General features: G+C 69.4%; 45 protein-coding genes and 14 pseudogenes (1 of these 59 only partly in view). 24 read left to right on the forward strand and 35 right to left on the reverse strand.

All coding sequences use genetic code 11. The features are described from left to right. Positions 1-259, reverse strand: a pseudogene (locus J7E91_RS12895) (transposase); the annotation flags it as partial. 97 nt (positions 260-356) lie between these two features. Between J7E91_RS12895 and J7E91_RS12900 the strand changes: the two are divergent. Then, positions 357-795, forward strand: a pseudogene (locus tag J7E91_RS12900) (transposase); the annotation flags it as partial. 1,125 nt (positions 796-1,920) lie between these two features. Beyond that, on the forward strand, positions 1,921-3,000 hold the full coding sequence (locus J7E91_RS12905; protein ID WP_214903374.1) for an FAD-dependent monooxygenase: 1,080 nt from the start codon (positions 1,921-1,923) through the stop codon (positions 2,998-3,000). 58 nt (positions 3,001-3,058) lie between these two features. Here the strand turns inward: J7E91_RS12905 and J7E91_RS12910 are convergent. The 7 genes and pseudogenes from J7E91_RS12910 to J7E91_RS12935 form a co-directional block, all read right to left on the reverse strand. Then, a pseudogene (locus J7E91_RS12910) lies at positions 3,059-3,971 on the reverse strand (site-specific integrase). Between the two features lie 73 nt (positions 3,972-4,044). Further along, positions 4,045-4,353: a hypothetical protein gene (locus J7E91_RS12915; RefSeq protein WP_214902451.1), complete on the reverse strand. Its 309-nt coding sequence runs from the start codon at positions 4,351-4,353 to the stop codon at positions 4,045-4,047. A 624-nt stretch (positions 4,354-4,977) separates the two neighbouring features. After that, a complete protein-coding gene (locus tag J7E91_RS12920) occupies positions 4,978-5,814 on the reverse strand; it encodes an alpha/beta fold hydrolase (RefSeq protein ID WP_214902454.1) in 837 nt (278 codons plus the stop codon). Beyond that, positions 5,811-6,404, reverse strand: a complete 594-nt coding sequence (locus J7E91_RS12925; RefSeq protein WP_214902457.1) for a TetR/AcrR family transcriptional regulator — start codon at positions 6,402-6,404, stop codon at positions 5,811-5,813. The genes J7E91_RS12920 and J7E91_RS12925 overlap by 4 nt, the downstream gene beginning before the upstream one ends. 1,051 nt (positions 6,405-7,455) lie before the next feature. Continuing rightward, positions 7,456-7,713 (reverse strand): pentapeptide repeat-containing protein, encoded by a 258-nt coding sequence (locus tag J7E91_RS37275; RefSeq protein ID WP_374224687.1) that lies wholly within the window; start codon positions 7,711-7,713, stop codon positions 7,456-7,458. Further along, on the reverse strand, positions 7,620-8,411 hold the full coding sequence (locus J7E91_RS12930) for a hypothetical protein (protein WP_251015595.1): 792 nt from the start codon (positions 8,409-8,411) through the stop codon (positions 7,620-7,622). Before J7E91_RS12930 ends, J7E91_RS37275 begins: the two co-directional genes overlap by 94 nt. After that, positions 8,408-8,704 (reverse strand): annotated as a pseudogene (locus tag J7E91_RS12935) (integrase core domain-containing protein); the annotation flags it as partial. The gene J7E91_RS12930 and the pseudogene J7E91_RS12935, both read right to left, overlap by 4 nt. A 66-nt stretch (positions 8,705-8,770) precedes the next feature. Between J7E91_RS12935 and J7E91_RS12940 the strand changes: the two are divergent. Beyond that, positions 8,771-10,141, forward strand: a complete 1,371-nt coding sequence (locus J7E91_RS12940; protein WP_214902460.1) for an IS30 family transposase — start codon at positions 8,771-8,773, stop codon at positions 10,139-10,141. Between the two features lie 7 nt (positions 10,142-10,148). Here the strand turns inward: J7E91_RS12940 and J7E91_RS12945 are convergent. The 3 genes and pseudogenes from J7E91_RS12945 to J7E91_RS12960 form a co-directional block, all read right to left on the reverse strand. Continuing rightward, a pseudogene (locus tag J7E91_RS12945) lies at positions 10,149-11,062 on the reverse strand (IS3 family transposase); the annotation flags it as partial. A 266-nt stretch (positions 11,063-11,328) separates the two neighbouring features. Next, positions 11,329-11,667, reverse strand: coding sequence for a MerR family transcriptional regulator (locus J7E91_RS12955; protein WP_214902470.1), 339 nt, complete (start codon positions 11,665-11,667; stop codon positions 11,329-11,331). A gap of 938 nt (positions 11,668-12,605) precedes the next feature. Continuing rightward, the gene (locus tag J7E91_RS12960) at positions 12,606-12,824 is read right to left on the reverse strand and encodes a hypothetical protein (RefSeq protein WP_214902472.1); all 219 of its coding nucleotides are present in this window, start codon (positions 12,822-12,824) and stop codon (positions 12,606-12,608) included. A gap of 340 nt (positions 12,825-13,164) precedes the next feature. Here J7E91_RS12960 and shc point away from each other — a divergent pair. The 6 genes and pseudogenes from shc to J7E91_RS12990 all read left to right on the forward strand — a co-directional run bounded on the left by shc (position 13,165) and on the right by J7E91_RS12990 (position 18,588). Next, positions 13,165-15,129: pseudogene (gene shc / locus J7E91_RS37280) on the forward strand (squalene--hopene cyclase). A gap of 83 nt (positions 15,130-15,212) precedes the next feature. Further along, positions 15,213-16,280 (forward strand): polyprenyl synthetase family protein, encoded by a 1,068-nt coding sequence (locus J7E91_RS12970; protein WP_214902475.1) that lies wholly within the window; start codon positions 15,213-15,215, stop codon positions 16,278-16,280. Between the two features lie 553 nt (positions 16,281-16,833). Then, positions 16,834-17,136 carry a hypothetical protein gene (locus J7E91_RS35890; protein ID WP_308376523.1) on the forward strand — a complete coding sequence of 101 codons (303 nt, stop codon included), beginning with the start codon at positions 16,834-16,836 and terminating at the stop codon, positions 17,134-17,136. A 99-nt stretch (positions 17,137-17,235) separates the two neighbouring features. Next, a pseudogene (locus J7E91_RS12980) lies at positions 17,236-17,795 on the forward strand (ATP-binding cassette domain-containing protein). Then, complete coding sequence (locus J7E91_RS12985; RefSeq protein ID WP_214902478.1) at positions 17,792-18,151, forward strand: hypothetical protein; 360 nt, start codon at positions 17,792-17,794, stop codon at positions 18,149-18,151. The pseudogene J7E91_RS12980 and the gene J7E91_RS12985 overlap by 4 nt, the downstream one beginning before the upstream one ends. Continuing rightward, the gene (locus tag J7E91_RS12990; protein ID WP_214902481.1) at positions 18,118-18,588 is read left to right on the forward strand and encodes a hypothetical protein; all 471 of its coding nucleotides are present in this window, start codon (positions 18,118-18,120) and stop codon (positions 18,586-18,588) included. Before J7E91_RS12985 ends, J7E91_RS12990 begins: the two co-directional genes overlap by 34 nt. Positions 18,589-18,961: 373 nt before the next feature. Here J7E91_RS12990 and J7E91_RS12995 read toward each other — a convergent pair. Beyond that, a pseudogene (locus J7E91_RS12995) lies at positions 18,962-19,144 on the reverse strand (IS630 family transposase); the annotation flags it as partial. After that, positions 19,141-19,509, reverse strand: a complete 369-nt coding sequence (locus J7E91_RS37285; protein WP_374224698.1) for a helix-turn-helix domain-containing protein — start codon at positions 19,507-19,509, stop codon at positions 19,141-19,143. The pseudogene J7E91_RS12995 and the gene J7E91_RS37285, both read right to left, overlap by 4 nt. Here J7E91_RS37285 and J7E91_RS13005 point away from each other — a divergent pair. After that, positions 19,444-19,741: pseudogene (locus tag J7E91_RS13005) on the forward strand (DUF2071 domain-containing protein); the annotation flags it as partial. The gene J7E91_RS37285 and the pseudogene J7E91_RS13005 overlap by 66 nt on opposite strands. A gap of 32 nt (positions 19,742-19,773) precedes the next feature. Here the strand turns inward: J7E91_RS13005 and J7E91_RS13010 are convergent. Next, entirely contained in the window at positions 19,774-20,196 is a 423-nt protein-coding gene (locus tag J7E91_RS13010) for an ATP-binding protein (protein WP_214902484.1), read from the reverse strand. 171 nt (positions 20,197-20,367) lie between these two features. Between J7E91_RS13010 and J7E91_RS13015 the strand changes: the two genes are divergently transcribed. Further along, a complete protein-coding gene (locus tag J7E91_RS13015) occupies positions 20,368-21,135 on the forward strand; it encodes an IclR family transcriptional regulator (RefSeq protein WP_214902486.1) in 768 nt (255 codons plus the stop codon). Positions 21,136-21,177: 42 nt separating this feature from the next. Beyond that, positions 21,178-22,692 (forward strand): glycerol kinase GlpK, encoded by a 1,515-nt coding sequence (gene glpK / locus J7E91_RS13020; RefSeq protein WP_214902489.1) that lies wholly within the window; start codon positions 21,178-21,180, stop codon positions 22,690-22,692. Between the two features lie 543 nt (positions 22,693-23,235). Here the strand turns inward: glpK and J7E91_RS35900 are convergent. The 8 genes and pseudogenes from J7E91_RS35900 to J7E91_RS13045 all read right to left on the reverse strand — a co-directional run bounded on the left by J7E91_RS35900 (position 23,236) and on the right by J7E91_RS13045 (position 27,582). After that, positions 23,236-23,376, reverse strand: a complete 141-nt coding sequence (locus tag J7E91_RS35900) for a hypothetical protein (RefSeq protein WP_251015665.1) — start codon at positions 23,374-23,376, stop codon at positions 23,236-23,238. Continuing rightward, entirely contained in the window at positions 23,373-23,861 is a 489-nt protein-coding gene (locus tag J7E91_RS35905; protein ID WP_251015666.1) for a hypothetical protein, read from the reverse strand. Before J7E91_RS35905 ends, J7E91_RS35900 begins: the two co-directional genes overlap by 4 nt. A 241-nt stretch (positions 23,862-24,102) precedes the next feature. Then, positions 24,103-24,399, reverse strand: a pseudogene (locus tag J7E91_RS35910) (transposase); the annotation flags it as partial. A gap of 8 nt (positions 24,400-24,407) precedes the next feature. After that, complete coding sequence (locus J7E91_RS13030; RefSeq protein ID WP_214902495.1) at positions 24,408-24,605, reverse strand: hypothetical protein; 198 nt, start codon at positions 24,603-24,605, stop codon at positions 24,408-24,410. A 409-nt stretch (positions 24,606-25,014) separates the two neighbouring features. Continuing rightward, positions 25,015-25,236: a hypothetical protein gene (locus tag J7E91_RS13035; RefSeq protein ID WP_214903509.1), complete on the reverse strand. Its 222-nt coding sequence runs from the start codon at positions 25,234-25,236 to the stop codon at positions 25,015-25,017. Between the two features lie 98 nt (positions 25,237-25,334). Beyond that, a pseudogene (locus tag J7E91_RS37290) lies at positions 25,335-25,499 on the reverse strand (hypothetical protein); the annotation flags it as partial. Between the two features lie 419 nt (positions 25,500-25,918). Beyond that, positions 25,919-26,050, reverse strand: coding sequence for a hypothetical protein (locus tag J7E91_RS36745; protein ID WP_285439073.1), 132 nt, complete (start codon positions 26,048-26,050; stop codon positions 25,919-25,921). 410 nt (positions 26,051-26,460) lie between these two features. Next, positions 26,461-27,582 (reverse strand): hypothetical protein, encoded by a 1,122-nt coding sequence (locus tag J7E91_RS13045; RefSeq protein ID WP_214902501.1) that lies wholly within the window; start codon positions 27,580-27,582, stop codon positions 26,461-26,463. Positions 27,583-28,062: 480 nt separating this feature from the next. Here J7E91_RS13045 and J7E91_RS13050 point away from each other — a divergent pair, with 480 nt between their 5' ends. Together J7E91_RS13050 and J7E91_RS13055 are read left to right on the forward strand one after the other, a co-directional pair. Then, a complete protein-coding gene (locus J7E91_RS13050; protein ID WP_308376470.1) occupies positions 28,063-28,848 on the forward strand; it encodes a DUF5753 domain-containing protein in 786 nt (261 codons plus the stop codon). A 348-nt stretch (positions 28,849-29,196) separates the two neighbouring features. After that, a complete protein-coding gene (locus J7E91_RS13055; protein ID WP_214902504.1) occupies positions 29,197-29,364 on the forward strand; it encodes a hypothetical protein in 168 nt (55 codons plus the stop codon). Positions 29,365-29,781: 417 nt separating this feature from the next. Here J7E91_RS13055 and J7E91_RS13060 read toward each other — a convergent pair whose 3' ends face one another. After that, positions 29,782-31,881 carry a SpoIIE family protein phosphatase gene (locus J7E91_RS13060; RefSeq protein WP_214902507.1) on the reverse strand — a complete coding sequence of 700 codons (2,100 nt, stop codon included), beginning with the start codon at positions 31,879-31,881 and terminating at the stop codon, positions 29,782-29,784. Between the two features lie 269 nt (positions 31,882-32,150). Between J7E91_RS13060 and J7E91_RS37000 the strand changes: the two genes are divergently transcribed. Then, entirely contained in the window at positions 32,151-32,234 is an 84-nt protein-coding gene (locus J7E91_RS37000; RefSeq protein ID WP_308376524.1) for a hypothetical protein, read from the forward strand. A gap of 63 nt (positions 32,235-32,297) precedes the next feature. Here J7E91_RS37000 and J7E91_RS37005 read toward each other — a convergent pair whose 3' ends face one another. Further along, the gene (locus J7E91_RS37005; protein WP_308376472.1) at positions 32,298-32,408 is read right to left on the reverse strand and encodes a hypothetical protein; all 111 of its coding nucleotides are present in this window, start codon (positions 32,406-32,408) and stop codon (positions 32,298-32,300) included. Between J7E91_RS37005 and J7E91_RS13075 the strand changes: the two genes are divergently transcribed. The 3 genes and pseudogenes from J7E91_RS13075 to J7E91_RS37015 all read left to right on the forward strand — a co-directional run bounded on the left by J7E91_RS13075 (position 32,394) and on the right by J7E91_RS37015 (position 34,258). Next, positions 32,394-33,230: a substrate-binding domain-containing protein gene (locus J7E91_RS13075; protein WP_308376473.1), complete on the forward strand. Its 837-nt coding sequence runs from the start codon at positions 32,394-32,396 to the stop codon at positions 33,228-33,230. The two genes, J7E91_RS37005 and J7E91_RS13075, sit on opposite strands and share 15 nt — an antisense overlap. A gap of 193 nt (positions 33,231-33,423) precedes the next feature. Beyond that, positions 33,424-33,951 (forward strand): annotated as a pseudogene (locus tag J7E91_RS37010) (sulfotransferase); the annotation flags it as partial. 67 nt (positions 33,952-34,018) lie between these two features. After that, a complete protein-coding gene (locus tag J7E91_RS37015) occupies positions 34,019-34,258 on the forward strand; it encodes a hypothetical protein (protein WP_308376474.1) in 240 nt (79 codons plus the stop codon). 35 nt (positions 34,259-34,293) lie between these two features. On the opposite strand, the gene J7E91_RS13085 is transcribed toward J7E91_RS37015, so the two are convergent. The 4 genes and pseudogenes from J7E91_RS13085 to J7E91_RS13100 all read right to left on the reverse strand — a co-directional run bounded on the left by J7E91_RS13085 (position 34,294) and on the right by J7E91_RS13100 (position 41,329). Next, complete coding sequence (locus tag J7E91_RS13085) at positions 34,294-35,010, reverse strand: hypothetical protein (RefSeq protein ID WP_214902513.1); 717 nt, start codon at positions 35,008-35,010, stop codon at positions 34,294-34,296. A 58-nt stretch (positions 35,011-35,068) separates the two neighbouring features. Continuing rightward, positions 35,069-37,143 (reverse strand): annotated as a pseudogene (locus J7E91_RS13090) (glycoside hydrolase N-terminal domain-containing protein); the annotation flags it as partial. Continuing rightward, positions 37,140-39,107, reverse strand: coding sequence for a beta-galactosidase (locus J7E91_RS13095; RefSeq protein ID WP_214902516.1), 1,968 nt, complete (start codon positions 39,105-39,107; stop codon positions 37,140-37,142). The gene J7E91_RS13095 and the pseudogene J7E91_RS13090, both read right to left, overlap by 4 nt. Beyond that, positions 39,107-41,329, reverse strand: a complete 2,223-nt coding sequence (locus tag J7E91_RS13100; RefSeq protein ID WP_214902529.1) for a sialidase family protein — start codon at positions 41,327-41,329, stop codon at positions 39,107-39,109. The genes J7E91_RS13095 and J7E91_RS13100 overlap by 1 nt, the downstream gene beginning before the upstream one ends. A gap of 159 nt (positions 41,330-41,488) precedes the next feature. On the opposite strand from J7E91_RS13100, the pseudogene J7E91_RS13105 reads away from it, so the two are divergent. Next, positions 41,489-42,397: pseudogene (locus J7E91_RS13105) on the forward strand (alpha-galactosidase); the annotation flags it as partial. On the opposite strand, the gene J7E91_RS13110 reads toward J7E91_RS13105, so the two are convergent. Next, complete coding sequence (locus tag J7E91_RS13110) at positions 42,319-43,344, reverse strand: M28 family peptidase (RefSeq protein WP_308376477.1); 1,026 nt, start codon at positions 43,342-43,344, stop codon at positions 42,319-42,321. The pseudogene J7E91_RS13105 and the gene J7E91_RS13110 sit on opposite strands and share 79 nt — an antisense overlap. Before the next feature lie 315 nt (positions 43,345-43,659). On the opposite strand from J7E91_RS13110, the gene J7E91_RS13115 reads away from it, so the two are divergent. Next, complete coding sequence (locus J7E91_RS13115) at positions 43,660-44,538, forward strand: rhamnogalacturonan acetylesterase (RefSeq protein WP_214902536.1); 879 nt, start codon at positions 43,660-43,662, stop codon at positions 44,536-44,538. 185 nt (positions 44,539-44,723) lie between these two features. On the opposite strand, the gene J7E91_RS13120 is transcribed toward J7E91_RS13115, so the two are convergent. Beyond that, positions 44,724-45,320 carry a hypothetical protein gene (locus J7E91_RS13120; RefSeq protein WP_214902540.1) on the reverse strand — a complete coding sequence of 199 codons (597 nt, stop codon included), beginning with the start codon at positions 45,318-45,320 and terminating at the stop codon, positions 44,724-44,726. 586 nt (positions 45,321-45,906) lie between these two features. Between J7E91_RS13120 and J7E91_RS13125 the strand changes: the two genes are divergently transcribed. The 4 genes from J7E91_RS13125 to J7E91_RS36750 all read left to right on the forward strand — a co-directional run bounded on the left by J7E91_RS13125 (position 45,907) and on the right by J7E91_RS36750 (position 50,383). Then, positions 45,907-46,809, forward strand: coding sequence for a YihY/virulence factor BrkB family protein (locus J7E91_RS13125; protein ID WP_214902544.1), 903 nt, complete (start codon positions 45,907-45,909; stop codon positions 46,807-46,809). A 115-nt stretch (positions 46,810-46,924) separates the two neighbouring features. Then, positions 46,925-48,877, forward strand: a complete 1,953-nt coding sequence (locus J7E91_RS13130) for a diacylglycerol kinase family protein (RefSeq protein ID WP_251015598.1) — start codon at positions 46,925-46,927, stop codon at positions 48,875-48,877. Positions 48,878-49,001: 124 nt separating this feature from the next. Next, the gene (locus J7E91_RS13135) at positions 49,002-49,730 is read left to right on the forward strand and encodes a phosphatase PAP2 family protein (protein WP_251015623.1); all 729 of its coding nucleotides are present in this window, start codon (positions 49,002-49,004) and stop codon (positions 49,728-49,730) included. Positions 49,731-50,251: 521 nt separating this feature from the next. Next, on the forward strand, positions 50,252-50,383 hold the full coding sequence (locus J7E91_RS36750; RefSeq protein WP_285439075.1) for a hypothetical protein: 132 nt from the start codon (positions 50,252-50,254) through the stop codon (positions 50,381-50,383). 347 nt (positions 50,384-50,730) lie between these two features. Here J7E91_RS36750 and J7E91_RS13140 read toward each other — a convergent pair whose 3' ends face one another. From J7E91_RS13140 to J7E91_RS13160, 5 genes are all read right to left on the reverse strand, one after another. Next, positions 50,731-51,471 (reverse strand): lasso peptide biosynthesis B2 protein, encoded by a 741-nt coding sequence (locus tag J7E91_RS13140; protein WP_214902584.1) that lies wholly within the window; start codon positions 51,469-51,471, stop codon positions 50,731-50,733. After that, on the reverse strand, positions 51,468-53,318 hold the full coding sequence (locus J7E91_RS13145; protein ID WP_214902594.1) for an albusnodin/ikarugamycin family macrolactam cyclase: 1,851 nt from the start codon (positions 53,316-53,318) through the stop codon (positions 51,468-51,470). Before J7E91_RS13145 ends, J7E91_RS13140 begins: the two co-directional genes overlap by 4 nt. A gap of 5 nt (positions 53,319-53,323) precedes the next feature. Continuing rightward, on the reverse strand, positions 53,324-53,533 hold the full coding sequence (locus J7E91_RS37295; RefSeq protein ID WP_214902599.1) for a lasso RiPP family leader peptide-containing protein: 210 nt from the start codon (positions 53,531-53,533) through the stop codon (positions 53,324-53,326). A 319-nt stretch (positions 53,534-53,852) separates the two neighbouring features. Continuing rightward, positions 53,853-55,043: an ROK family protein gene (locus J7E91_RS13155; protein ID WP_214902602.1), complete on the reverse strand. Its 1,191-nt coding sequence runs from the start codon at positions 55,041-55,043 to the stop codon at positions 53,853-53,855. 262 nt (positions 55,044-55,305) lie between these two features. Continuing rightward, on the reverse strand, positions 55,306-57,180 hold the 3' portion of the coding sequence (locus J7E91_RS13160) for an ABC transporter ATP-binding protein (protein ID WP_214902605.1). Its footprint extends 33 nt past the window's final position; only the last 1,875 of its 1,908 coding nucleotides appear in the window; the start codon falls outside the window, past its right edge; the stop codon is at positions 55,306-55,308.

Consider the following 57,180-nt stretch of genomic DNA (forward strand, 5'->3'; position numbering starts at 1 on the left):
AACAGAGCGCCTCGTGGCGCACTGGGAGCGTTCGACGACCCAACGCCGGGGCAGGACTACGAACCCAGGGGGGCATCGGGCGGCTGACGGTCTTGATCGTCAGGTTCAGGTATGTCTTCGCCCAGCTCACGAGCTGTCCGGCATAGGCAGAGTCGGCCCAGACGGTGGTGATCTCGGGGTGCAGCAGCCGCAGCCGGAAGAGCATTTCCTTCGCCGCTGTGCGTTCGGTGATGTCGGCCGGGGTGACCATGACGAATAAGAAGTCATCTCATTTGGCTAGTTCGGCAGGCTGCGGGCGGTGGTGGGGATTGTTGAGCGGGCTGGTGCCGGATGAGTTGTGGGAGCTGTTCCAGCGGATGGTGCCGGAGGCGTCGTCGCGGCCTCAGGGTGGTGGCCGACGCCGGCATGGGAACCGGGAGGTGCTGGCTGCGATCGTGCTCGTGGCCACGTCGGGGTGCACGTGGCAGCAGTTGCCGTCAGCATCGTTCGGACCGTCGGGGGCGACGCCCCACAGGCGCTTACTGAGTGGACGAAGGCCAGAGTGAGGGCCAAACACCACCGCCTGGTCCTCGACGAGCTCGGCTCGCGCGGCGAGTTGGAGTGGTCCTGCTGCGCGATCGACTCGGTGAACATGCGGGCCTTGAAAGGGGGGACCTGACAGGTCCAAATCCTATCGACCGGGGTAAGTACGGCTCGAAGATCCACTTGATCACCGAGCGGACCGGTCTGCCCCTGTCCGTCGGAATCTCTGCGGCGAACCTGCACGACAGCCAGGCCCCGATCCGGGTCGGTCGCTGATCTTGTGACGCGGTCACCGGTGAGAACGCAATCAGCGGCGAACCCTCCGCTCAGACGGCGTGGAGTGGCCGGTAGATTGGGGATCTTCGGCCGGTGGGAGCCGCCCGGAGTCCTCGAAGGGCGATCCTGCGATGAACATTGATGAGACCCGCTTGCGTCTTGACGACGCGCTGGACGCTTTGGCCGTGGCCTTTCAGGAGATGACCGCCCACCCGGATGAGCGCCAGTGCGACTGCCACTGGGGCAGCGCGGAAGAGCTCAAGCTGTTGAAAACGGCGGATGTGGAGCTTGACGCCGACCTCCTGAACCGCACCTGGCAAACGACCGACTGGGGGCACCGCGCGGCCGTCTTGTGCCGCGTCCTCCCACAGTTCGCGACGGCTCTGGTCAGCGGCTCCATCCACCCCGTCAGCTCTCTGGGGAACGCCGGGTTCGTGTTCGCTGCCGGCGAGTGGCAGCAATGGCCCGCCCCTCAGGCCCGAGCGGTTTGGGAGTTCCTGCACGCCTGGTGGGCACACACCCTCAACGACGCGCATCCTGCCGTGCTCGCCCACGGAGTTCTCGTTGTGTGCACCGAGGCAGCCTGCACGCTCACGCCATGGCTCTCCGTCTGGGGACAGCAGCGCCATCCCACGGCCAACCAACACCTGGCCGAAACGCTGGACGTCTGGGAGTACGACCTGCTGATGGACGAACTTCCCTGGCGTACCGACCGGGACGAGGACGATGCGGAGGAGACACGGGTGGAGCTCACCACCTGGATGATCCGCCATGCCCCCGCCCGGCTGCGGGCCCAGCATGCTTCCGAGCACCTGCTCCACGCGGTACGGCTACTCGGCCTCACCGGCCCCGACCGCTGGTACGACCCTCACTGGTCTGTCCCGCCCTGCCCCCGCGTAGACCGACCACGGAATGACACACGGTGGCGGGCCGCGTCAGCTCCACCACACGCGTCGCCCAGTAGGCCCGGAGCGCGGTGCCGGGATTGCTCCCAGCTCGTTTCTCCGAAACCTCTCGCCGAACCCGCCGTGCGCCTCTCAACGCCAACGGGCTCTCCACGGTTTCTGCCGTCAGACGGGGTTCGCAGGTTGCCATGGCGGACAACCGTTCTCCGGCGGCGGAATCGCCGGGCCCGTCCTCGCCTACTGGCTGCGCCGCCACGGCTTCGCCCCCACCGTCGTCGAACGCGCCCCGGGCCAACGCCCCGGCGGCCAAGCGGTGGACATCCGCGGCGTCGCGCTCGAAGTCGTGGAGCGGATGGGCCTGCTGGAGCAGGCAAGCCGCGTACGGACCCGGATGCGCGGCATGTCGATCCTCGACCCCGACGGCCACGAGGTCGACCGCTCCACCGAGGCGACCTTCAGCAGCGGCCGACTCGACAGCGAAGACATCGAGGTGCTGCGCGAGGACCTGGTACGGATGGTGTACGAGCACACGCGCGCAGGCGTCGAGTACCTCTTCGGCGACAGCATCACCGCACTCGACGAGGACGGGACCGGCGTGCGCGTCGACTTCGCGCACGGGCCGTCCCGCACCTTCGACCTCGTGGTCGGGGCCGACGGCCTCCACTCCACCGTACGACGCCTGGCCTTCGGTCCGGAGGAGCGTTTCGCCCACCACCTGGGCAGCTACCTCTCGTTGTTCAGCGCGGACAACTTCCTCGCCCTGGACGACTGGCAGATGTGGCTGCGGGACGGCGACATGGGGTTCGGCATCATGCCCGTACGCAGCAACACCGAACTCAGGATCGCCTTCGGCTTCGAGTCCGCCCCTCTCACCCACGATCTCCGCGACGGCGGCGCCCTGCGGCGGCTCGTCGTGGACAAGCTCGCGTCGATGCGGTGGGAAGGGACTCGCCTGGCCGAGGCCGCCCGGAAGGCGCCCGACTTCTACTGCGACGCCATGGCCCAGATCCGCATGGACCCGTGGTCGCGGGGCCGGGTGACCCTGCTCGGAGACGCCGGCTACTGCCCTTCCCCCCTCTCGGGGCAGGGCACCAGCCTGGCCCTCGTCGGCGCCCACGTGCTGGCCGACTGCCTTGCCCGAGCCAACGGCGACCACCGCATCGCGTATGCCCGCTACGAGAGGCGGATGCGCCCCTTCGTCACCCTCAACCAGGCACTGGCCACCGAGAATCCCGGCGGACCCGCCTCGGAAGAATCCGCCGCGCACGCCAAGAACGCACTCTCACTGGACAGCTGATCCCCCACCCCGAACGGACATCCAAGCAGGAAGGAACAGCACAGAACCGCTCCCGCGCTCAGCGCCTGCTGTCGCCAGGGGCCAGCAGGCTGGTCAGCTCGGCGATCGCCTCCGGGGATGGCTTGAAGTAGCGGCGGACGTTCTCCGGCTTCTTGTGCCGGGACTTCGCCATGAGCATCAGCAGCGACCCGCCCTGTTCACCGAGGTGGGTCAGGGAGGAGTGGCGGTACTCGTGCAGGTCCCAGCCCGTTCGGGGCCCGCGCACCGCGGTGTGTTCGTCCAGTAGCGCGCGGGCCTGCCCGTACGAGAGGCGGGCCAGCCCGGTGTCTGGGCAGACGTCGCGCGGGCTGACGAGTTTACCCGGCCCGGGCGGCGGTGGGTGACGAACACCGGCCCGTGGTGCGGCCCTTGAAGAGCCGGGGCAGCAGCCGGGCAGTGCCGGCGTCCCAGTACACGGGCTCCATAACGAAGTCCTCGCGCGTCTGGCCCCGGCGGCGGGCCTTGCTCGGGGCGCCCTTCGCCTTGACCGGGCAGCGGCGCCCGGCGAAGTCCAGGCCCTCGATGTTCACGCCGAGGATCTCTCCCGCGCGGGCGGCGGTCTCGTACAGCATCCGCCACAGCGTCTTCTCTCGCAGGTGAACCTCGCGCCGCGCGGTCAGCCGGTCGATCGCCATCTTCGAGCGGGCCGGGGTCTCGGAGTCCGGCACCGTCAGCCGCTTCACCCAGGCCGGGACCATCGGACCGTCGTAGCCGTGCTCCCGGCACCCGCCGAGCCAGGACAGCGCCCCCGCCCGACGGGAGTTCCACGTGTTCACCGCCGCGGTGCCCCACAGCAGTTCCAGAGCGTCACCGATCTCGCAGTCCGCGACCGACGCCAGCGACCGAGCCTCGCCGAGCCGTTCGGCGGTCTTGCCGACCTCGATCCCATAGTTCCGGACCGTGTTCGGGTTGCCGAGCGCACGATCTGACATGGATGTTCATCAAGCCCCGACCACCGCTCATGTGCCCTCGACCACCTCGTCGGCGCTGCTGTGGCCACGCCTGTTATGCACGCCGGTAGCGAAGTGCGCGGTTGAGGCGAGCCGTCACCGTTCCGAGGAGTGAGGCGCTGATGAGGAGTCCCATCCGGTTCACATCGGCGAGGCCGTCCCATGCCAGCTCGCCCTGCTGGTGAATCACGAAGCCGTCGTAGAACAGCCAGCACACCGCGGCGATAAATGGTGCTGCATGAAGATGCGCGTGCACGCTCACGATGGCCGTAAGTGTGCAGTAGGCGGCCAGGGCGGGCGCCGGGTGTTGCAAGCCGCCGGTCAAGCCCAGCACGGGCAGCAGCCCCGCTGACCCTGTGAACATGAACGCACATACTACGGAAGTTGAATATGTGCACGGCCCAAGGCGCTTGCCAGCACGGACTGTAGTCCTGCGCGCGCGACGCGGTGCGTAGACCATGGCGCCTCCTCTCGCCGGTGAGCCGGCTGGCTCCACTCCACTGTGCGCCGGAAAGAGCGCTGGAAAAACGGCAGGATCAGCCAGGTCTCGCAGCGGGGGCTGCTGTTTTCAGCCGGTCGACAACGTCCTGGTCACCGCCGTTGAAGTGGGTGAAGAAGGGATAGAGGTTGCTGTCCGCTCTGCAGAGTCGGGGGCGACCGCGCTCGTGTGCCGCTGCCCGCCAGGGGCCGTACCCGACTGCTGCGACCTGCTCGGCCAGTCCCGCTCGGCGATCAGGGCGGTGACGCTTCCCCCGGCCATCGGGTCAAGGCCACCGCGACGGACGACACGGGCAAGCGTGGCGCTTGGGCTTCGCCGCACGGGCGCCGTCATTCTTCGCCGTCCCTGGGCCGCCGTAGGGCATGAGCCAGGTCGACGCCGGGCTGTTCTGACAGCGGCCACGAGGATCTCCCCACAACGGCCAGTTGCGGATGTGACGTTCAGTGACCATCTTCGGTGGGCGTCGGCCCGGGCGAGTTTGATTCGGGTTCAGGCCCGGAAGGCCTTCCGGAGGAGTTCGCCGAACTCGGCGGGGTGCGTGGTCAGGCCGGTGTGCCCGCCGGGGAAGTGCCGGAGTTCCGTGCTGAGACGCTCGGCCAGGAAGGCGGCCGGACGGTAGGGCAGCTCGCCGCGTGAGCCCTGGCCGCAGGCGAGCACGAGCCGGTTCGACAGTGCCTCCAGCCGGTGGAGGTCCGGGGCGTAGGACATGAAGCTCGGCACGATGCGCCCAACGAAGTAGGGCAGGTTGGTCATCGTCCGCTCAACCCGTGCCGCTGCCTGCGGTGGAAGCTTGATCTCGGCCTTCGGCTCGGTGGTGTCGCCGTCCTTCTTCAGACCCGCGGCGAGCACGGCCATCGCCGGCATGAGCCCCTCTGTGTGGAAGGTTGCCTGTACGCGTGCGATGAGCGCGCGGTGTTCGGGGGCGTCTGGAAGGACCTCCACGACCGGCGGCTCGTGTGCCACGAGGCGTTCGATGCGTTCGGGATGGGCGGTGAGCAGGTGCAGGGCGGCGATCGCGCCCGAGCTGGAACCGAACACCCGGGCGGGCTCATCGGGCGACAGCAGGTCCAGTATCCGCAAGGCGTCGTCGGCGTGTTCGGCCACGCGCTGCTCGGCCTCGGGGTCGTCCAGCGTGCTTCGGGACATGCCGCGCGGGTCGTAGGTCGCGACGGTGTATTCGGCGGCCAGGTCGTCGGCGATGCCGTCGAAAGAGGCCGCGCCGCCCGTTCCTCCGGGAATCAGGAGCAGGAGCGGGCCGTGGCCGCGCACTTCATAGTGCAGGGTCGCGCCGTTCACGCGCAGGCTGCCGATGGTCGGGTCGGTCATGCGGAGTCTCCTTCTCGGGACGGGGGCCAGTGCTCCAGGAGGGTGTGGAGGGCGTCGAGGGCGCGGACCCAGGACTGCTGCGGCGAACGCTCGTGCGCGAACCCGCCTGCGGCCTCCAAGGCAACGAATCCGTGGAACGTGCTGCGCAGCAACCGGACCGCGTCGGTCAGGTCGGGCTCGGCCAGTCCATAGCCGCGCAGCATGCCGTAGGTCAGCTCGACCGCGCGCCGCGGTCCGGCCGCTTTTGCGGCCAGCTCGGGGTCGATCCGGATCGGGGTCTGCGTCGCCGTGTAGCGGCCCGGATGCTGGTGGGCATACTCCCGCCATGCGTCGGCAAACGCGAGCAGCGCGTCCTTGCCCGCCTGTCCGGAGGTCGCCTCCGCGATACGGATGCTCTTCTCGTCCGCCGCCAGAAGCGCGATCCGTCCGCGCAGATCCTCCAGGCCGCGGACATGCGTGTAGAGGCTCGCGTCCTTCACGCCGAGTCGCCGCGCCACCTGCGACATGGTCACCTGGTCGAGCCCGACCTCGTCCGCCAGCTCGGCGCCCGCGATCGTCACCCGCTCCGCCGTCAGCCCTGCCCGCGCCATGCGCCCTCCTCATGATCCTAAGACCCCTAGTTTTAACCTATAGGTCCTAGGAATTACAAATGGGAGGCATCACTCACGCCGGTACTGCTGTTGCGGATGGCTCACCGTGTGCCAGGCCACGGTCGGATGTGCCTCTCCGTCTGCGGCCAGTCAGCCTCGTCGGCGCTCGGCGTGCATTGCCGCCTGGGCTTCGCCATGCTGATCACCCACTGCGACAATCGCGGCCAGATAGCTCCCCGCTAAGTGGCAGCCAGCGGGGAATCAGAACTGGCCACTGACACTGCTCACACTCGCAGGCGGATCACGAGCGGCGTAGACGCCCGCACCTGACCGTGTCGAAGGTGGCAAAACCTGTCTACAGACCTATCTCCCACAGGAAGGGGGGCAGTTCTGCCGCCTTGCAATAGACATCCACTGCCCAGGGGAACACGGCGGCGAGGGGGTGAAGACGCGCGCCAGGGCGGGTCGCCAGAAAGCGAGCCGCGTGGCAAAGACAGCCAGTTATCTCGGTCCCGTCGCAGTCGACGATCGTCACGGCGCAACGTGGACCCTCGCATGGTGCCGAGTCCTTTTCGTGTGCCGCGACGCACCGCTGTGCCGGAATCACTGCTGATCCGCTCATCACGTCCCCGGTTCGCACCCCAACCGGGGTTTCCCCCAACTTGGCTTGATCAGGAGGGCGTTGGGGAAACCGTGATGGATTCAATGGGGGGTCCATTACCCGCCCAGCCGCCTGGGGTGCGGCAGTGCCGTGAACGGCTGGAACGCAGCCGTTGGAAAGCAGCACACACGCGGGGCATGAGTTCTGCTCGAATGTGGCCGGCCCAGGTTCTCCGCCCGCCCGGGCCGGCTCATCGGGCCTTCGTACGCCTCCACCGTCTGCTCGCCAAAGCGCCACGGCGCCCAAAGCGCCCGCATCATCCGGTTGCCGGTGCGCTACCGCGACGCCGCCAGGTCGACGACGTCCGACCTCGAGGCAGCGCATGGCGCCACCGAAGTCCAAGGTCGATCTGTACGCGGCGATCCGCCGTGATGCCCGGGCAAGGATGTCCTACCGGGGAGTCGGTCTGGCCGGAGCCCCGGAAGAGACCACGGCCTCGTGGGACACGGCTGTATGCGTACAAGCCGTTGATCGACCAGATGCTGCCCAATGACCTGGACGCCCCGCGCAAACAGCGGCGCCGGTCAGACGTGTCTGGAGAAGGTCGGCCGTGCTCAAGTCGGAGCCACGCAAGTCGGCCAGGCGCAGGTCGGCACGGCGGAAGACAGCGCCGCCTGCGTCGGCCTTGCGCAGGTTCGCCTCGCGCACGACAGGTCGAGGTTGACCTCGTGCAGCCACAGCCCGTCGCAGTCGGCCCGGCGCAGGTCCGTGACGCTGAGGTTGACCCAGGACTGCTCCCGAGGTTGCAACAACAACACGCCGAGCCCGGTCAGCGCCACCTGGGCGTCGGCGGCACGGACCTCCAGCGGCACGACGTCGTTGACGGGCACGTCCGCCGCTGGAGCTCCCGGTCCAGCGGGCGGCCAGGGCAGGTGGGTACGCAGGTAAGCACCCTGGATGGAGATGACGGCCTCCCGGTCGCGGGCGGGGTGCTCCGCGATCCGCCACAGCGCGTGGAGCCCGCCAATGCGTGTTTCCAGCTTGTCACTGCCGAGCTGATCGACGGCCGTGCTGAACCGGTCGGTGACATAACCCTCCTGGGTGGCGCGCAAGCCGTCCTGGCTGACGCGTAGTTGCCGCCAGGTGGCGTACGCACCGAACAGCACGACCATGCCGCCCACGGCCTGCAGAAGTGTCGTACGGACGTCGTTCACCGCTTTCAGCCGGTCCTGCGCGGCGACGCTCGCCCCGGCGAGATCGTGGTCGACCACCACACCCGGCAGGACGACGAGCACCGCTCCCAGAACGGCCGGCCCGCTGTCCCGGCCAGCCGTCGTCGCCCTCGCCAGGCAGCGGGACCAGAGCCCAGGTGAGGTGACCCCCGGAGTGTGGACACAGGGGTTCATGCTGCGAGTGAGAGTTTATCTGTCTTGTGGTACTGCTGTTCGAACTCCATCGGGGAGAGGTAGGCGAGCGCGCTGTGGCGTCGGCGGGCGTTGTAGTAGGTGAGCCACTGAAAGATCTCCAGCCTCGCCTGTCGCATCGTCGCGAACAGTTTCCCGTGCATCGTTTCTCGCTTCAGCCCCTGCCAGAAGCTCTCGGCCAGGGCGTTGTCGTAGCTCGAGCCGACCCTGCCCATGCTCCTGCGGATGCCATACCGGTTGCAGACCTGGGCGAACGCGGTGGACGTATATTGACCGGGTTCAACCAGTCGTAGCAACACTCCTGATCAGAGAGGTGTGTTGTGGGACGACCAGCGGGTTGGATGGCGGAGTTGACGCGTCGATCACCGATGAAGTCGCCGGGGCGGCCCTCGACTCGGCGAGAGATCGAGCGGCTGTTCTGGGGCGAGATCACCAAGGGGCTGACCAGTGAGGATGCGGCGGTCGCTGTCGGAGCCGCGCCAGCGGTGGGGACGCGGTGGTTCCGGCACGCTGGCGGGATGCCGCAGATCAACCTGACCGTCTCGGGCCGCTATCTCTCGTTCGCCGAACGGGAGGAGATCGCTCTACTACGCGTGCAGGGCGCCGGGATACGGGACATCGCCGGACGGCTGGGCCGGTCACCATCGACGATCTCCCGGGAACTGCGGCGCAACGCAGCCACCCGTGGCGGCAGACTCGAGTACCGGGCCTCGGTCGCGCAGTGGAAGGCCGACCTGGTGGCAGGGCGCCCCAAGGAGGCCAAACTGGCCGCGAACGAGCGACTGCGGGAGTATGTCCAGGACCGCTTGCTGGGCGTGATCCGAGCCCCGGACGGTAGGGCGCTTCCCGGTCCGCAGGTGCCCGAGTGGAAGGGACGCAACAAGCCGCATCGCAATGATCGTCAGTGGGCGAATGCCTGGAGCCCGGAGCAGATCTCAGCCCGACTGAAGATCGATTTTCCTGAGGACGAGTCCATGCGGATCAGCCACGAAGCGATCTACCAGGCCCTTTACGTCGAGAGCCGCGGCGGCCTCAAGCGTGAGCTCGTGGCCTGCCTGCGCACCGGCCGCGCGCTGCGTGTTCCACGGGCGAGGAGCCGTAGCAAGTCGGGCGGTCACGTCACCGCGGAGGTGTTGATTAGCCAGCGGCCCGCGGAAGCTACCGACCGTGCGGTGCCTGGCCACTGGGAAGGTGACCTGATCATCGGGCTGAACCGGTCGGCGGTCGGCACGCTCGTGGAGCGCACTACCCGTTACACGATGCTGGTTCACCTGCCACGGGCCGAGGGCTACGGCACGATCCCGCGCACCAAGAACGGGCCTGCGCTGGCCGGCTACGGCGCCGTGGCCATGAAGGACGCCCTGGCCACCACGATGGCCACCTTGCCCGACCAGCTTCGCCGATCACTGACCTGGGATCGCGGGAAGGAGCTCTCCGCTCACGCCCAGCTCACGGTCGAGACTGGACTACCGGTCTACTTCGCGGACCCGCACTCTCCCTGGCAGCGCGCCACGAACGAGAACACCAACGGGCTGCTACGTCAGTATTTTCCCAAGGGCACCGACTTGTCCCGATGGGGCACCGACGAGCTGACCGCCATCGCCGCGGTCCTCAACTCCCGTCCCCGCAAAACCCTCGGTTGGAAGACACCCGCGGAGGCCCTCGACGAACATCTACAATCAGCGCACCCCGGCGTTGCTACGACTGGTTGAATCCGCCTTGCGATCCGCGGTCCGCGTGGAAGATCACTCCGGCGGCTTGCCCGCCGCGGGCCGCGACCGCGGCCTGGAGCGCGTCGATGACGAGCTCGGCCCGCATGTGCGGGGCCATCGACCAGCCGAGTACCCGGCGCGACCGGATGTCGATGACGCAGGCGAGGTAGAGCCACGCGGCTCCGACCTGCACGTATGTGATGTCGCCGCACCACTTCTCGTCCAGCGCGCCAGCGGTGAAGTCCCGCTGGACCAGGTCCGCTACCGGCGGCGCGACGCGGTCCGGGATCGTGGTGCGCTTCTTCTTCCGCAGGTGGCGGCCGATGATGCCGTGCTTGCGCATCAGCCTGGCCACCCGTTTGTGGTTGACCGTGTGGTCGAAGCCGCGCAGTTCAGCATGGACTCGAAGGGCACCGTAGTTACCGCGGTGTTCGGCATGGATTTCGCGGATCTCCTCGACCAGGGCGTCCTCGGCACCCTGCCGCTCCGCCCGCGCCTGGGCGTCGGCGATCCACCGGTAGTAGCCCGAGCGGGAGACTTCCAGCACCCGGCATATCCGCTTGATGCCGAACATCTCGGCGTGGGCGGAGACGAAGTCCCAAGCGGCGGTCTTCACTTCATCTCCCGGGCAAAATAGGCGGCTGCCCGTCGCAGGATCTCCCGCTCGAGCTGCCATTCCTTTTCCGCCTTGGCCAGCCTGGCGTTCTCCGCCCGCAGCCGGGCCAGCTCGGCCTCAGTGTCCTGCGACGCACTGGAGGCGGCCGGGCGGTCGTCGGCGTCACGCACCCAGGTCCGCAGCGTCTCGGGGTTGACGTTCAGATCGGCCGCGACGTCTCTGAACGTCCGCCTGCCGGCCGAAGCCCGCCACAACGCGATCGCGTCAGACCGGAACTCCGCACTGTACTTCGAGGGCCTTGCCACGTGGATCTACACCTTCCAGGATCAACAAGATCCATTGTCAGGTGTGTCCACACCGCGGGGGTCTCCTCAAGGGCTGCCGGGCCCCAAGCAGTAGGCTCTCGCAGCACTCTCACAGATGAACACTCATGAGAGTGGCTCTCCGTGCGCAGGTCAGCGACGGCCCCAGGACCACAACGACGAAGTTGCCCGGAACGCTTTGCGTTCCGGGCAGACTATGTGGGCGTCAGCCGCGAAGCGCTGGGGCAAGTTTGCGGGTCTCAGTCGTCTCAGGCCGCGGCCATTGGGTTCGTCACTTCGGCGGTGCGGCGGTGTTCGGCGTTGATGCGCTGGGCTTCTTCGAGCTGGTCTTCGAGGATGACGATGCGGCACGCGGCCTCGATGGGGGTGCCCTGGTCGACGAGTTCCCGGGCCCGGGCGGCGATGCGCAGCTGGTAGCGGGAGTAGCGGCGGTGTCCGCCCTCGGAGCGGAGCGGGGTGATGAGGCGGGCTTCGCCGAGGGCGCGGAGGAAGTTCGGTGTGGTGCCGAGCATGTCGGCGGCACGGCCCATGGTGTAGGCGGGATAGTCATCGTCGTCGAGGCGGTCGTAGGAGTCGTCTGCGGTCATTGCACCTCTCTATGGAACGCGTGGAGGGGCCCTGGTGCCGTACGGCACCAGGGCCCCGAAGGAACTGCTACACCATCTGCCGACCCTGGTACTGCACCGGCCTTCTGTGTCCGCAGACCCGACCGAGATGCTGTCGGGGGTGCGGGGATCGCGGTTGCTTGACCGGAGACCACCTCACTATCGATGTCCTGCGGTACCCGGGCTCAAGACTTCCGCCCGGGCGATCCTGATGGCGCCTGGTTCCTCCGTTTCTTCCCTCTGGGATCAACTGCTTACCAAGCGGGGTACTGCGTACTGCTCTACTGCGTACTACCGGTGATGCGAACTGCTCAGTGGCCCACGAAGCGCCACTCTTCGGCAGCCAGCCCCGTCGCCCGTCCTGCGTCTACTCTGGCTTAGAACCCCACTGCCGAACCTCCCGGTGCGCGCGCCCGCAGCCGACGCCTTCACCGAGGTGCTGCTCACTGACTTCACTGCTGGGTACTACGAACTGCTCTATCTGCGGTACTGCTCACGGCGGCCCCTGATCACTGCGGGCCACCCGGTCCGGTCGTCAGTCCCGTCGCCGTCTTGCAACAACCCTGGCTTCGACACTCCACCACCGCACCGCTCTGCGAACTGCAACTGCGGTACTGCTTCCCGGCAGTTCGTCCCTGCCAGGCCCTGCGGTCTCTCTGGGCTACGAGAGAAACCATAACCACACCACCACCCAATGTCTACTCCGACGGGCATAGATTTCCGCTCTTGAGAGGTAGAGATACTTTGCGCCGGCAGCCAACAGTCCCTGATGTCCGACAGCCCCCAAGCGATCCGGACCGGTCCAGACCCGCCACGACCAGCTATTTTCCCCGGGGCAGCCGCCGCACCGGCCCCGCCCAGCCCGACCAGGCCGGAGCCTGACCCAGCCTTGGAAGCCCCGTCAGGGGTGCCCGTTTCTACTACTGGGCGGGGCCGAAGTGGACCTCCGTGGTCGGGCACTGCCCGGCAAGGTCGAGCAGCTCGGCCTGTTCCTGCCGGTCGACGGCGACGTTCCAGCGGAGCTTGGGCGCGGTCCATTCCGCGGCGTACTGGCAGTGGAATTCACCAACGGGCGGCATCCAGGTGCCGAAGCCCTGGTCGGACTTGCTGCGGTTGGAGCGGGCGGTGACGCCGACCACCGAAGTGGGCGCCCAGGTCGTTGGCGTACGCCTCGCGGCGCTGCGCGGTCCAAGCCGATACGCCAGCCGGCGGGGAGCGTCATTCGAACCGTGCAGTATGAAGTCCCTCTCATGGCTTTAACACGCACAGGAGCCGACGGCGCAGCCCAAGTCAAGTGCAGTGACTCCTCGCGCCCCTACCAAACTCGTACGGAGGATGTGCGGGCCGGGAAAGAAACGGAAGGCTCGATACCGCCCCCGGCAGATGGCGACGCAGAGGCCAGCGGCAGTGATTGTCGCGGTATCCGCATGCTTTTCGCAGAACCCGCGGCGTGCACGGGCTCGATCACCTAGGAGTGCCATGACGAATTCGGCTGGCGGTGCGCCGCACGCGGAAGGCCAGGACCCCGCAGGGGTGGCCGACGTGACATTCGCTTTCTCCGCGTCCAGCCCGACAGAGGAAGCGGCTCGGCGAGCGATGATGCGGGCCGCGAATGACTTGCTGGCCCGGCAGCATGGCGAGGGGTGGTGGAAAGGTCCTTTCAAAACGGACGTGAGTTATGACGCCCGTGATCTTTTCCTGCGTTACTTGCTGGGTGTGCTGGACGAGCGTTTGGGAGTGGCCGATGGATCCGTTGCCAGCAGGGCGCGGACGGTTCCTGGCCCCTCGTCTTCGAAGGGGCGGGCCATCTGGGGACCACGATTCAGGCGTATGTGGCTCTCCGGCTCGCCGGGGACAGCCCGCATGAGGAGCACATGCTCCGGTGTGCGGCGTGGGTACGCGAGCAGGGTGGTGTTGCGGCCAGCCAGCTGACAGCACGTGTTTGGCTCGCCATGTTCGGCCGGTGGGACTGGAACGATCTTCCCGTAGTCCCACCGGAAACCACTGTCCTGCCCAAGTGGGCGCCCTTGAACATCTATTCCTTCAGCGCCATCATGCGTCTGGCGCTCGTCTCTCTGAGCATCATCAGCGCGCAAAGCCTGTGCGTCCGGCTCCCTTCAGCATCGACGAGCTCTTTGCTACATCCGACGCTTCCGTGCGCAGGCCGACGCCAGCACCGATCAGCGGCTGGGAGAAGGTCTTTTAGCATCTGAACGCTTCTGTGCGTACTTGCTGCAAGAGCATCCCCCGACCGGTACGCAAAACCGCGATGAACGCTTGCGCTCGCTGGCTCCTGAAGCGTCAGGAGCGGGATGGCAGTTGGGGTGCGTGCACTCCGATGACGACGTGGGTAATTCTTGCTCTTCACCTGCACGGTTGCCCGTCGGACCATCCGGTGCTCAAGGCCGCCTGGGGTCTTGGAGGACTGCGTCACGTGGCCCGAGAACGGTATGCGGGCGTTGCAGACCGTCCACAGCCCCGTTTGGGATACCTGTCTGTCCTCCACCGCCTTGCTGGATGCCGGCCTGGCCACCGACCACCCAGCGCTGGTCAAAGCCGCCGACTGGTTGCGCACCCGGCAGACCGACCGGCCTGGTGACTGGGCCGTACGGCGGCCCTGGCTGGCTCCCGGCGGCTGGTCCTTCCAGTTTCACAATCAGAACTACCCCGACACCGACGACACCTCAGAGGTGGTCCTCGCACTGCGCCGTGTCAGCTCCCCCGTTCGGAAACGCATCGACGAAGCGGTGAGCAGGGCGGTGCGGTGGTGCCTCGGCATGCAAAGCCGCAACGGCGGATGGGGGGCCTTCGATGCGGACAACACCAGCATCCTTCCCGGTAAGGTCCCCTTCTTCGACTTCCGTGAGTTCTGCGCCGATCCGCCCCACCGCCGACGTCACCGCCCACGTGGTGGAGATGCTGGCCGCCCTCGGGATGGAGCGCGACCCCCGTACCCGCCGTGCCGTCCACTGGCTGCTCGACCAGCAGGAAGCAAACGGTGCCTGGTACGGGCGCTGGGGCGTGAACCACATCTACGGCACCGATTGTGTCGTTCCCGCCCTCATCGCCGCCGGAGTCCCTTGTGGCCATGTTGCCGTCCGGCGCGCCGTCACCTGGCTGACGTCGACGCAGAACGCGGATGGCGGCTGGGGCGAGGGCTGGCAGTCGTATGCCGATCCGACCTGCACCGGCCGCGGGCCGTCCACCCCTTCGCAGACCGCCTGGGGTCTGCTCGCGCTGCTCGCAGCGGGAGAACACGACAACGCCACGGTCTGGTCCGGAGTGCACTGGCTGACCGAACAGCAGACGGATCACGGCACCTGGGAGGAACCGCACTTCACCGGCACGCTCGTTCCCCGGGCCGTGGCCGTCCACTACGACTACTACCGGCACGTCTTCCCCTTGATGGCGCTGGGCCGCTACGTCCTGCGCAAAGGCCACTGAGTTGCGATGGCCGGTGGGCCGGCTCCGATGTGACGCGACCAGGCCGGAGCAGTGATCGGCCTCCTTAGAAAAGGTGTCTTGCCATGAGTGCTGAAACGTTGGCGGTCGAGTCCGACTTCTTCGCGCCGCGTACCGCGATCGACAACCTGTTGTTCGAGTTCCTGGCGGAAAAGGCACAGAGCACTTCTGTGCCTCACCAGTCGGTGCTCACCCTCATGCTGCGCGACTTCATGTCCGGCGGAAAGAGGGTCCGTCCTCTGCTGTGCGTGACCGGATGGGTCGCGGCAGGGGGGCAGGGCGATACCGCGCGGGCCGTCAGGCTGGCCGCCTCCATCGGACTGGCGCACACCTGCGCACTCATTCACGACGACATCATGGACGCGTCCGACAGCCGCCGCGGGCGCCCCACGGTCCACCGGGCGCCGGCCGACCGGCACCACGCACCGTGGACGGCGCAACAGTACGGGGTCGGCGGAGCGATTCTTATGGGTGACCTCGATCTCGTCTGGTCCGACGAGTTGCTGCACACCACGCCCATGCCCGACGCTCACCGGGCCACCGTACTGCGCTGCGTCGACCGCGCACGGAGCGAATTGATCGCCGGCCAGCACCTGGACCTGCTGACCACCGGCGACCTGCACGCCAGCGTCGAGACGATGATGAGCATCATCCGCTATAAGACCGCCAAATACACCATCGAACGCCCCTTGCAGGTGGGAGCGGCCCTCGCTGGTGCTGGGCGGGAGGTCATGCAAGCCTGCACCGCCTACGGAGTACCCCTTGGCGAGGCGTTCCAGCTCCGGGACGACGTGCTCGGCGTGTTCGGGGACCCGGACCGGATGGGCAAATCGCGCCTGGATGATCTCCGCGAGGGCAAGTGCACCAGCCTCGTCGTCCATGCCCTGCGCGCCTGCGGCCCGGCCCAGGCGAGTCGGCTGCGTGAACTGATCGGCGATCCCGATCTCGGAGAGCAGGAAGCTACCGAGATCCGCGATCTCCTCACCGACACCGGAGCTCGGACCGCGGTCGAGCGAATGATCGAGGAGAGATACCACCAAGCCCTGGACTCCCTGGCCTCCGCACCGTTCCCGCCCAACGCCACCCGCACGCTGAAGGATGTCGCGGAGGCAGTCGTACACCGCACGGCCTGAACCCCGGCCCAGCCAGCGGCTGGCACCAGGAGATGACCCGGCCGTCCACCGCCTGCCGACCACGGAGCACGGAGCACGGAGCCCACAGCGATGACCACGACGACGACCGCACCCACGACGGTGTTGCAGACCGCCTGGCGTGAGATCCGCCTGAGCTGGCTCTTCATCAGCGCCGACCGCTGGACCACCATCTTTCCCGCGACCTGCTTCGTCATGGCGGCCGTCGTCCACGCCCGGCTGTCCGCGCCCGAAGCCGCGATCACCCTGGCCACAGGCGCACTTTACTTCTGGCTGTTCGTCTACGAACACACCCTGGCCAACCAACTCGTCGGCGTCGAAGAGGACCGCGTCAACAAGCCCTTCCGGCCCCTGGTCACCGGCCAGAGCAGCATCCGGGGCGCCCAGCTGCGCCTGATCGCCGTCCGGATCCTGTTCCCCCTGTACGGGTACTGGCTCGGTGTTCTGGAGTGGGCCCTGATGTGGCAGATCCTCTCCCTGCTCCAGCACGAGTACGGCTGGGGCCGACACTGGCTGGGCAGGGGACCTCCGCGACATCACCGGCGACCGCGCGGTCCACCGCTCCACCATGCCTTTGGTCTTCGGAGAGACACGCACCCGAATCTTCCTGTGCACCGGCTTCGCCATCGGTCCCGCAGCCATCCACCACTTCCTCATGGCGCCCGCCGGCCCGCAGTGGTGGATCATCGCCACGGACGTGCTCCTGGGCAGTCTGAGCCTCCTGCTGTCCGTCCGGGTGGTGCTGTTGCGTGGACAGAAGCAGGACCAGCGCAGCTATCGGCTGGTGGAGCAGTGGTACACCCTCGCCCTCGCCGCTTCCATCTACACACTTCGCTGACCGAAAGGGCTCGACGTGCCCGCAAAGCCCACGCAACACGCGCAACGGCAATCACGGCCGCGGATCAGCAACGTATGGAAGGCGTACGGCCGCAGACAGATTCTGCGCGGCGCCGACCTCGACGTCCCCCCGGGGCACTGATCGGCATCGTCGGCGAGAACGGCACGGGCAAGAGCACACTACTCCGGATCGCCATGGGACACCTGGCGCCCGACCGCGGCACGGTAGTGCGCACCGGCAAGGCGGGGTACTGCCCGCAGCAGGCCGTGCTGAACGACTCGTTCACCGTCATGCAGCACCTTCGGCTCTTCCAGGTGGCCCACCGGCTGCCGACTCTCACGCGCGCCCATGAGTTGTTGAACCTCCTGGCGTTCGCCGACTGCGGGCAATAGCGAGCCGGGGAGCTCAGCGGGGGGACGCGGCAGAAGCTGAACCTCGTGCTCGCTCTCATGCACGATCCGCAGCTACTGGTGCTCGACGAGCCGTACCAGGGCTTCGACTGGGACACTCATCAGCGTTTCTGGTCACTCGCCGCTCAGCTGCGTGGCCGGGGCCACTCCATCGTCGTGGTCTCACATCTGCTGCACGACCTGCACCACTTCGACGTGGTCGGACACCTAAGCGACGGCCGCCTCGACTTGGAGATGCCCACCAGATGACCTTTCACCTGGCCGCGTTCACTGAGATGTTGCGCTGCACTCTCCTCGGCCACCTGCGCAGCCGTATGGCGGTGCTCTTGGCGGTCGCATTCATCCCCGCCTGGATCATCGTGGCGCGCCTGTGCGCGCCGGACCGAGCCGTACGCTTCTCCCTGCACTCCGTGAGCACCGATGTCTACGCCGCCCCGGCGAATCACGTCGGCCAGGTGGTCAACGCCCTCGCCGCTGTCACCTTGGTCACTGGTTCCTCGTCGTTCATGGAGACCTTCAAAGCCGGGGAGATGGACCGCCGACTCGTACTGGCCGGCTACCCACGGTTAAGATGCTGCTCGCCAAGGTCACCGCCGTCACCCTGATCGCCACCCTCATCGCCGTGTACAGCACGGCCGTGCTCCGAAGCTCACTGCCGGTGAACCAGTTGATGCCATTGGCCCTCGCCGTTCTCGGCGCCGGCCTCGTGTACGGCGGCATCGGCCTCCTGCTCGGCTCGTTGGTACGTGGCGAGCTGGAGGGCTTCTTCCTCATCATCATGCTCAGCCTGGTCGACACCGGACTGCAGAACCCGGTCCTCAACGTTGCCGACCTGGCCGGTCTGAGCGCGCTTCCTCTGTACGGTGCGTGCCAGGTTGCGCTGGCCGCAGCGTTCACCTCCTTCACCTCCTGGCCTTACGGTCTTCTCTCGTTCGCCCGGGCTGCCTCAACCAGTGCGCTGGCTCTGCTTGCCTTCCATGCGCGGACCCGCTCCCACTGCCGGATCGCCACAGACGCGGATGTCAAAGCTCCTCGCCGGTGACCGCAGCAGCACCGCGGCGACACGCTGCGCGAGTTCGACGGCACCGGCTTCCGTCGCGGGGGCATAAGTAGCTGACGCTGTTGAGTGGGAGCTCGACCCCGTCTCCCCCACAATTGGGCTGTTCCCCTGCTTGCGGGCTTGCCGCTGGGTGCTCGTTCTCCAGGATCATGCCGCTGTTACGGTTTCGCGAACGCCACAACTGCGTCTCACGGTGCTGAGGTGGTGGATGGTCCTTACGTCACCCCGCAGCAGGGTGTATCCCTCCCGGTGCCAGTTCGAGGGATCTCTGCTCCGCGCCGCCGACGTGACTGTCACGGTGAAGCTCCGTCGCACCGGAGGGGACCGAGCTGTGCATTCAGCCCCGTACCGGCTCGAAGCTCTTGCGTCCGTCGCGCCGGCCGTCGTCCCGGCGGGGCCGGTAGATCAGCCGGAATCTGTGGCCGGGCTTGTAGCAGGTCAGTGCGGCGATGGATATTCGTCTGCGGGAGCGGCCGCGGACCCTGACCACTGGCGTGCGGCCTCGCCTGCCCCAGGTCTTGGCGTGCGGCGGCGTCATGGAGAATCCGGCTTCGTCTTCGAAGACCAGCCAGGCTCCACGCCGCCGCGAGTCTTCCGCGCAGGGCCACACCGCCTTGACCCACCCAGCGACAGCATCGTCATTTCGTTCCATGGCCCGGCGGGCAGGCTCAGCCTCGGCAGTGACACCGGCCCCTGCGATCCCAGAGCTCGCGGACCGCCCTCGTCCCACGCCTGCCGCCATCGCTGCACCGACCGGACACTGACGCGCAACTCCTTGGCGATCAGCGAGCTCGCCTCACCCCGGGCGAACCGCTCGGCCGCCCGGAGTCGTAACGGCTGACCTCGCGCTGGCGGGCGTACACGCGCCGGTTCGGCACGATCTGGGAGACGCCTGTCGAGCACGAGCCCTGGCCGTTGTCCGACGCCACTGTTGACGTGCTTGAGGAGACGCTGACCACCGCGGCAGGCCTCCCCCCTCACCGAGCCCGTGGTGCATTTCTCGCAAGGAGTCAGGCATGTGCGCCTCGGGGCCTCCCGGCTCTGCGCCCGTCTTCCTCGGTGCGCTGCTGATCGGCGTAGGGGCGGCCGGTCTGCTGGGCGCGGGTTCTTCCGGTTCAGATCCGGTACGCGGTGACCCTTGGGACAATGGTGAGCGGGTCGGTCCGCCTAGGCTGCGTGGAGATCCGCCCAGCGAGTGATCCCGCCGGGGTGGATCCGTATGCCGCAACGGGCTGAGAGAGCGGTGACGATGGCGATTCCCCGGCCGTGCTCGTCCGGGTCCGGGGAAGTCCCACCGTCGGCCGGGAGCGAGGGGCCCGCGTCGGTCACTTCGACGCGCAGAGCTCTGCGTTCGTCGACGCGGACCCACGACAACCGCAGCGTCGCCGGTGGCAGGGCGTGGACGAGTGCATTGGTCAGCAGCTCCGACACCACCACGAGCGCGTCCATGGTGACATCGGGGGAAAGGCCCCACTCGGCGAATACGGTGCGGAGCCGTCCGCGTACGGCAGCTACGGCCCCCGAGGCGTGAGGTACGGGGCAGACGTGATCGACCGGTGCGGGGCCGACGGTGTGGAGCAGAGCGGTCATCTGCCCTCCTTGACGAGCGGTGCCGATGGATGTCGGGCACCAGACACGCTATGAAGCGATAAGAATCACGTCAACGAACTGCGGTCGGCATTACCGAACGGCAGCCGAGATTGGTAAAAATCACCGCACGATGCCCCATGTGGGCCGGTGAAGCGGACCTAGAATCGCGGTATGGCCGGTCCCGTCCAGTCGATCGAACGGGCGGCGGCAATTCTCCGCCTGCTCGCCGGCGGTCCTCGTCGGCTCGGACTGGGCGAGGTGGCCGCGTCGCTGGGACTGGCGAAGGGCACCACCCACGGCATTCTGCGCACCCTCCAGCACGTGGATTTCGTGGAGCAGGACGCGGCGACGGGAAAATACCAGCTCGGGGCGGCCTTGCTGCACCTCGGAAGCAGTTACCTGGATGTCAACGAACTGCGCTCGCGCTCCATCAACTGGGCCGACGCCCTGGCCGCCCGCAGCGGCGAGGCGGTACGCCTGGGCACCCCTCTGGAGGGCAGGGTCCTCATCATCCACCACGTTTTCCGGCCGGACGACACGCTTCAGACCCTCGACGTCGGTGCGCTTCTGCCCCTGCACGCCTCCTCGCTCGGCAAGGTCCTGCTGGCGTTCGGCACGGCGAACGTGGAGTCGGCGCTCGGTACCGGTTTGGAGGCGTACACCCGGCACACCCTGGCCGACCCCAAGGAGCTCGCCCGGGCACTCGTCGAGATCAGGGAGAACGGCTGGGCCGCCGAGGTCCAGGAGATGAGCATGGGCGACGCCGGCGTCGCCGCGCCCATCAGGGGGCACGGCGGCCTCTCGGTGGGCGCCATCGGCCTGTCCGGCCCGGTCGAGCGGATCTGTGATGCCAGGGGCCGGCCCGAACCCAGGCTGATCACGCTACTCCGTGAGGCCGCCCGGGCGATCTCACGAGACCTGGGGGCTGCCCGGTGGTAAGTCCCCGCGAGTTTCCCGACGCGTCGGAAGGAGGTCCGGATCATGGTCGGACGGTATGTGATGTCCATTGACCAGGGCACCACTTCCACCCGTTGCATCCTGTTCGACCACAGCGGGCGGTTGGTGTCGGTCGCCCAGCGCGAGCACCAGCAGTATTTCCCGAGGCCCGGCTGGGTCGAGCACGACGCCCTGGAGATCTGGCGCAATCTGCGGCGCATCGTGCCCGAGGCCCTGTCCGGTGCCGGCCTCCCCGTCGAAGCGGTCTCCGCCCTGGGCATCGCGAACCAGCGCGAGACGACGGTGCTCTGGGACCGGCGGACCGGCACCCCGCTGGGCAGAGCGATCGTCTGGCAGGACACCCGCACTGCTCCGCTCGTCGAGGACCTCAGGAATCACCCCGGCGGCGACTTCTTCATGGCGCGCTGCGGCCTGCCGCCCTCGACCTACTTCTCCGCGCCACGGATCCGCTGGCTGTTCGACCATGTGGCCGGTCTGGAACAGCGGGCCACGGACGGCGAGGTGCTGTTCGGCACGATGGAGACCTGGCTGATCTGGAACCTGACCGGTGGGGCGGCGGGCGGCCGTCACCTCACCGACGCGACAAACGCCAGCCGCACGATGCTCATGAACATGCGCACGCTCCAATGGGACGAGGAACTGCTGGAGTTCTTCGGGGTCCCGCGCGCCATGCTGCCCGAGATCCGGTCCTCGGCGGAAAGATACGGTGAGGACCGCTCGGTGCTTCCGGGCATACCCATCACGGCCGCGCTCGGCGATCAGCAGGCCGCGCTCTTCGGGCAGACCTGCTTCTCCCCGGGGGAGGCGAAGTGCACGTACGGAACCGGCAGCTTCCTGATGCTCAACACCGGCACCGACGTCGTACGGTCCCGCAACGGACTGCTCACCACCGTTGCGTACAAGATCGGCGATCAGCCCGCGGTCTACGCGCTCGAAGGACCGATCGCCGTCACAGGGGCCCTGGTCCAGTGGTTCCGCGACCGTCTCGAACTGATCAGCAGCGCACCGGGCATCGAAACCCTGGCGCGCACCGTGGAGGACAACGGCGGCTGCTACATCGTCCCGGCGTTCTCCGGCCTGTTCGCACCCCACTGGCGCAGCGACGCACGCGGCGTCATCGTCGGCCTCACCTCGTACGTCACCAAGGGACACCTGGCCAGGGCCGCGCTGGAAGCCACCGGCTGGCAGACGCGCGAGGTCGTCGACGCCATGAACGCCGACTCGTCGCTCACCCTGAAGGAGCTCAAGGTCGACGGTGGCATGACATCCGACAACCTCCTCATGCAGATCCTGGCAGACGTCCTCGACGTGCCGGTGGTGCGGCCCATGGCCGTTGAGACCGTCTCATTGGGCGCCGCCTACGCCGCCGGGCTGGCCGCCGGTTACTGGGCGGACCTGGAAGTCCTGCGGCGCAACTGGCACCGAGCGGCCCAATGGCTGCCGGACATGGACCCCGCGCGGCGTGCGTCGGAGTACGAAAACTGGCAACGGGCCGTCGAGCGGTCCCTGGGATGGATAAGACGGCCGAACGGCCCTTGATGCGCACACCGCGCCTCCGGCGAAGACCGTGAGCCGGTCGAAGGCAGCCTTCCAGACCCCGTACGTGATTTCGGCAGGGTGATCGGGTTCAGGCACGGATTCCGTGAATGTGATCACGAGGGAGTTACGGTCTGTGGTCGGCCGGAATCTTCCTCGGACAGCTGTGCTGGGCAAATCTCTGTGAGGGAGGATGCTCGGCATGACGACTTGAAGAGCACCGGCCGGGCGACAGCACTGGCGGAAGGTCGGGAGCTGGGACACGATTCCCGACGGTGATCGACGAGTCTGCGCCGCCTGCGGAACGCCCGCCTGCTCGTACCCGTATCGCTTCCATCCACCCGAGTCCTCCATGTTCGAGCGCTGCATCGGACTCGCCTGGTGTTCCGGCTGCAGGATCTACTCCGGCCACATGGTGTACGTCCCGCGGAAGCGAGTCCTGGTCGACCTCCTCGCCTCTCTTCCTCCTGAGCAGCGAGAGCGACTTCTACGTTCGGAAACGCGAGTGATCGAGTTCCTGGACCGCCAGGCCCGAGGCGGCAGGGGTTAGGGTCGCCGGCTGGCCGCGATCAGGAGGAGCCGCTTGCGCAGCAGCGGCGGTTTCGCTCTTCCGAACATGCTGTGCTTGAGGGCTTTCAGGTCGTTGACGCGGCCCTCGACGGGCCCGGACGACCAGTCGGTGCTCATGCCGTAGACGACGGCGTCGAGGTCGGGTAGCAGTCCAGCGGCGAAGCCGGCAGGCCGCACTGCTCGTCCGGGCAGACGTCGGCGATCCAGTGCCGCAGCCGGTCTCCTTCGCGGTTGGTCATGATGGTCGCGAAGGTGCGGACGTGGCCTGCGGCGGCCGTGAGCTCGGCTGAGCGGGCCAGCAGGTGCTTGAGCTGCTGCTGGTCGTCCGGGCGTAGGTGGTCCGGGTGTCGCATGATCCAGCCGGTGGCCTCGCGGGCTGAGGGCGGCCTCGCGATGGGCGGTGGGCGCCCGGCAGCCCGACGGTCGGGACGTAGCGGCCGGACGTAGTCGCGCAGGGTGCTGTAACTGCAGCGTGCCCCGCGTTTTTGCACCTCGCGGTGGAGCCGGGACACGTTCGTGCAGTCCTCGGCGATGCGCTGATTGAGGTAGGGCTTGAAGGCGTCGCGCTTGCTGGTCCGGTTCTGCCACTGACCCTGCAGCATCGCCTCTGGACTGGCCGCGCGGGCGTACTTGCGGACGGTGTTGCGCCCGAGACCGAGTCGTCTGGCGATCTCGCGCAGATTCAGGCCCTGTTCGACCTCGGCGCGGACGGCGGCGTGGGTGTCGCGGAGCCGGTCGGGGAACTTCCGCTGCGGGTAGGGCTCGGGCGGTTTCGACCAGGTCGCGCAGTAGGGCGCGGTGGCGGGAGACGAGGCGTTCGACGGCCTCGGCGAGGTTGTGCCAGACGTGCCATTTGTCCGCGCAGTGCTGGGCGTTTGGGGCGCCGGTGCGGGCGCCGTCGGCGAAGACCTGCGCGCGCTCGCGACAGATGATCTCGACGCCGGGGTGCTCGCGCAGCCAGGTTGCGACGCTGTCCGCGTCGCGGTCGGGCAGCAGGTCAAGTGGCTGGTGGGTCTCACAGTCGACCAGCAGGGTGCCGTAACGGCGGCCCTTCCTGGTGGCAAACTCATCGATGCCGAGCACTCGTGGGGTCGTCCAGCCAGGGTCCGGCAAGGCCATTACCACGCGCAGGACGGTCATCCGGCTGATCACGATGCCGAGCAGCAACGCCAGACGCACCAGGCGCGGGCCGTGAGCACCAAGCCCAGCGCTGCCAGCATGCGCTGCAGGACAGGCGTCCGGCGTCCGTAACGGCAGGTCAGCCCGTCTATCTGCTCGGCGAAGGTCACCCGCTGGCACTCGCGGTTGTCACAGAACAGCCGGCGCACCGACAGTTCGATCACCACGCCCCGCCCGCTGCACGGTGCGTCCGCCAGGCGCCGACCGTACCGGCTGTGCACCCGGACCAGACGGCGCTCCGCAACCGGGACACGGCATGAGCACGTCCTCCGGCGTCAACGCTTCGATTACCACGCAGCCGTCCCGCACCTCTATGCACTCGCCCCGCATCCCCACGAGATGCGGAAGCAGAAGGAAGATCTCCTCACACTCGGTCAGCACCCACTCTGAGATGACGGAGCGTCACCGGCGCACGGAAGCGTGATCACATTCACGGAATCCGTACCTGAACCCATTCATCCCGCCAAGAACATATGGGTGCTCTGATCGGGCACCTGGCTACCCAGGAGCGCAATCCCCTCGACATGGTCCGCTCCTGTCGGCCGGGAGGAGCTGATCGGAAGCGCCAGTCGTGCGTCAGCCGGTCGCTGCCCACTGGCTAGTGCTGCCTCGGTGAACGGCGGCGTAGTCACGGTCGCGCAGCAGGTTGGCGTCATGGTCGGTCAGTGTCCGGTGAAGGGGGCGAAGGATCACCTTGAGCAGCACGTTTTTCTGGTCCGGTCGGGCGCCGAGCCGGGCCAGAGCCTGTGGCGGGAGTTTCTCGCACGGTGTCTCCGCCAGGATTTCAACTGACTCCACGCCTCGCAACGGTGGGGGGCGCCGAGGAGCAGCCCGTCGAGCAAAGCGGTGACCATCTCGTCCAGATCGGCGGATGTCATCCGGCTTGGGCGGCGGGTGACGCGCCACAAATCGAGCTGGTGCGGGGTACCGATGTGCAGGCGGTCGATGGCGTCTCTGCGGTAGACCAGGCCGGGACAGATCAGCAGAACATCATCGGCGGGGTCGGCGGCCAACGCTCGCAGCGCCGCAGGGATCAACGCGCTGGAGTGGCTGCGGAGCATCCGCGGTCGTCGACATAGCGGGTGTAGCGAGCGTCGCGGTGATGTCGTCGGCAAGAGATCGCTACGACGGACACAGAGCGACTGTAAGGGCAACTCGGGCACTGTCACCACGATTTTTCCCGGCGGATTCGATGCAGGTCAGGCCGTATGGGGCCCCTCACCCACGGCTGTCACCTTCCCGCAGCTCGCGGGCGACTGTCAGCTTCAGCGGGTCAGTCGCGACCATCCCGTCGATCGCGCGTCGCAGCGCCTTGGGGCGCCGCTGGGCATCAGCCAGCGCCGGTTCAGAGCATCGTTTGTCCGTAGCCGTGTCACTGGGCACGGTGGGGAGCGGGTACACACGCTTTGCCCACCAAGCGCGTAGGGACGACCTTATGAATGCACGCGAGCGGTCGGCCGGCCTTGTACTCTCCTGGTCGTCATCGGCGCGGCCAGCGCGGCAGCACGAGGCAGGCCTGCTGCCGGTCGACCTCGCAGCCGCTGGCCGGATCATCGGCACCCTCATGGGCGAGGGCGTCCACATCCCGCCACCCGTCCGGTATGGGAGCCACCACCACTCTCCTCATCCGCACCAGCGAGGGCGACCTGTTGGCCGAGCCGGGTGACTGGCTGGCGCGCGGTGCCGACGGCAACAACTAGCAAGTGATGAGCGCCAGTACATTCCCCACTCGCGAAGAGCCCACAGATTTCACCGCCCTGGCGCACACGATCAGGCCCTGATCGACCCGCGCTCACCCCCCAGCGCCGCCCCCCGCGCGGCGCCCGGGGGGGCCGACACTCACTCCAGACCCGGTCCTTGCCGCCCCAGCCGGGCGCAATGTGGGTGACGGACAATTCCCGCCTGCGGGCCCGCCGTGCTCATCCCGCACCCCTCTCGTTCCGTTCGAACTGCGCGAGAGGAGACGGGCCGCGCAGAGCTCCCGCCCTGGCAGACGGTGATGGCGCCAACGGGCGGCCGAGATCAGTCCTCCGAAGTGTGCAGTACCCAGACGTGCAGGGCGTCACGGGACTCGGACAGTGTCAACCAGGCGCCGTTCCCCAGCGCGGCCGGTTGGCAGGAGACCGGCGTGGGATAGGCCACCGGCACGAGCCCTCTCGTACCCGAGGTGTCGACCAGCCAGTGCCGGCTCTGCCCCCACTCGTCGTCGCTCTCGACAGTCGAGACGAGCAGGGTCGTCTCACCGACGAAGCCACCCGCCCAGTCCCAATAGACAGGAATCTCGTCGTCATCGCTGGAAGGAGCGTCCGGGTGCCTGGGAATCACTGACTCGGCATCCCACTCCAGCCCCTCCACGACGGCGCCACGGGAGTCGCGAACGGCGAGCGAGTCCTGGTCATGGGAGACGGTCATGAGCCACTCGCCTGAGGGACTCACACTCAGCAGGCAGAGGTCGCCCTCCAGGTAGTCCACGTCCAATTTCTGCCCGTCCCACCGGCCCCAGCGCAGGGGCGCCCCGTCCTGCCCTTCGCCGATGCTCAGCCCCATCTGATGCGGATCGGACGGGTGGGAAAGGTGGAAGCTGCCGGCCGCCGCGGCCTCGGCGTTGACCCGCGCGAGCACTCGACCGTTCTCTGCGTCGAGAATTAGCCACTCGTCGACCGTGTCCGGGTTCAGCTCGCCCTCGGGCAACGGGCCGCGTACGTGCGCCCAGACGAGTTTGCCGTCTGCTGAAAACCCGACTGAGCCGCCGTCCGGGTACCGATGGTCCTGGCGATCCGCGTACTCGTCGTACGACTCGTGTATCTCCTGGCATGCGCCGTACCAGCATCCATGCCGGACCTCCCAGCGCGTCGCACCCGACGGCTCCACCGCCCGCACAGCATGGACCCCGGCGAAGACGGCCACACTTGCGTCTGGCGCCACCTCCCACGTCCCGCGGTGCCGCGGCCAGGGCGCGGGGAATCGGACGCTCGCCCCGGGGCGTGCGACGAAGGCGTCGTCCAGAGCCTGGGCCACGATCTCGTCGTCGCTCCGCTGGACAAGGATCCTGCGCCCTGGCAACCCGGCGATGTCTGGCGGACCGGCCTTCGACGAGGACATGAGAGCGGAGATGGTGGCACAGAGCCGAGCACGAGCAGACATACGAATCTCCCAGGTCAGGCAGACTCCGGGAACAGTACGGCACACCTCAGACATCGGTCCGTGCGCCCAGTAGTTCGCATGTCCACAGCACTCGATCACGCCCCCGGAGCACTCCCGACGACTCATCTGCCACCGTCGCCTCCGGCTACGACCCCCGGGGCCCGCGGTGTGTCCGAGCCCAACCTTGGTGCCGTCGATCCCTTGCGGTCGGCAACTGGCGCCCCATCACGTTCCTGCCGTGAGGCACATGACAAGGTCACAGCCCGTTTGATCCACCCGGCGAAGGCGACGGCATGGCGCTTGATCAACACGTCTCGTCCCGTGGCAGTCTCCGGACCAGCACAACGACTTGGAGCCGGAAGTCGCACCGCGTGGCGGCGAACAGTAATCCCACCGTCAGAAGTCGCCGCCTGGGAGCCGAGCTGCGCTCCGGGCCAGTGGGCCAGTGGGCTCAAGGCCACCGGAGTGGCCGCGCGACTCATGGTCTCCCAACCCAAGATCACCCACGTGGAGACCGGGCGCCGCGCCATCAGCCCCCGCGATGTACGCGACCGGTGCGCGCTCTACGAAGTGACGGACCAACAGGTCATCGACTCCCTGATGGAGATGGCCACGGAATCCGGGCAGCAGGGCTGGTGGCACGCCTACGGCGACATCCCCCACAGCGTCTACATCGGCCTGGAGACGGACGCCGCATCCATCCACTCCTACGAGCCCATGGTGATCCCCGGCCTGCTGCAGACTCCCGCCTACGCCGATGCGGTTATCGGGAAAACGATTCCCCCGCTCACCGCCGAGCAGCCCGCCATGCGCCTTCGGGTGCGGCTTCGCCGCCAGCACCGGATTTACGACCCGGCCCGCCCACTGCAACTGTGGGTCGTCCTGGACGAAGCGCCCCTGCGCCGCGTCGTCGGCAGCCGCAACATCATGCGCGAACAACTGGAACATTTGCACGCCCTCGGCGCCGGGCCGCACATCACCGTGCAAGTCCTCCCCTACACCGCAGGAGCCCACCCGGGCCTCTCGGGACAGTCCTCCATCCTGCGGTTCGCCGACAGCCCCCAGGCAGGGGTAGTGCACCTGCAACGGTTCACCAGCGACCTCTACCTGGAAAAACCACCCGACGTACAGCACTACAGCGTGATGTACGACCATCTCCAGGCCCAAGCGCTCAACCCCGACAGCAGCCACCACTTCATCACCGACACCGTCAAGTCGCACATCGACGCGACAAGCGCCGTTGAGTCCTTCCGCGAGACAGCCTGAACCGCGTTGCTGAGGTGCGAGGCTGAGCCCCAATCTCGGCCAGCGCTCTTTCTCAGCTGCGGCTTGCCTCGAGCTGCGGGATACCAGCGGTTCGGGAACGGCCAACTGTGGGACTGTAAATCGTTCGGCTCTGTCTCACTTTCGTTTGACAGACCCCCCTGCCCCCGCTGACCAGGCAAAACCCACCCTGATCCTTTACATCCCGGAACGCGCCCGCGAAACAACCCCACCCAGCCACTAACCCCAGATCAGCCCACCACCACACCCACCACACCCGTTCTCAACCAACCCACAAAACCCCAGCCCACACCCCACCACACACACCAAACAACACCCCCAAAAGACACCGTGCCGCTTCGCGTGGTCGTCGAGGACACCGTCGTCCTCGATGACAGCAACACACGTGCCCCACGCCCCACTGTGTTGGAGGAGCTCCTGGCCAGCGCCGACACCCAACAGAAGGCCGTGATCGTCACGGCAGCGGTCTCGGCCGGGCGACGTTGCCCGAAGCGCTGATGGACGAACCCGCGCGCCGCGACGAGATGTGAGGGCCCGCCCGTCGCGCCGGCGTGGCGGATCGGGGAGATGTCCACGCCCCGGCCCAGCAACTACTCGCGGGCCACCTCGATGTCCGTCACACAGAGCTGAAGGCCATGAAGAGTCCCCGGTTTCATCTCCTTCAACCGGACGCCGTGGGCATCCCGTGGAGCATCGCGATTGAGCACCGGGAGCCTGGCGGTGTCATCTGGATGATGCGCATACCGGGGGCGATTTCGTCGTCGAGGTCCACCGAACCGATCGTGCCCGGCGAAGCCGGACAGGTACGGTGCGATGGCGAACGCCCAGGCGAGTCCACCGTCGCCCATGAAGAAGCCGCCGCGCTCGCCGACCCGCCAGTACGGTCCCTACTCGGGGTCGCCGGCTCGCGGGCCGTCAGCCGGGGCGGTCGGTCGGATACGGCCCGAGCGTGGTGCCGATGCGGGCGGTCAGCAGGGCGATGTCGTCGTCGGCGGAGGCCGGAACCAGACGGGTGATCAGCGAGTCGCACAGGTGGTCGAGCGGCCGTTGGGGCTCGGTGAGCAGCCGCGTGAGGTCGGTCAGGCGTTCGTCGATGTCGCGGCCGCGGGACTCGATCAGGCCGTCCGTGTACAGCACCAGGACGCTGCCGGGAGGCAGCGTGACGTCGGTGGTGGTGAAGTCGATCCCGCCCACTCCCAGAGGCACGCCGGGCGGGGTCTTGAGCAGGCGGACGGTTCCGTCGGGCGCCGCCGCGGCGGGCGGCGGGTGCCCGGCGCGGGTGATGGTGCAGCGGCCTGTGACGGGGTCGCAGACGGCGTACAGGAAGGTGGCGAGCATCGGCTCGGCGAGGTCGGCGAGGGTGGCCTCCAGCTGGTGCAGCAGTTCGGTCGGGGGCATGTCGAGGCGGGCGAGGGCCCGGACGGTGGCGGAGAGCCGTCCCATGACGGCGGCCGCAGCGATGCCGTGACCCATGACGTCGCCGATAAGCAGGGCCGCTTTGTCGTCGGGCAGGTGCAGTACGTCGTACCAGTCGCCGCCGACCTCGTTGACGTCGCTGGCCGGAAGGTAGCGGTGCGCCACTTCGATGCCCGGCGGCGGGGTGATGTGCTGCGGCAGCATGCTGCGCTGGAGGACGACCGCCGTCTCATGTTCACGGTGGTAGAGGCGCGCGTTGTCGATACTGACGGCGGCCCGGGCCGCGAGTTCGCTCGCGAGGGTGACGTCGTCGGATCCGAAGGGGCCGACGGGCCGGGTGCGGTAGAAGGTGGCGACCCCGAGGACCAGGTCCCGGGCGACAAGCGGAACCATCATGAACGAGTGCACACCGGCCGTGAGCAGTTGGGCCGGGGCCGTGGAGTGGCGGGCCGCGGGGGCGATGGCCCGCTCGTCGAGCCGTGCGATCAGGAAGGGCTGGCGAGCGGCGAGCGCCTGGGTGTACGGGGCCGCCGCCGGGAAGGTGAGGGTTCTGCCGAGCGGAGCGAGGATGTCGGTGATGGTGGACCCCGTCAGCGGAGCCTTCCCCAGGCGCCGCAGCGCGACGCCGCCGCCGAGGCCCATGCCGGGCTCGTCGCCACGGGCGAGGGTGTCCAGTATGTCGACGGTGACGGCGTCGGCGAGGTCCGGGACGGCGACGTCGGCCAGCTCCTGGGCGGTACGCTCCAGCTCCAGGCTGGCGCCCATGCGGACGCTGGCCTCACTGAGCAGCGCCAGCCTGCGCCGACCCGCCTCGGCCTCGATTTGGGCCCGCTGCTGCTCGGTGATGTCGAGCAGCGAGGCGATCACACCGATCGGCCGGCCGCCGGGATCCTCCACCCGTACGTACGAGCACGACCACACCCGGTCGTGCTCCGGATCGGCAGGTGTTCGCCCGACGCGGCGCCGGTCGAGGACCGGTTCCCCGGTGTCCAGCACCTGCCGCATCGCCTCCTCCATCTCGTCGGCGTTCACCTCGGGCAGCAGCTCGGCGAGGCGACGGCCCACGTGCGCGGACTCCGGGAGCCCGTTCATCGCTTCCAGCGCGGGGTTGACCTGCAGAAACCGTAGATGGGTGTCGAGGATGGCGATACCGACCGGTGAGCGGGAGAACAGTCCGTCCCACACCGCCGACGACCCTCTGATGCGGCGCGCCGCATGGGCATCGGCCGCGAAGACCAGCACCGCCGAGGCCCCGAGCCGCCCGCTGTGCACCGGACAGGCCCAGATCTCCAGCTCCAGCGGGTGTCCCTCGCGGTGCCAGGCGGTCACCGTGCCCATCACCCCCCGGCCGGTGGCGGCCGTCTCCCACAGCGACCGGCCGAGGCTGCGGTCGGCCCCGGAGTGCAGAAGATCGGCGATGTGCCGTCCCATCACCTCGGGCGGGGCGTAACCGAGCAGTTTCTCCGCCACGTGGTTCCACCGCACGATCGTCCCGTCGGCGCCGGTGGCCACCTGCGCCACCTCCAGGGCACCCAGCCACCCGCCGGCGTCCTGGGCCGCCCCGCTGATCAGCTCCCCGATCGGCGTCTGCTCATCCATCCGCGACCCGCCCCCTCTCGAACGGCCGGGAGTACGCGCTTTTGCGGCGGAGTGTTCCCGCGGTGGCGCGGCGCGAGGGCACCCCACATACCCCATCCTGGCCCCGTCGGCCCCGGAGCGCCCTTCGGCGGCGCGCGCAAAGGCGTTTTCGGCGGGTCTGGTGCGCTTGCCCTGGCAGATCGACATCGTCACCCAGGACACCCCGGTGCTGACGAACGCCACCGGTACGAACGCGTCGTTCACCGTCCCCACCCAGTGAGACCGCGACGCTGGTCTTCCACTTCTACAGCGGCGCCACCGTCACCTACCAGGTCACCAAGTCCGGAAGCTCGGTCACCGGCACGGTCTCCTGACGTACCGCGCCCTTGTTCTGGCCGCCCGCTCCCCCGGGCGGCCAGAACAAGTCCCCCGTGGGCTCACTCCTCCTCGGGCGGAGCCGTGCTCGGCCGCGGGCGGGGCGGATCCATCCAGGTCACGGCCGATACGTCGTTGAAGCCCACCACGCTGAGATCGTGCGGAATCCGCAACCCCAGCTCGCGTGCGGCCTGGTAGACAGCGAGCGAGCGCTGCAGGCTGTCGCGGTCGCCACGACGGCCCGGGCGCACCGGTACGACGTGCTGCTGCTGACCGGCGAGGAGGGTCCCGACGCCGTCCGCCGCGTCGCCGGCAGTGGGCTCGCCGACGCGATAATCCTGATGGATGTCGAACTGGACGACGACCGGCTGCCGTTGCTGCGCGGCACCGACCAGCCGTCCGTGCTGATCGGACTGCCCGCCGACACCTCAGGACTGACCTGCGTCGACCTCGCCTTCAAGGCGACCGGCGCGTTGTGCGTCGAGCATCTGGCGATGCTCGGCCACCGCGACATCGCTGTCATCGGCGAGTCCCCCGCGGTCTACGAACGGCACACCGGCTTCGCCGAGCGCACCCTCGACGGACTCCGTTGCCGGGCACGGGAGTTGGGCGTCAGGGTCCTGCACCGGCGTGCGCGGTCGGCTACGACGCGATGGGCCGTCACCCTCGCCCGCATCCTCGACGAGCGCCCGGGCACCTCCCGGCCCGTCGTACAGAACGAGCAGGCGGTCGAGCCGCTGCTCGCCCTGTTGCACCGGCAGGGCCACGCCGTGCCCGAGGACGTGTCGGTCGTCGCGGTCTGCCCTGAACAGGTGGCCGTCCAGGCCTCGATGCGGCTGACGTCGGTCTCCATCCCCGCACAGGAGATGGGCCGGCACGCGGAGGAGCGTCTGGTCGCCAAGCTGGAGGGCTGCGGCACCGACGACGTCGTGCTCATCGCACCCGAGTGGACTGTACGGACGAGTACGGGGTCGACGCCCCCAGCCGCCTCCTGACCCCGACAGCTGCGTCCGTCATCCCGTGGTTGCACACCGGCAGGCGGCACAGGCGCATGTGCGCCGGCATCTCACCAACCAGGCCCGCGTGCGGCGGCTGATCGCCGGGCATCCGGAGATCGAGCGGGAGCCGATCGAAAGGCCGGTGTTCGTCGTGGGACTGCCGCGCACCGCGACCACCGTCACCCACGCCGTGCTCCCACTGTCGGACGAGCACCGCTGCCCGCTGTTTGGGGAACTACTGGCGCCCGGGCTGGAGTTGTCGCCCCGGCAGCGACGGAAGGCGATCACTGCCGGGCGCCGCATGGTCCAGGGCACCGACCTCTTCGCACCGCGCTTCCATGACATCCATGCGATGGCGGCCGAGGGGCCGGAGGAGTGCACGTTCGCCCTGCCGCACGCCCTGATGCCGTTCTCCCAGGCCCGTGTCCCCGAGTACCGGGCGTGGCACTGCGAGCGGGACTTCGTCCCCGACTACCGGTACCTCAAGCAGGTCTACCAGGTCCTGCAGTACGGCCGCCCGCGCCGTCGCTGGGTGCTGAAGTCCCCCATGCATCTGGAGAACCTGGACGCGCTGCGCACGGTGTTCCCCGACGCCACGATCGTGTGGTGCCACCGCGACCCGGTCACCGCTGTGGCGTCCTTCTGCCGTCTGATCGAGCACGGCATGGCGGTCAGCACCCGCCCGCTCGACCTGGGCGGCATCGGCGCCGCCTGGCTCGACCTGCTGAGCCGCGCCATGACACGCGGCCTCTCGGCCAAGGGCCGCCATCCCGCCGGAGCAGCTGGTGAACGCCCCGTACTCCTGGCTCGGCTCGGACCCCGCCGCCGGCGCCCCGAAGCTCTACGCGGCCGTCGGCACCCCTTGGACGGAGGCGGACGCGGCCCGGCTGCCCGCGGCCGTCGCCCGTCCCAAGGGGGTTCGCAAGCACACCTACGACCTGAGCCGCTACGGCCTGAGCCGCGCCGACGTCGAGGCCGCCTTCGCGGACTACAACACGCTGCGGGCCGAGGTCGACCGCGTCTGAGCAGGACGCGGACCGGCCCCGGCCCTGATGTCGGATCAGCCGCCGTTGATGGTCAGCTGGTTGGTGTTGAAGTTGAGTCCGCCGGACGACGAGGTGATCGCATAGCCGAACTGGACGTCGCCGATGGTCTCGTTGCCGGGCATCCAGCCCTTGGTGTAGGCGATCCAATGGAGGATCGGCTTGATGTCCACGGTGCCGGAGTTGGAGTCGGACGTCCGCAGGAACGAGAACACCTGGTTCGACCCGTTGGTGCCCTTGTAGACGTTCCAGCTGTGGCCGCCGAGCGTGACGTTGGCCTGCCAGGTGCCGATCGGGCCGACGGCTCCGTTGTCGTTGACCCAGAGCATGATCTCGTACTGGTGGTCGGTGTCCCAGATGTCGTACGACGTGTTGTACGCGCCGGCCGACGGGACGCTGACGTTGTAGTTGCTGGTGAGCCGGCCGAGGGAGTTGATCGTCTTGTTGATCGTTTTCGTTGAGTTGGGGTAGGACTTGATGCCGCCGGTGTTGGGGTGGTTGGCCCATACCCCCCAGCTGGTCCCGGAGTTGGCCCAGAGGCACTGGCTGCCCGCGCCGGAGCCCCAGATGTTGTTGTAGAGCTTGTAGCCGTCCAGACTGGTGCTGCCCCATCGGTCGCAGGAGTTCCAGACTGCTGCCGAAGCGGGGGCGGAGGCGAGGCCGACGGTGGCACCGAGAGCCATCGCCGGCGCCAGCACCGCCATGGTGACCTTGCGTATCGCGCTTTTGACCATGGTGTCCCTTCCACGGGTGGGGGGAAATGTGGGGGTGTTACCACGCCTCCATGCGGCCGGGCGCCCAGGTCAGTTCGACCTCGGCGCCGAACCGCGTGCGTACGCCCGCGAGCCGACCCGCAGGGAGGGACGGCGGCACCGCGGGCAGGAGGACCAGCCGGTGGGGGGTCGACTGGAGAAGCATCTCGATCAGTACGGCGGGCAGGGTGTGCGCGGCGTCGGCGTTGTAGACGTGGCGGTTCGGGTAGTGCGCGCTCATCAGGGAGGCATGGAAGAAGTCGCCGTCCAGGACCTGGCCGAGAGCGTGGGCGACGCGGTCGCCGTCCCGGAGCCGGGCCGCGATGAGCGCGTGGTGCAGATGGCCGTGCGCGGAGTCGTTCTCGGCGCCGCGCAGTTCGAGGGCGCGGTGGGCGGCGGCCGCCAGGTCGGGGGTGTCGTAGGGGGTGATCTCCTCGAGCGGCCAGACGCCGTAGAGGTGGCTCAGGTGGCGGTGGTCGTAGGAGTCCGCCAGGCCCGGCCACGCCCACTCGGCCAGGGCCCCGTCCTCGTTGATCCGGTGTGGCGGGACCCGGTCGGCGAGGGCGCGCCAGCGGTCGGCGTCCGGGGTGTCCGGGTGGTAGTCGGCCGCGGTGCGCAGGGCGTGGCGGGCCGCCGAGAGGTCCATGGCGGCGTTGATCGTCACCCAGCTCGCGCCTGCGGGGCGGTTCTCGGGTGAGTAGGAGGGGACGACGACGAGCCGGCCGTTGTCGTCGGTGCAGGTGAGGAAGTCCTCGTAGAACAGGGCGACTTCGGCGAGGGCGGCGGCGGTGCGCGGGTCGCGGAGGCCGAGGGTCTCGTCGTCGTCGACGAGGGGCTTGAGCAGCCAGTCGGCGCCCGCGGTCCACAGGTGCAGTGGGTACTCGCGGCTGAAATGGTACGAGTGGCCGGACTCGCCGTCGGTGTGGGCGGGGGCGACCACGCCCCGGGTGCCGAAGACCGCGCGGGCGTTGTCGCGCCAGTCGGGCAACTGGCGTTGGATCAGCGCGGCGTGGGCCTCGGTGACCTCGGGCAGATCGGCGGACGCGGCGGAGGCGGTCTGGAGGTTGAGGTTGGCGTCGTTGGTGAACGCCCCCGACCAGGCCGTGTTCCAGTTGCCGGTCCACAGGCCGGTCAGGCGGGGCGGGAAGAGGCCGGCGGAGGACAGCAGGTGGTAGCGGCCGGCCGCGAACAGCCGCTCCAGCAGGGCGGGGTGGCGCGGGCGCTTCAGCAGCTCCGAGCCCGGCAGCGCCCGTTCGGCCGCGTCGGCGGCGAGGTCGAGGGTGACGCGCTCGTAGGCGGGGCGGTGGAGGGCGGCGTGGCGGTCGAGAAGCTCGTCGTAGTCCTTGGGCAGGTCGCGCAGAGCGCGGCCCTCCGCGGTCACGTCCAGTTCGCCGGTGTGCCGCCGGACGCGGGTGAGGAGCAGCACGGACCGGGCTCTCTCGACGTGCGCGCAGGGCGGGGCGAGGGTCGTCGTGCCGCCGGTGACGACGACGAGCGTGACTCCGGTGAAGGCGCGGTCGCCCTCCGGGTAGTCGGCGCGCAGGCTCAGCAGGGCGCCCTCGGGGGTGAGGACGGCTCCGTGGCCGACACTCAGTCCGGCGGGGGTACCGGGGAGCCGGTGGTCGAGGGAGATGTCGAGGGTGAGGCCGGGCGCCGTCACCTGCTGGACGATCACGTCGTCGGGTCGGGAGACGAAGACCCGGCTGGCCAGCCGGCGGAGGTTGCCCGTACGACGCCCGTCGTGAAGTCGATGTCGCGGCGGTAGTTGCCACCGTCGCCGGCGGGCCGGACCAGGCTGACCTGCAAGGCGGGGTGGAAGGGCTGCGCCCACTGGTGCGGACGGCCGTCGGTGAACCCCTCAGCGGCGGTGTGGTCGCCTGCCAGGAGGCGGTCCTGGAGCGCGGAGAGTCCGGCGGCCAGCCGGGGCGGCCGTCGGTGCACGCCGTTCCCGCTCGGCCGCACCAGGGTGTGATGCGTGACGACGACCCGCTCTGCGTTCGGATCACCGAACGCAAGGGCGCCGTGATGGCCGTTGCCGCTCAGGAAGCCGTCCTCCCAGCGGGCGGCCGGGTGCGGCTCCCAGGTGCCGGGTACGGGCCCGTTGATCATGGTCATGGCCGGAGCACCGCCACGCCGTAGCGGCCGAGGGTGATCCGGTCGGTGACGGCCGTCCCCGTCAGGAGGTCGTGGTGGGTGCCGGGCACCTCGACGGTCACCGGCTCGCGGCCGTGGTTGAGCACGAACAGCGCCTCGCCCCGGCGGACGGCCTCGACCTGCTCGGGGAGGCCGTCGAGCACCGGCCGGACGCCCGCGCCGGAGGCGATCCGGGCCAGCAGGTCGCGCAGCGCCTCCGGCTCCGGGAGCGTGGAGACGTACCAGGCCCGGCCCTTGCGCAGGACGGCGGGCAGTCCGTCGAGTTCACCGCCCTCGTACGGCACGGTCTCCTGGGCGGTGCCGTCGGCCTCCAGTTCCTCGGACCACAGGGTTCCCGGGAAGTCCTCGCAGGCGACGGTCTCCCCCGCGTCCAGCGGCCACCACTCGTGCAGGGTGCGGATGCCGAACAGCTCGCGCAGCCGGGCGTCCATGCCGCCGGGGCGCACCCGGTCGTCCGCGTCGGCGACGCCGGTGAGGAAGCCGCAGACGAGGGTGCCGCCCTGGCGGACGTAGGCGAGGAGGTTCTCGATCGCCGCATCGTCAAGGAGGTACAGCTGCGGTACGACGACGAGCCGGTATGAGGACAGGTCGTGCTCGGGGTGGGCGAAGTCGGTGGTGAGGAGGGCCTGCCACAGGGCACGGTGCCAGGCCTTGAGGACGTCCGCGTGGTCGACCCGCTGGGACAGGCGGCCGTCCTGGGCGCCGGCCCACCAGGCATGCCAGTCGTGCAGGACGGCGACGTCGGCGGTGCCGTGCCGGCCCGAGACCTCCGGGGCGATCCGCGCGAGGTCCGCGCCGAGCTGCTTGACCTCCTGGTACGTACGGCCCTCCTCCCCGGCGTGGCTGACCATGCCGGAGTGGAACTTCTCCGCGCCCTGCCGGGACTGCCGCCACTGGAAGTAGCAGACGGCGTCGGCGCCCCGGGCCACTGCCTGGAGGGACCAGAGCCGGTTGAGGCCGCGCGGCTTGGGGTGGTTCACGCCCCGCCAGTTGACGGGCCCGGCGGCCTGTTCCATGAGCATCCACGGCCCCCGCGCCTGGGAGCGGGTCATGTCCTGGACGAGGGCGCCGCTCTGGGCGCCCAGCGGGTCGCGCGGATCCGGGTAGATGTCGACGGAGACGACGTCCTCCTCCTCGGCCCAGCGCCAGGCGTCCTGGCCCATCCACAGCGGCATGAAGTTGCTGGTGACCGGCGTGTGCGGGGTGTGGCGGCGGACGATGTCCCGCTCGGCGACGTAGCACTCCAGGAGCATGTCGGAGGTGAAGCGGCGGAAGTCCAGCACCTGCCCGGGGTTGCGCATGTAGTGGGGCAGGCGGGGCGGCAGGATGCCGTCCCAGGTGTCGTAGCCCTGGCTCCAGAAGGCGGTGCCCCAGGCCTCGTTGAGGGCGTCGAGGGTGCCGTACTTCTCGCGCAGCCAGCGGCGGAAGGCGCCTGCGGCCTCGTCGCCGTAGTCGAAGGTGCAGTACTCGTTGTTGATGTGCCACGTCGTCAGGGCCGGGTGGCCGCCGTAGCGGGCGGCGAGGTCCTCGGTGATGGCGGCGGCGTAGCGCCGGTAGGTGGCGCTGGAGTGCGAGAAGTGCTGCCGGCCGCCCCACCACTCGGTGCGGCCGTCCTCGGTGACGGGCGGGGTGTCCGGGTGCAGCCGGCCCATCCAGGGCGGGGGCGAGGAGGTCGGGGTGGCGAGGACGACGCCGATGCCGTTGTCGTGCATGAGGTCCATCAGCGCGTCCAGCCGGCCGAACTCCCGCGCTCCCGGCTCCGGTTCCAGCGTCGACCAGGAGAAGACGCCGAGGGTGACCGAGTTGACCCCGGCCGCCTTCATCAGCCGGACGTCCTCGTGCCAGGTCTCCTCGGGCCACTGCTCGGGGTTGTAGTCGCCGCCGAAGAGCAGACGGCCTCGTGTCACGTCACTCAGGTCGGGCATCAGACGGGCTCCCCGTACTGCACGCCGCGCCCGTTGGTGGCGAGGTAGACCCGGCCGTGGACGCGCGGATCGCCGGTGATGGCCGCGCCGGTCCAGCCCCACCGGTGCCGGTCGTCGTTGATCCGCGTCCAGGTCTTCGCCTCGTCGTCGGAGCGGTAGACGGCGTTGAAGTCCTCGATCCCGCCGGCCATGTAGATCGCCGGGTAGGAGGCGCCCTTGGCGGCCTTGCCGAAGCCCAGGGTGTGCGAGGCCCGGCAGCTGCCGACCTGGGTGAAACCGGCGCCGCCGTCGGTGGAGCGGTAGAGCCCGTTCGCCTTGACGCTGAGCCACAGGTCACCGGAGCGTCCGGGGGCCGCGGCCAGCTGGAACCCCGCGTCGCCCGAGCTCAGGCCGGTGGCCCGGGCGGTGAAGGTCAGGCCGCTGTCGGTGCTGGCGTGGAGCGTGCCGGCGCTCGTGTCGTAGGCGTAGAAGCACGTCGGGTCCACGGGGTCCGCGACCAGGACGGCGCCCTTCGGGAGGGAGGCGACCTCGGCCCAGGTGGCGCCGTTGTCCGCCGAGCGGTGCGCCGGATACACGGTGCCGTCCCAGTGCGCGAGGGACCACAGCAGCACACTGCCGTCGGCGTTGGTGACGATCGGGCCGGGCGCGTCCTTGGCGACGGCCGGCTGCGACGCGAAGGGCTCCCAGGTCTTTCCGCCGTCGTTCGACCAGGCGCCGTTGCCCTGGTCGCCCGAGCCGGTGCGCACGACGTACGAGGGCCTGGCCGCGGCCTGGGCGAGTGCGATCGAGGACCCGAACACGGGGTTCGTGGCCATGCCGCGTGACGGCGAGGCGGTCAGCCGCTCGTGGTAGAGCACGCCGATGTCCCGCGACCCGCTGATCAGGTGGGCCTCTCCCGTCGAAGGCGACACGATCGCCACCACGGACGCCTCCTCAAGACCGCGGATCTGCGGGGCCCAGCGCTTGAGGTCGCGCGTGCCGTACAGGGTCGCGCCGGTGCCGTAGACGACGTGCTCGGAGTCGAACGGGTCGAGGCCGACCGCCTGGATCCACCAGCCGAACTTGGGCTTGTCCTTGCCCCAGTTGAGGTAGGGGGTCTCGGAGACGTCGAGGACGGCCTCGTCCCTCAGGGACTTCCAGGTGCGGCCGCCGTCGGTGGAACGGAAGACGTTGTCGAGCTCGGACCAGCGGTTGTTGGTGGACACGACGAGCGTCCCGGGCCGGCGGGCGTCGACGGCGACACCGCCGTAGCCGAAGGCGTCGGTACCGCCGTCGCTCGTCGCCCCGCCGGGCTTCACCGGGGTGACCTCGGTCCACTTCCCGTCCGTCGTACGCAGCTTGTGCACGCTGCCGTCGGACTGCCCGTTGGGGCCGGGGGCGTTGGCGTACGTCACGTACAGCTCGCGGGTGAGGCGGTCGTACGCGGCGCGGATCGGCACCTTCGCGGCGGCGCCGGTGGGCTGCCCGGGGACGGGCTCCCAGGTCTTTCCGTCGGACGTGCGGTACAGGTTGGGGGTGTCGGCGGTGCCGTCGGAGTCTCCCCAGCCGGCGTAGACGCTGCGGCCCGCGGCGACGAGGAGGGTGATGCCCTGGCCGGTGGCGCTCGGGGTGGCCGGGAAGCTCACGGCCTTCCAGGTCGCGCCCCGGTCGGTCGACTTGAGCAGCCCGTCGTGCCGGGTGCCGAGCCACAGGGTGTCGCAGTTCCGTGGGTCGACAAGGAGTCGTTCACCGCATCCACGCCCGTCCTCGTTGCCGCCGAACTTCACGGTGAGGTCGGTGCGCTTCCAGGTGCCACCCCGGTCCTCGGACCGCAGCACGGCCCCGTTGCCGGCCCAGGGCTGCGTGTACGTGCCGAGGGCCAGATACAGCCGGTTCGGGTGGGTCGGGTCGACGGCCATGGCCTCGACGCCGAGGAGGTTCCAGTCGTCCCAGCCGAGGTAGTCGGTCAGCGGGATCCAGCGGTCGGTCCGGTCGTCCCAGCGGTAGGCGCCCCCGATGTCGGTCCGGGCGTAGGCGAGCCCCCGCACCGACGGGTGGAACAGCACCCCGGAGATGAACCCGGTGCCGCCCATGACGGCGTTGCGCCACCGGTAGCCGCTCTTCGCGACAGCCGCGGGAGCGGCTGCCTGAGCCTGCCCCGAAACCGTCGGCAGGGCGACGACCGCGGCGGCGGCAGCGGAACCGGCAAGAACGGAGCGTCGGCTGAGGTGAAACGTGCTCATGACATACCTCGGTCTTTACGAAGGGGGAAGTCGAGCTGGGATCAGGGGTGCGGGACCGCATCGATGTGCGGCTCCGCCACGTGGGCGCGCAGAGCCGCGTACGGCATACGACGGAAGGCACTGCGGCGGGACTCGGACCAAAGGGCTTCAGCCCTTGATGACGGCATACGGGTCACGGAACACGGCCGCCACCAGCTGGACCTGCGCCATCCGGCCGCCCGCGGGCACCTCGACCGGGCCGTCGACCGGATCGTCGGCGAGTGGGGCGTCGGCTACCTGAAATTCGACTACAACATCACGGTCTCCCCCGGCGGGCCCCTGCTCGGCCACGCCCGCTGCTGGCTCGACTGGCTGTCGTCCACGCTCGACCGGTACCCGGGCCTGGTGATCGAGAACTGCGCGTCGGGCGGTATGCGCATGGACGGCGCCTCGCTCGCCGTCACCCAGCTCCAGTCCACCAGCGACCAGCAGGACCCGCTGCGCTATCCCCCGATCGCGGCTGCCGCGCCCACGGCGGTACCGCCCGAGCAGGGCGCCGTGTGGGCGTACCCGCAGCCTGGTTTCACCGACGAGGAGATCGCCTTCACCCTGGGCGGCGCGCTGCTCGGCCGGATCCATCTCTCCGGGCGTCTGGACCATATGTCCCCGGGCCAGCTCGCACGCGTACGGGATGCGCTGGCGACGTACAAGTCACTGCGCCACGACCTTCCGCGCGCCGTGCCCTGCTGGCCACTCGGCCTGCCCGGGTGGACGGACGACTGGCTCGCGCTGGGGCTGCGGGCCGGCGGGACGACGTACGTCTCGGTGTGGCGCAGGGGCGGCGACTCCCAGCAGCGCCTTCCGGTACCGCACCTGGCGGGCAAGGACGTACGCGCCGAGATTCCGCACCTTTCGGCACCGGCGGGCACGGCGACCTGGCGGCCCGATTCCGCCGAACTCACCGTCGAACTGCCGGCGAGCCCGGCGTGCGTGCTGGTCCGCCTCACGGTTCAGGAGAGGCCGCGCCATGACGCGGCGGACGCGGCCGTGGCGGCGGTCGCGACGGCGACCGCCGCCAGACGCCCGTAATCGAGGGTGTCCGGGGTGTCGGTCGGCCGGTGGTAGTGGGGGTTCCGGAAATTCGCCGTACCGGTGAGCATCAGGGCCGGAATCCCTACGTTCCAGAAGGACGCGTGGTCGCTGCGGTCGAGGTGGATCAGCGGGGGCGCCGCGAGGCCGGCGAGCGCGCCCAGCAGGCCGTGCGGACGCGGGTCGCGCAGGGTGACGGCGGACAGCCGGGGCTCCGCGGCCTCCGCTGCCCGCCGCCACGCAGCGGCGGCCGCCTCAGTGGAGCGCCGGTGCACCACGAGGGTGAAGTCACCCCGCTGCCCGCCGGAGCGGACCCGGGCGGCCACCTGGGGGAAGGCCGCCGCGAACCCGGCAGGCATGAGCTGGGTTCCGGGCCCGGTCGCGAAGTAACCGACGGACTCCAGGCAGATCATTCCCGCGACCTGCCCGGTTCGGCGGAGCTGCTGGGCGGCGACCCGGGAACCGATCATGCCCAGCTCCTCCATGTCGAAGAACAGGAGGGTGACGGCGGGCGGTCGCGGCAGCCCGCCGAGGAGCCGCGCGATCTCCAGCAGCGCGGCGACTCCGGAGGCGTTGTCGTCGGCGCCGGGGCTGCCGTCGACGGTGTCCAGATGGGCTCCGACGACCACGGTGGGCCGGTCGTCGGCTCCCGGCAGGCGGGCCACGAGGTTCGCGCCGGTCAGCCGTGTGTGCAGGCGGAGTTGGAGCGCGATGGCCCGATCGTTCTGGCGGTCGGTGCCGCCCAGTCGCCACCGTACGTCGAACGGCTGCCGCTCGGTCCGCCACCCCGCGGCGGCCAGTTCACGCATCACATGGGCCTCGGCGCGCAGCATGGCCTCGGGGGCGCGGGTGCGGCTGCGCGGGCGGTCGGCGAGGTATTCGACGTCGTGCCGCAGGCGTCGCGGGTCGGCGCGCCGGTTCAGTTCACGTACGAGCGCGAGCACCACGGCTTCACCGCCTTAGCCCTCGTCGGTGCGGAGCAGCCTCCTGTCATCGATGATGGTGCATGTCTACGACGTTCGCTCCTTGGGACCGGATCGATCCGGCACCGAGCTGCTCACAGCGGTCGAGGCTGCCGTTCCCACGCCTGTCGGCTATCCGTGCCGTGGCCCGCTGCCACCGAGCTTTCCTGTGCAAGGTCGCCGCACCACGCCGTCGGCAGACGGCTCAGCCCGAAGCACCGCGCTGATCCCCTGCAACCTATTCACGCGCAGCGACGACAAGAGGGTGACGCTTCACAACTCCCCCGTCAGGAGGGCCAGATGGGCCACAGCAACGACAATCCGACTCCGGCTCCGGCTCCGGCTCCGAGCAGTGCCACGAGCCGCAGGCGCTTCCTCGTCGCGGCCGCCGCGCTCGGCGGCGGCATCGGCCTGAATCTCCATCTTCCCAGCACCGCTGCCGCGGAGTCCGGGCGTACCACCGCCGGCGCAGCGGCGACCGCCACCGTCTATATCGCCGGCGACTCCACCGCGCAGACGTACCGCTCGGGTTACCACCCCCAGGCGGGCTGGGGTCAGACGCTCCCCGGCTTCTTCACCCAGAACATCACGATCGCCAACCACGCCATAGGGGGGCGCAGTTCGCGGAGCTTCATCGAGCAGGGACGGCTGGCCGCCATCCACCAGGCGATCCGGCCGGGCGACTACCTGTGCGTGCAGTTCGGACACAACGACGCCACCGTCAGCAACCCGGACCGCTACACCTCACCGGCGGACTACAAGGAGTACCTGCGTAACGACTACATCAGGGCCACCCGCGCACGCGGCGCGACACCCATCGTCGTCACACCCGTCTCCCGCCGCTCCTACAACGGGTCGACCGGCGAGTTCAACGTCTCCTTCCCCGCGTACGTGAATGCCGCGCGCGCCGTCGCAGCCGAGGAGAGAGCCCCGCTGGTCGACCTGTCCGAGCTCAGCCGGGTGTTCCTGACGAAGCTCGGCGTGGAGGCGTCCAAGAACATCTTCCTGTGGCTGTCTCCAGGGCAGTACCCCAACTTCCCGAACGGGATCCAGGACAACACCCACTTCCAGCTGAAGGGCGCCACCGAGATGTCCCGCCTGGTCGCCCGGGCGGTGGCCGGGCTCGGTCTGCCGCTCTCCGGCGAGGTGATACCGACTCGTCACCGTTCATCCCGGTGACGGGGCGGGGCCGGGCCGCTCTGTCCGCCGGGAGCGCCTGCTCGGCCCAGACGGTCTTGCCGCTGCCGCTGGGCCGGGAGCCCCAGCGGTCGGTGAGCTGGGCGACCAGCAGGAGTGTCGACATGGCGCTTCATGTCCCCGGAATCTTCCCGGCCCCGTACACCGCCGTATCCGGCGTACCGCGCTCAGCTGTACGGGCCGGCGAATTCCCTCAACGTCGTTTCGTACCGGCCGCCGAAGTCCACCCGCGTGATGTCCCGGAAGCGGAATGTGGTGTCGTCGGCGTGCCACCGTGCGCCGGTGTCGACTTCGCGCAGTCGTACCGACCTCGGCCGCAGCCGCGTCACCGCGCCGATCCAGCAGGCGTCGGGCACCTGCCGTTCCCTGTGCACCGAGATGAGGCCGAACTCGCTGCCCGCGGTCTTCAGCAGCGCGGTCGACTCGTCCAGGGGAATCGCGGCGGGTACGCGTACCGGCCACTGTCCGCGTCGGCGCAGGGCTCTGATGGTCAGGCAGGTCTCGTCTCCCTGTCGGCGCACCTTGGTGATGTCGGCGGTACGGAGCGCCGACCAGCCGTCAAGCTGGATGTCCGAGCACCGCGCCAGCAAGGTCCACTCGGCACTCGCGCCGATGACGAATCCCTCGATCCACTCCACGCGAGGGATCGACCGGTGGACGCGCACCAGCCTTCCGGTGGTGACAGCCTTGTCGAGCCGGCGCAGTACGCCGTCGTCGACTGCCGTCTCCCGCTCTGCCTTCTTCACTTCGCGCGCCTTCGCCATCCTCGGATGATGCCCGGGCACGATCGGTCCGGTCACCTTGTTTTCCCGCCCGGTGCGCGGCAGCGACGGCCCGCTGCCTGTCATGGTGTCGGTCGATACGAGGGCAAGGGCGAGCAGGGCGTCGCCCCGGAACTCCGCCGTCGGCCTCGGACCGCCTTGCCGCCGCGTGGACGACGGCGGAATCCTCGAGCAGGTGCGCGTGGGCGGCGTACGCCTCCAGGCACTTCGTGGTGGCGGCCGCCAGCACGGGGCGGCCCTGGAGAGCTCCGGCGAGGTCATCAGCGGCAGCGTACGGGCACCCCGCATCGCGTACCCGCTCACCACACGGTCCGGGTCCGCCAGCCGGGCCGCCAGGAAGTGGCCGAAGAATTACGGCGTGCCGTGGTTCGGGGCAGGCTGGCCTGAACCAGCGCATGACGTGCGAGCCGTGGCGGCAGTCGGTGGCCACGACCGACGATCCCGGATTCACCGCCGTGCCATGGCGTGCGGGCACCGTTGCCGGGCAGCAGGGAGGAGAGCCTGTCGGCAGCCGTGCGTCGAGGAGGCGGCCGATGCGGGTGGCAGGGCGGAACGGAGTGGTGGTCTCATGGCGGTCGGTGTCCCCGCAAGCGGTTCGGCGCGCGGTGGCGAACGCGGTGCGTACGTCAGAGCCCTGGCCCGTACGCCGGTCGCTCTGTGGGAGGACGACGTCACCGACTGGGCGGCCGCGTTGACGTACTACGCGGTCCTGGCGGTCTTCCCGGCCCTGCTGGTGATCGTCTTCGCCATCGCGCTGCTCGGCACGGGCTCGCCCGAGGATGTCATCGCGCAGTTCGGCGCCTTCGTACCGCGCACGGCCCGCCCGGTGCTCGAACAGGCTCTGGGCAGCCGGCCGCAGGGGGCTTCGGGCCCCTGGCTGCTGGTCGTGTTCACCGGCGGCGCGGCGCTCTGGTCGTCCTCCAGCTATCTGGCCGTGTTCCGGCGCGCGCTGCACGCGATGTACGGCGTGGCGGACTGCCGTCCGGCGTGGCGGACTCTGCCCGCCATCCTGCTCAGGGCGCTCACGGTCCTGGCGCTGCTGGTGAGCGGGGTGCTGACGCTGACCGCCACCGGAAGGATCGCCCGGGCCATCGGCCGGGGGACAGGGACGGACCATCAGGCGGCCCTCGTGTGGGCGGGCTTGAAGTGGCCGCTGCTGTTCCTGGTGGTCGTCGCCCTGGTTCTGCTGCTCTTCCGGTCCGGGCCGCCCGAGGCCCGGGGGCTGCGGCAGACGGTGGCCGGCGGGGCGCTGGCGGTGGTGCTGTGGCTCGTGGCCTCGGCGGGCTTCGCGTTCTACGCCTCGCACATCGCGACGTACAACCGTCTCTACGGTTCCCTGGCGGGTGTGGTGGCTTTCCTCGTCTGGCTGTGGGTGTCCCACGTCGTACTGCTGGGCGGAGCGCAGTTCAACGCCGAACTCTCCCGGGACGGACGGCCGAAAAGGCCTGATCCCTGCTCTCCCCCGGTGTGACGCGATGTGATGCGATGCCATGCGATGCCATGCGATGCCATGCGATGCGGTGTGATGCGGTGTGATGCGCCCGGCCCTCACGGTTCATCCGGCCGCGACGGGCAACACGTGGGGCATGACGACGGGTAGCGGCGCGGCCGCCGGACGGACAAGACCCCTGCTGCTGTTGCCACCCCTGTGGGCACTGATGGTGGGAGCGGGTCTGCTGATCACCGGCCCGGCCGCCACCCGGTGGCCCCTGTCGGCAGAGGGCGATGTCAATGCCTGGTTCGCCGGGCATCGCACCGGACCGGCCACGTCGGTGTCCGAGTGGCTGACGCTCATCGCCTCCACCGAAGGCGTCATCGGCGTCACCCTTGTCTGCGTCGTCGCGCTGGTCGTCCTGCCGCGCGTGCCGCGGTGGCGGGAGGCGGTGTTCCTCGGCGCGTCGGTCGCAGCGCAGTCGGCGCTCTTCCTGTTCATCACCCTGTGCGTGGAGCGGCCGCGCCCCGTCGTGTCTCATCTCGATCCGGCCCCGCCGACCTCCAGCTTCCCCTCCGGCCATGTGGGAGCGTCGGTCGCGCTCTACGGCGGTCTGGCCACGCTCGCGGTCACCCGGCTGCGCGGCCCCTGGCGGTACGTCGCCGCGGTGGTGCTGCTGGTCGTTCCACCGGCTGTGGCCGTCTCCCGCCTGTACCGGGGGATGCACCATCCGAGCGATGTGGTGGGCGGCCTGGTCAACGGCGCGTGCACCCTGCTCGTCATCGGGTACGCGCTGCTGGCACCGCGTGAGCGTCCCGCTCCGGCGCCTGCCGGCCGCGAGGGTGCCCGGCCGCCCCTCCCCCGGTCCGCCGGGAGCGCCGACGGCGGCGTCCGGGGTGGCCGCCGCGTCGTCGTGGTGCGCCATCCCCTGGCGTGCGCGGAGAAGTTGGCACAACAGGTACGCGATGTCCTGGTCCGGCACGGCTGCACCGATGTGCGGTGGACATCGACGACGGCCGAACGCCCCTGCGGCGACCTCGCCGCGTACACGGCGGCCGGGCGGGTCGACCTGGTCGTGGTGTGCGGAGGGGACGGCACCGTACGCGCCTGCGCGGACGAGTTGGCCGGCAGCGGCACTGCCTTGGCGGTCGTCCCGTGCGGTACGGGCAATCTGCTCGCGCGCAACCTGGGGTTGCCCGTGAAGCCCGCCGCGGCCCTGGACCGGGCGCTGAGCGGCGACCGCGTCCGTATCGACGTCGGGCGGGTGAGCGGCGACGGTCTCGCACCGACCCGCTTCACCGTCATGGCCGGTGCCGGATTCGACGCGGTGATGGTGCGGGACGCCTCACCACGGCTCAAGGCGTCCTTGGGCTGGCTCGCCTACGTCGTCTCGGCCGTACGTCATCTCGGCGATCCCCCCATGCGGCTGTCGATCCGGCTCGACACGGGCGACGTTGTGCCCCGCCGCGCGCGCATGGTCGTCATCGGCAACGTCGGCGCCCTTCAGGGCGGCGTGCCGCTCCTGCCGGACGCCCGGCCCGACAGCGGACGGCTGGAAGTGGTCCTGCTCGACCCCAGCGGCGCCGTGGGGTGGCTCGCGGCGGCGGCGCACCTGCTGCGCGGCATGATGCCCAGCCGCTCCCGGCGTCCGGCCGGGACAGGGACGAGGGGGACGCCCGGGGCGCCCGGGACGACCGCAACGCCCCGCACGACCGCGGCCGCCGCGCCTGCGCGACGGCTCGTGGCGCGCGGCGCCCTGGAGTACTTCAGCGCGGTCCACGTCGACATCCGCTTTGCCGGGCCACAGGCCCGCGAAGTCGACGGCGACTGCGCCGTCGAGGGCACGCGAATGGTCGCGGAGGTGGAACCGGGAGCCCTGCTGGTCCAGTTGCCCCGGAGCCGGCGCCCTGCCGCCTGCCGCCCGTACCTGAGGACGGACCCCGCACCCACCGCGGCCCCGGCGCCCGCAGCACCGGGCCTCCGGTGCGCCCAGTCACCCGCACCTGCTGACGGCGAGCAGGGCGACCGGCACGCCGGCCCTGCGGCGCCCGTACGTCCGGGGCGAGGCACACCGTCCTCGCCCGCGCCGCTCGGCCGGAAGCCCTGACGTCCTCTGAAAGGAGGCGCACCGCGCCATGGCACAACGATCCGGGCGCCGGTGCCTCGCCGGCCCGCGACGACTCGTCGGACCGACGATCTCCCGCCACTGGGGGCCGGACGTCAAGCTCGGCATGCGGCTGGCCGGCGCCGCCGTCGGCACCGTGGTGGCGGCCGTGCCCGCGGCCCTGGCGCTGGTGCTCGTCGAGGCCCGGTGGGCGCCGTTGCGACGGCTCGACCGCGGCGCGGCCGCATCGCTGCACCAACAGGTTCTTGAGCACCCGGGCCTGGTACGCGCCCTCCGGTTTCTCACGGATGTCGTGTGGGGGCCGGTGACCATGCGCCTGCTGGTGGCCGTGCTCGTGGTGTGGCTCCTGAGCCGCCGCGCCTGGCGGCTGGCGGCCTGGGCGGCGGTCACCGCACTGGCAGGTGGTGCGGCCGGTCTGCTGGCCAAGAACGCCGTGGAACGTGCCCGCCCGCACCTGCCGGATCCGGTGGCGCACAGCCCCGGCTTCTCGTTCCCCTCCGGGCACGCGATGACGGCGACGACCTCCTGCGCCATTCTGCTGCTGGTCCTGCTTCCGCTGGTGCCCCGACGCCGGCGCCCGGTGCCCTGGGTCCTGGCGGTCGTCACGGTTCTGGGCGTCAGCGGTACGCGTGTGGCGCTGGGGGTTCACTGGGTCAGTGACGTGATCGGCGGCTGGTTGCTCGGTCTCGCCGTGGTCACCGCTACGGCCCTCGCCTTCGAGGCCTGGCGTTCGGACATCGGGCGTCCGCTCACGACGCCCGCACAGGGCCTGGAACCGGAGATCGCCGACGCGGACCGTCCCGCTTCACACGGTGGGCGAAGCCGGTCGCTGTGACCACGGCAGGGGCGGGTCGTGATGTGACCACTTCATGAAGTCCGCCGGGCGGCGCGAGCGCCCTCGCCTTCAGGTGTGAAACCCGGGCCAAGATTTTTTCCGGAGCCGGCCGCGCACCGCCGACCGTCAATTCGCCCGTCGGGAAGGAGGGTTACCGGAGGGCAAGAGCCGATTCGATGCCGTCGGAGCCGGACCGCGGTGCCCGGCGTGCGGATGGACGCCCGCGCCATGCGGGGGCGGACCCGGCGACCAAAGGGGAGGCACGTGCGGGCCGGAGTGCGTTCCGGCGTGCGTATCTCATTCGATTTCCGCTTCCGGCTTCGACGCCTGGAGCGCATTACCGACGAATTGAAGAACACTCGTCCTTCAAGTGCAATTCCCCTGTGAGGAATGGCTCGCAGGGCGACGCCAAGTCGCATGCCGAGGGGTTGTCAGTCTGCGAAATACGGCAGAAACTGTTGTCGCGGTGTTGCTTTTCGATCTACACTGCGCCGGCCCTTACCCCCGAAGGGAATTCCTCCGTGAACGTGAAAGCACGAATGACGATCCAGGGCAGCACGGACCTGAGCTGGGCACGCGTGATCCAGGTCATCGTCATCACCATCCTGGTCGTTCTCGCCCTGGTGAACGAAGGAGTCACGCCTCTGATCTGATCGCTCACCGGCCAGGCGGTTTCATGCTCTTGAGGGGTTTCCCGTTGCCGCGGGCGGCCCCTCAAGTCTTTTTGTGCGCGTGTTGAGCATAGCGCTCCGCGCACTCCGGAGAAACCCTCACCCACGCATTAGTGTGAAACCGATCGGTAGGCAGGGCCCGCGGCCTCCGGCGTCGGATAATTCGAAGCAAGCTTTCATATACCTCTTTCCGCCGGCCGCGCGTGGGAGCGCGCACACGATCGGCTTCCGCATGATATCCGCGGCTGCTGACACCGAATTTGAACAAAGAGCGGAACCAGGACGCGCCCGGCCCTTCATTCTGAAGAGCCGGGCGCGCCGCAGAGTTCTCAGAGCACCAGCACCCGTCGGAACGAGACGCGGTCGTCGGCGTCGTGACGCGTGACGGTCTCGCCGTCGATCTCCACCCAGGCGTGGAACCGGTACGGGTCGTCGGCACTGCCCAGGCACCAGTCGGCCGTGAGCCCGGCGAGCGCGAGCCCGAGCACCGTGCCGAGCGAGTGCTCCAGGCAGGCGGCTCGCCCCGGATACCCGTCCGCGGCCCGGCGGACAACCGCGAGCATCGACTCGGCCTGGCGCATCGTGGCCGGACGCAGGCGCGACCGCGGCCTCTTCAGTACGTCCACGGCGTACGCGGGAACGCGGAAGGGCAGCCGCAGCAGCAACAGCGCGAGGCACAGCCCGAGCCACCCGGCCGTCCTGAGCCACCGAACCCCGTCGCCCTGCGGCGCGCAGGCCGCCTGCCCGAACGCCCTCTCCTCCCCCACGTCGGGTGTCGCTTCCGTGGCAGGGGTCCGGCCCTTCTCGGCGGCCACGAGGCCGCGTTCGACCAGGTCATCGGCGAGCTTCTCGGCGTCCAGCCGTACGTGGTCGTACCGCACCCCGGGAAAGCGGTCGGCGACCGCCTGTACGCCTGTGTCGAAATCACCGGTACGGCGCCACTCCTCCCAGAGCTCGCGTGCGGTGCCGTTCATCGCGTACCACTGCCCGGACCGGGCGTTGAAGAGCACGGTCCCGCCGTGCGGTGCCTCGCCGGCGTGGACGTGCTGGGGGATCCGGAGCTCGGTCACGAGCTGCCTCCATACTGCGAGTCGCCTGGCCATGACGTGTTCCTCAGCCACAACTCGACGCCGAGGAAGCGGTTCAGGGCGGGGAAGGGGGCACGCAGCCCCATCAGGGCGCGGTCCAGTGAGGCCGCGACCGCGCGCGGGTCGATGACACCGAGGGCGGCCAGGCGGGACGTACCGATGATGTCCCGCAGCGTCCCCGCGGCGAGCCGGGCGCCCCGGTAGTCCTCGTCGGAGTAGTCGCCCTTCGTCCGCCGGGCCAGCACGGGCGCGGGGACGGCGCCCGCCAGTGCCGACCCGAGCAGCGGTTTGAAGGCCGTTGGATCGCTGCGCTGGTGGGCGGGCAGCAGCAGGCAGGCCCGGACCACGTCGTTGTCGAGGAAGGGGGCCTGCGGCCAGATCCCGAAGGGGGCCGCCGCGCAGGCCAGTTGGCGCTGCGCCGAGGCCGACGTACGCAACTCGTGGAGGGTCGTGCGCAGGTCCGGCGGACCGTCGTCCGTCCGCCGTCCTCGCGCGCGTCGCTCGGAGGCCCCCGTACGGGCCAGTTCGGCGAGCTCCCGGCGCGCGGAGGCCGTGAGCCAAGCCGCCTCGGGGCCCGGAAGGACCCACCAGCTCAGCGTGTCCAGCCAGTGCGGGTCGCGCTCCCCCGGTGATTCCAGCCGTTCGGCCGTCCGTCGCAGGGCGGTTGCCAGTGGAGTACGCGCCAGTTGAGCAGCCCTGCCCACGACGCGGAGGGGCGAGGTGTGGCGCGCTCGCGCCAGCGCGTGCCCGTCCCGAAGCAGTCTCCGCAGTCCGCCCGGCCGCGCGAGACCCGCCAGGTAGGAGGGCGGCGGGCTGAGGAGTGCGTCGCCGCCCTCGCCGCCGAGGTGGAGGTCGGAACCGTGCTGGGCGATGCGCTCCAGGCGGAGCCGCGTACGGGCCGCGCCCACCGCCGCGGAGTTGGGCTCCCCGTCGCATTCCGCGTCGTACAGGCCTTGGTAGGGCAGCGTGTCGGCCGTCGTCCCCGTCACCACTTCGAGGCGGAGCCGTTCGTCGAGACGCGAGTAGCCGCGCGCGTACTCCAGGTCGTCGCAGGCCGTATCCGCCCGGTGATAGGTGAAGACCGGTAACGGGCCCGTCCGGTGGCGCAACGACAGAAACGCCACAGAAGTGGAATCGAGTCCGCCGCTGAAGTCCGCGGTCAGTGTCCGGGCGCGCGCGGCGCGGAGCCCCACCGACTCGTCGAGTGCCGCCCCGAGCGCTTCGGCCGCCGTCGCCGCTGATGCCTCATTCTGGGGCTGGAGAGTCTCGTACTCCCACTGGACGGCCGCGCCGTCAGCCGTGATCCGCAGGGCATGCCCACCGCCCAGCCGCTCGACACCGGCCACCACGGACCGGCTCTCGGGCAGCAGGGGTACGCCGGGGCAGAAGATGCGCGCGGCCAGGACCTGCGGGTCCGGGCGGCAGCCGCCGCCGGCCGCGGCCGCTACGTCCGTCGCCCGCGAACCGATCCAGGTGCGGCCGGGACGGCGCCGGTAGTACAGCGGGTACTGCCCGGCCAGGTCGGCGAAGGCCGTGAGGTCGCCGGGGCGTACGACGATGCAGAGGTAGCTGCCCGCCCACCGGGTCAGGGAGGCGAGCCGGTCCGTGGCGAGGGCCCGCTCGGCGTCCGCCGCGAACTGCCGCTCCCCGGCGAGACACTGCCCGATGGTGATGACAGTGCTGGCCGCGCACCGGAAACTGCGCAGTTCGCCTTCCCGCCAGTGACCGGTCATGTCCGCGAGGAGAGCGGTCGAGCCGGTGAGGAGCGGGAAGCAGCCGGTGAAGTCCGGGTGGAGCCGCCCGTCGGTGCTGTGGTCGGGTGCGGTCACATCCATCACCAGTAGTAATGGGAGTTGGCGTCGGCGGTGCCACTGCTGGAGCTTCCGAGAGTCACCTCCCGTACATGACCGAGATCGACCACGACCGGGGGGGCGTAAGAGTCGTCGCGGTCGGGATCCGCCGCGGCGAGATGTTGCTGAGCACCAGTATCGGAATCAGAGGGCCGGGCCGCCGACCGTTGGGGGCATTTTCTCAGCAAGGTCATTTATCCACCTGATGTTGACGCAAAAGGCGCATGCAATTGCATGAACGAACACGTTTGGACAGAGTCTGCTATTCGACTTTAGCCGCAAACCGGGTTTTCGAACCCCTGGCGTGCGGCCACCATGGCAGGCGTGAGCGGCCGTTGTCCACGCGCGACGACAGGTGCTCGACCGGCGGAGGACCACATCGCAGTGACTCGTGCCCTTTCCCGGCAACGCACCTCGTTGCCAATTCGCAGAGCCGGGAGCCGACTGTGCGGGCGCGGAGTTCAGCTCGTCGATGTACGCCGCACGGAACGGGCGCCGAGCTTCAATTGCGGCTCACTCCTTGTCGACGTCCGTCCTCCGCAAGGAGGTCAGACCGAGCACCAGTGCCCCTTGCGCCTCGGACAGCGGATTCATCGAACTCAGCTTGAGGGCGAATTCACTGTGGGGACCCACCGCACCCCGCAGCCCGAAGCGCGCCAGGGACTCCCGGCAGGGCTCCAGGACCAGGTTCTGCGCGGCGGCGAGCTGCCCGCCCAGGACGATCAGGTCCGGGTTCAAGAGGTTGCAGACCAGCGCGAGAGCCTGGCCGAGCACGCGTCCGGCGTCCCGCACCACCCGCTCGCACACCGCGTCACCCGACTGCGCCCGTTCGATCAGGGAGGCGAGGGAGTACGGCACGTCGGCCACGCTCCCGGCCAGCGCCTCGCGGGCCTGACGGACGAGCGCGTCGGCACCGATGATCGTTTCGAGGCAGCCACGCCCGCCGCAGCGGCAGACCATGCCGTGCGGGTCGAGCACGAGATGGCCGATCTCACCGGCCATTCCGTGCCCGCGAATGGGGTTGCTGCTGATGACGAGGCCAGCGCCGATGCCGGTGGAGCCCTTGACGTAGACGACGATCTCGCAGTGGCCGTCCGTGCCGTACGTCTGCTCCGCCAGCGCACCGAGGTTGGCGTCGTTGTCGAGCGCACCCTGGACGCGCAGCCACTCCCCCAGGTCGTCCGACGGAGCGTCTCCTTCGCTCCACGGGGGCAGCACGGGCGTACGGAACTTGCCGGTCCGGGGGTCGACCATCCTCGGGACCGCCACACCGAGGGACACGACGTCCTCCAGTTCGCGGCCGGTCTTGGCGACCGCGTCCCGAACGGCCTGTTTCAGGGAGGGCATGATCTCGCCCAGCCCCCGGTTCGCACCGCTCCCCACGTGCTCCCAGTGCGTCTCGGTGACGGGGCGGTCGACCCGCCGGGCCACGACGGTCGCCTGGTTGAAGCCGAGGTGGACGCCGACCGCGACATTGCGCGTCGGGGCGAGGCAGACTCTCGTCCCGCGCCCGGGCTCCGAGACGAAGACCCTGGCCGTCTGTAACTCCCTGACGATGTTCGAAACGGTGGACTGAGCAAGTCCGGTGCGCCGGGCCAGATCAGCCTGACTGTCGCTCTTGATCATGACGGAGAGGAGGACGTGCTTGAAGTTGATCGCTTTGGTGCCCCGGGCCGCGCGCAGGCGATCACGTAACTGGAGCATCGAACCCCCCGCAATTCAGCGATTCAGTCTTCCGACATTAGCATGGTGATCTTCAAATTGAACGAGGGGTGTTTACAAATGAATAGGAGTCAATAATTCCGGCTCCTCTGTGAGATGTACGAGGAAGCCGTTACCCGTGAGGACCGGATCCGGGTGACGGCCACCGCCACGGAGGGCCCCATTATTGCGGAGGGACGGTGTGGAGGGGGTCCCCGGTTGCCCACCGGCCGGGACCCCCTTGATCACGCCGGGCCGTTGGAGTTCACGGCGCTGCCGGAGCGCCCTGCTTCGCCAGCGGTTCTTCCATACCCGGGCGTTCGAACTGGGTGCGGTGCAACTCCTCGTAGCGGCCACCCGCCGCCAGCAGCTCGGTGTGCGTCCCGCGTTCGACGACCCGGCCTTCCTCGACGACCAGGATCAGGTCGGCGGCACGTACGGTCGACAGGCGGTGGGCGATCACCACGGCGGTACGTCCCTCGAGCGCCTCGGCCAGTGCCTCCTGTACGGCTGCCTCCGACGTGGAGTCGAGGTGCGCGGTCGCCTCGTCGAGGATGACAACGCGCTGGCGCGCCAGCAGCAGTCGGGCGATGGTCAGGCGCTGCCGCTCGCCGCCGGAGAGCCGGTAACCGCGTTCCCCCACGACGGTGTCCAGGCCGTCGGGCAGTGAGGCCACGAGACCGTCCAGTCGGGAACGGCGCAGGGCGTCCCAGATGTCGTCCTCGGTGGCGTCGGGCCGGGCGAGGAGCAGGTTGGCGCGTACGGACTCGTGGAAGAGGTGCCCGTCCTGGGTGACCATGCCGAGGGTCTCGCGGATCGAGTCGGCGGACAGGTCCCGTACGTCGACGCCGTTCAGCCGTACGGACCCGGAGTCGGCGTCGTACAGTCGCGGCAGGAGCTGCGCGATCGTGGACTTGCCGGCGCCGGAGGAACCGACGAGGGCGACCATGTGGCCGGGTTCGGCGCGGAACGAGACGTCGTGCAGGACCTGGGTGCCGCCACGCGAGTCGAGGGCCGCCACATCCTCCAGGGAGGCGAGGGAGACCTTGTCCGCGGACGGGTAGCCGAAGGAGACCCGGTCGAACTCCACGGACACCGGCCCGTCCGGTACCCGCCGGGCGTCCGGCTTCTCGGCGATCAGCGGGCGCAGGTCAAGGATTTCGAAGACGCGCTCGAAGCTCACGAGGGCGCTCATCACCTCGACCCGTGCGCCGGCGAGTGCCGTGAGCGGGGCGTAGAGCCGGGTGAGGAGCAGGGCGAGAGCGACGACGGCTCCGGGGTCGAGGCTGCCGCGCAGGGCGTAGAAGCCGCCGAGTCCGTAGACGAGGGCCAGTGCCAGTGCGGACACCAGGGTGAGCGCGGTGATGAACGTGGACTGCGCCATGGCAGTACGGATGCCGATGTCGCGCACTCTGCGTGCGCGGGCGGCGAATTCGGCGGACTCGTCGGCCGGACGGCCGAAGAGTTTGACGAGGGTCGCGCCGGGAGCGGAGAAGCGTTCGGTCATCTGCGTGCCCATGGCGGCGTTGTGGTGGGCGGCCTCGCGCTGGAGCGTCGCCATACGTGCGCCCATCCGGCGGGCGGGCACGACGAACACCGGCAGCAGGACGAGGGCGAGCAGGGTGATCTGCCACGAGATGCTGAGCATGACGGCGAGGGTCAGCAGCAGGGTGACGAGGTTGGACACGACGCCGGAGAGCGTGTTGCTGAAGGCGCGCTGGGCACCGATGACGTCGTTGTTGAGGCGGCTGACGAGCGCACCGGTCCGGGTGCGGGTGAAGAAGGCGACCGGCATCCGCTGGACGTGATCGAAGACCGCCGTGCGGAGGTCGAGGATCAGCCCCTCCCCGAGGGTGGCCGACAGCCGGCGGGTCAGCAGGCCCAGCCCTGCCTCGGCGACGGCGATGACCGCGATGAGCAGGGCGAGCCGGGTGACCGTTCCCCCTTCGCGTCCCCGGACGATCGCGTCGACGACACGTCCCGCGAGCACCGGCGTGGCCACCGCGAGGAGGGCGGTCACCACACTGAGCAGCAGGAAGCGGTACAGCTGCCGGTGATGCGGCCGGGCGAACCGGGCGATGCGGCGCAGGGTGGTCCGGGAGACGGGCCTGCGGTCCTGACTGGCGTTGATCACGTTGTG

The organism is Streptomyces sp. ISL-99 (assembly GCF_018614005.1).
Classification (GTDB): Bacteria; Actinomycetota; Actinomycetes; order Streptomycetales; family Streptomycetaceae; genus Streptomyces; species Streptomyces flavidovirens.

Coding starts and splice junctions, on each gene's coding strand:
- J7E91_RS13045 (WP_214902501.1), bottom strand. CDS start 27,582: ATGTCTGCTCGTGCTCGGCTCTGTGCCACCATCTCCGCTCTCATGTCC.
- J7E91_RS12930 (WP_251015595.1), bottom strand. CDS start 8,411: ATGAACCCCTGTGTCCACACTCCGGGGGTCACCTCACCTGGGCTCTGG.
- J7E91_RS12990 (WP_214902481.1), top strand. CDS start 18,118: ATGCTGCTCGCCAAGGTCACCGCCGTCACCCTGATCGCCACCCTCATC.
- J7E91_RS13120 (WP_214902540.1), bottom strand. CDS start 45,320: ATGGCGAAGGCGCGCGAAGTGAAGAAGGCAGAGCGGGAGACGGCAGTC.
- J7E91_RS12970 (WP_214902475.1), top strand. CDS start 15,213: ATGAGTGCTGAAACGTTGGCGGTCGAGTCCGACTTCTTCGCGCCGCGT.
- J7E91_RS13125 (WP_214902544.1), top strand. CDS start 45,907: ATGGCGGTCGGTGTCCCCGCAAGCGGTTCGGCGCGCGGTGGCGAACGC.
- J7E91_RS37295 (WP_214902599.1), bottom strand. CDS start 53,533: ATGACCTTGCTGAGAAAATGCCCCCAACGGTCGGCGGCCCGGCCCTCT.
- J7E91_RS13155 (WP_214902602.1), bottom strand. CDS start 55,043: ATGCTCCAGTTACGTGATCGCCTGCGCGCGGCCCGGGGCACCAAAGCG.
- J7E91_RS13100 (WP_214902529.1), bottom strand. CDS start 41,329: ATGAGCACGTTTCACCTCAGCCGACGCTCCGTTCTTGCCGGTTCCGCT.
- J7E91_RS13015 (WP_214902486.1), top strand. CDS start 20,368: ATGGCCGGTCCCGTCCAGTCGATCGAACGGGCGGCGGCAATTCTCCGC.
- J7E91_RS13095 (WP_214902516.1), bottom strand. CDS start 39,107: ATGCCCGACCTGAGTGACGTGACACGAGGCCGTCTGCTCTTCGGCGGC.
- J7E91_RS12985 (WP_214902478.1), top strand. CDS start 17,792: ATGACCTTTCACCTGGCCGCGTTCACTGAGATGTTGCGCTGCACTCTC.
- J7E91_RS13010 (WP_214902484.1), bottom strand. CDS start 20,196: ATGACCGCTCTGCTCCACACCGTCGGCCCCGCACCGGTCGATCACGTC.
- J7E91_RS13115 (WP_214902536.1), top strand. CDS start 43,660: ATGGGCCACAGCAACGACAATCCGACTCCGGCTCCGGCTCCGGCTCCG.
- glpK (WP_214902489.1), top strand. CDS start 21,178: ATGGTCGGACGGTATGTGATGTCCATTGACCAGGGCACCACTTCCACC.
- J7E91_RS13130 (WP_251015598.1), top strand. CDS start 46,925: ATGACGACGGGTAGCGGCGCGGCCGCCGGACGGACAAGACCCCTGCTG.
- J7E91_RS13050 (WP_308376470.1), top strand. CDS start 28,063: ATGGTCTCCCAACCCAAGATCACCCACGTGGAGACCGGGCGCCGCGCC.
- J7E91_RS12955 (WP_214902470.1), bottom strand. CDS start 11,667: ATGACCGCAGACGACTCCTACGACCGCCTCGACGACGATGACTATCCC.
- J7E91_RS13060 (WP_214902507.1), bottom strand. CDS start 31,881: ATGGATGAGCAGACGCCGATCGGGGAGCTGATCAGCGGGGCGGCCCAG.
- J7E91_RS12920 (WP_214902454.1), bottom strand. CDS start 5,814: ATGACCGACCCGACCATCGGCAGCCTGCGCGTGAACGGCGCGACCCTG.
- J7E91_RS13085 (WP_214902513.1), bottom strand. CDS start 35,010: ATGGTCAAAAGCGCGATACGCAAGGTCACCATGGCGGTGCTGGCGCCG.
- J7E91_RS13135 (WP_251015623.1), top strand. CDS start 49,002: ATGCGGCTGGCCGGCGCCGCCGTCGGCACCGTGGTGGCGGCCGTGCCC.
- J7E91_RS12925 (WP_214902457.1), bottom strand. CDS start 6,404: ATGGCGCGGGCAGGGCTGACGGCGGAGCGGGTGACGATCGCGGGCGCC.
- J7E91_RS12940 (WP_214902460.1), top strand. CDS start 8,771: ATGGCGGAGTTGACGCGTCGATCACCGATGAAGTCGCCGGGGCGGCCC.
- J7E91_RS35905 (WP_251015666.1), bottom strand. CDS start 23,861: ATGCTGCAGGGTCAGTGGCAGAACCGGACCAGCAAGCGCGACGCCTTC.
- J7E91_RS12915 (WP_214902451.1), bottom strand. CDS start 4,353: ATGTTCACAGGGTCAGCGGGGCTGCTGCCCGTGCTGGGCTTGACCGGC.
- J7E91_RS35900 (WP_251015665.1), bottom strand. CDS start 23,376: ATGAGCACCGACTGGTCGTCCGGGCCCGTCGAGGGCCGCGTCAACGAC.